At 74.3% G+C, this 57671-nt stretch carries 39 protein-coding genes, 2 tRNA genes, 1 rRNA gene, 2 pseudogenes and 1 riboswitch (1 of these 45 running past the window's edge); of the genes and pseudogenes, 22 read left to right on the top strand and 22 right to left on the bottom strand.

Features of this window, described 5'->3' with window-relative positions; translation table 11 throughout:
* Window positions 1–552: the 3' portion of a dTDP-4-dehydrorhamnose 3,5-epimerase gene (gene rfbC / locus HFV08_RS06160; protein ID WP_168536654.1), read on the top strand. It extends 9 nt beyond the left edge of the window; 552 of the gene's 561 nt are visible here — the last part of the coding sequence; its start codon lies beyond the left edge, outside the window; it ends in the stop codon at window positions 550–552.
* A 66-nt stretch (window positions 553–618) separates the two neighbouring features.
* Window positions 619–691, top strand: a tRNA-Lys gene (locus HFV08_RS06155).
* A 268-nt stretch (window positions 692–959) separates the two neighbouring features.
* On the opposite strand, the gene HFV08_RS06150 is transcribed toward HFV08_RS06155, so the two are convergent.
* Window positions 960–1619: a class I SAM-dependent methyltransferase gene (locus HFV08_RS06150; protein ID WP_168536652.1), complete on the bottom strand. Its 660-nt coding sequence runs from the start codon at window positions 1617–1619 to the stop codon at window positions 960–962.
* 85 nt (window positions 1620–1704) lie between these two features.
* Window positions 1705–2205 carry a hypothetical protein gene (locus HFV08_RS06145; protein ID WP_168536650.1) on the bottom strand — a complete coding sequence of 167 codons (501 nt, stop codon included), beginning with the start codon at window positions 2203–2205 and terminating at the stop codon, window positions 1705–1707.
* A gap of 196 nt (window positions 2206–2401) precedes the next feature.
* On the opposite strand from HFV08_RS06145, the gene HFV08_RS06140 reads away from it, so the two are divergent.
* From HFV08_RS06140 to HFV08_RS06115, 6 genes are all read left to right on the top strand, one after another.
* Window positions 2402–2662 carry a hypothetical protein gene (locus tag HFV08_RS06140; protein WP_168536648.1) on the top strand — a complete coding sequence of 87 codons (261 nt, stop codon included), beginning with the start codon at window positions 2402–2404 and terminating at the stop codon, window positions 2660–2662.
* Window positions 2634–3161, top strand: coding sequence for a DUF6879 family protein (locus HFV08_RS06135; RefSeq protein WP_168536646.1), 528 nt, complete (start codon window positions 2634–2636; stop codon window positions 3159–3161). The genes HFV08_RS06140 and HFV08_RS06135 overlap by 29 nt, the downstream gene beginning before the upstream one ends.
* Before the next feature lie 25 nt (window positions 3162–3186).
* Window positions 3187–4038, top strand: coding sequence for a helix-turn-helix domain-containing protein (locus HFV08_RS06130; RefSeq protein WP_168536645.1), 852 nt, complete (start codon window positions 3187–3189; stop codon window positions 4036–4038).
* Window positions 4039–4222: 184 nt separating this feature from the next.
* Window positions 4223–5359, top strand: coding sequence for a DUF5954 family protein (locus HFV08_RS06125; RefSeq protein WP_168536643.1), 1137 nt, complete (start codon window positions 4223–4225; stop codon window positions 5357–5359).
* Window positions 5360–5572: 213 nt separating this feature from the next.
* Window positions 5573–6244, top strand: a complete 672-nt coding sequence (locus tag HFV08_RS06120) for a class I SAM-dependent methyltransferase (protein ID WP_168536641.1) — start codon at window positions 5573–5575, stop codon at window positions 6242–6244.
* A gap of 243 nt (window positions 6245–6487) precedes the next feature.
* Window positions 6488–6919: an SH3 domain-containing protein gene (locus HFV08_RS06115; protein ID WP_040251849.1), complete on the top strand. Its 432-nt coding sequence runs from the start codon at window positions 6488–6490 to the stop codon at window positions 6917–6919.
* 194 nt (window positions 6920–7113) lie between these two features.
* On the opposite strand, the gene HFV08_RS06110 is transcribed toward HFV08_RS06115, so the two are convergent.
* From HFV08_RS06110 to pgfA, 9 genes and pseudogenes are all read right to left on the bottom strand, one after another.
* Window positions 7114–7887 (bottom strand): FkbM family methyltransferase, encoded by a 774-nt coding sequence (locus HFV08_RS06110; protein ID WP_168536639.1) that lies wholly within the window; start codon window positions 7885–7887, stop codon window positions 7114–7116.
* Window positions 7884–8123 (bottom strand): Trm112 family protein, encoded by a 240-nt coding sequence (locus HFV08_RS06105; RefSeq protein ID WP_168537153.1) that lies wholly within the window; start codon window positions 8121–8123, stop codon window positions 7884–7886. Before HFV08_RS06105 ends, HFV08_RS06110 begins: the two co-directional genes overlap by 4 nt.
* 260 nt (window positions 8124–8383) lie before the next feature.
* A pseudogene (locus HFV08_RS06100) lies at window positions 8384–9277 on the bottom strand (hypothetical protein); the annotation flags it as partial.
* A gap of 16 nt (window positions 9278–9293) precedes the next feature.
* Window positions 9294–10043 carry a class I SAM-dependent methyltransferase gene (locus HFV08_RS06095; protein WP_168536637.1) on the bottom strand — a complete coding sequence of 250 codons (750 nt, stop codon included), beginning with the start codon at window positions 10041–10043 and terminating at the stop codon, window positions 9294–9296.
* A 173-nt stretch (window positions 10044–10216) separates the two neighbouring features.
* Window positions 10217–11212 (bottom strand): annotated as a pseudogene (locus HFV08_RS06090) (condensation protein); the annotation flags it as partial.
* A gap of 932 nt (window positions 11213–12144) precedes the next feature.
* On the bottom strand, window positions 12145–16752 hold the full coding sequence (locus HFV08_RS06085) for an alpha-(1->3)-arabinofuranosyltransferase domain-containing protein (RefSeq protein WP_168536635.1): 4608 nt from the start codon (window positions 16750–16752) through the stop codon (window positions 12145–12147).
* Window positions 16749–17471 carry a class I SAM-dependent methyltransferase gene (locus HFV08_RS06080; protein WP_168537151.1) on the bottom strand — a complete coding sequence of 241 codons (723 nt, stop codon included), beginning with the start codon at window positions 17469–17471 and terminating at the stop codon, window positions 16749–16751. Before HFV08_RS06080 ends, HFV08_RS06085 begins: the two co-directional genes overlap by 4 nt.
* A 106-nt stretch (window positions 17472–17577) precedes the next feature.
* Complete coding sequence (locus HFV08_RS06075; protein ID WP_168536633.1) at window positions 17578–18729, bottom strand: glycosyltransferase family 4 protein; 1152 nt, start codon at window positions 18727–18729, stop codon at window positions 17578–17580.
* A gap of 378 nt (window positions 18730–19107) precedes the next feature.
* Window positions 19108–20118, bottom strand: a complete 1011-nt coding sequence (gene pgfA / locus HFV08_RS06070) for a cell envelope lipid trafficking protein PgfA (protein ID WP_168536631.1) — start codon at window positions 20116–20118, stop codon at window positions 19108–19110.
* Window positions 20119–20366: 248 nt separating this feature from the next.
* On the opposite strand from pgfA, the gene HFV08_RS06065 reads away from it, so the two are divergent.
* Window positions 20367–20519 (top strand): hypothetical protein, encoded by a 153-nt coding sequence (locus HFV08_RS06065; protein ID WP_168536629.1) that lies wholly within the window; start codon window positions 20367–20369, stop codon window positions 20517–20519.
* Window positions 20520–20522: 3 nt separating this feature from the next.
* Entirely contained in the window at window positions 20523–21773 is a 1251-nt protein-coding gene (locus tag HFV08_RS06060; RefSeq protein WP_376770568.1) for a PucR family transcriptional regulator, read from the top strand.
* 376 nt (window positions 21774–22149) lie between these two features.
* Here HFV08_RS06060 and HFV08_RS06055 read toward each other — a convergent pair whose 3' ends face one another.
* The gene (locus HFV08_RS06055; protein WP_168536627.1) at window positions 22150–23313 is read right to left on the bottom strand and encodes an alpha-hydroxy-acid oxidizing protein; all 1164 of its coding nucleotides are present in this window, start codon (window positions 23311–23313) and stop codon (window positions 22150–22152) included.
* Between the two features lie 247 nt (window positions 23314–23560).
* The gene (locus HFV08_RS06050; protein ID WP_168536625.1) at window positions 23561–24511 is read right to left on the bottom strand and encodes an esterase/lipase family protein; all 951 of its coding nucleotides are present in this window, start codon (window positions 24509–24511) and stop codon (window positions 23561–23563) included.
* Between the two features lie 529 nt (window positions 24512–25040).
* Between HFV08_RS06050 and HFV08_RS06045 the strand changes: the two genes are divergently transcribed.
* From HFV08_RS06045 to HFV08_RS06020, 6 genes are all read left to right on the top strand, one after another.
* On the top strand, window positions 25041–26252 hold the full coding sequence (locus HFV08_RS06045; protein ID WP_168536623.1) for an alginate lyase family protein: 1212 nt from the start codon (window positions 25041–25043) through the stop codon (window positions 26250–26252).
* Window positions 26253–26324: 72 nt separating this feature from the next.
* A tRNA-Met gene (locus tag HFV08_RS06040) sits at window positions 26325–26398 on the top strand.
* Between the two features lie 183 nt (window positions 26399–26581).
* Window positions 26582–27829, top strand: coding sequence for a PP2C family protein-serine/threonine phosphatase (locus tag HFV08_RS06035; protein ID WP_376770567.1), 1248 nt, complete (start codon window positions 26582–26584; stop codon window positions 27827–27829).
* Window positions 27830–28092: 263 nt separating this feature from the next.
* Window positions 28093–28236: riboswitch (cyclic di-AMP (ydaO/yuaA leader) on the top strand.
* Window positions 28237–28247: 11 nt separating this feature from the next.
* Window positions 28248–29294: a M23 family metallopeptidase gene (locus tag HFV08_RS06030; protein ID WP_168536621.1), complete on the top strand. Its 1047-nt coding sequence runs from the start codon at window positions 28248–28250 to the stop codon at window positions 29292–29294.
* 392 nt (window positions 29295–29686) lie between these two features.
* A complete protein-coding gene (locus HFV08_RS06025; RefSeq protein WP_168536619.1) occupies window positions 29687–30631 on the top strand; it encodes an aldo/keto reductase in 945 nt (314 codons plus the stop codon).
* An 83-nt stretch (window positions 30632–30714) separates the two neighbouring features.
* On the top strand, window positions 30715–31467 hold the full coding sequence (locus HFV08_RS06020) for a hypothetical protein (RefSeq protein ID WP_210429930.1): 753 nt from the start codon (window positions 30715–30717) through the stop codon (window positions 31465–31467).
* A 201-nt stretch (window positions 31468–31668) separates the two neighbouring features.
* Here HFV08_RS06020 and HFV08_RS06015 read toward each other — a convergent pair whose 3' ends face one another.
* The 6 genes from HFV08_RS06015 to HFV08_RS05990 form a co-directional block, all read right to left on the bottom strand.
* Complete coding sequence (locus HFV08_RS06015; protein WP_312885466.1) at window positions 31669–33168, bottom strand: PrsW family intramembrane metalloprotease; 1500 nt, start codon at window positions 33166–33168, stop codon at window positions 31669–31671.
* 170 nt (window positions 33169–33338) lie between these two features.
* Window positions 33339–33836, bottom strand: coding sequence for a nuclear transport factor 2 family protein (locus HFV08_RS06010; protein WP_168536615.1), 498 nt, complete (start codon window positions 33834–33836; stop codon window positions 33339–33341).
* A gap of 317 nt (window positions 33837–34153) precedes the next feature.
* Window positions 34154–35422, bottom strand: a complete 1269-nt coding sequence (locus tag HFV08_RS06005) for an ATP-binding protein (RefSeq protein ID WP_168536613.1) — start codon at window positions 35420–35422, stop codon at window positions 34154–34156.
* Window positions 35423–35669: 247 nt separating this feature from the next.
* On the bottom strand, window positions 35670–36590 hold the full coding sequence (gene trmB, locus HFV08_RS06000; RefSeq protein ID WP_312885464.1) for a tRNA (guanosine(46)-N7)-methyltransferase TrmB: 921 nt from the start codon (window positions 36588–36590) through the stop codon (window positions 35670–35672).
* 366 nt (window positions 36591–36956) lie between these two features.
* Window positions 36957–38177 carry an L-2-hydroxyglutarate dehydrogenase gene (lhgD, locus tag HFV08_RS05995; RefSeq protein WP_312885412.1) on the bottom strand — a complete coding sequence of 407 codons (1221 nt, stop codon included), beginning with the start codon at window positions 38175–38177 and terminating at the stop codon, window positions 36957–36959.
* Window positions 38178–38558: 381 nt separating this feature from the next.
* Complete coding sequence (locus tag HFV08_RS05990; RefSeq protein ID WP_040251886.1) at window positions 38559–39977, bottom strand: NsdA family TPR-like regulatory protein; 1419 nt, start codon at window positions 39975–39977, stop codon at window positions 38559–38561.
* Window positions 39978–40932: 955 nt separating this feature from the next.
* On the opposite strand from HFV08_RS05990, the gene HFV08_RS05985 reads away from it, so the two are divergent.
* Both HFV08_RS05985 and HFV08_RS05980 read left to right on the top strand, forming a co-directional pair.
* On the top strand, window positions 40933–43020 hold the full coding sequence (locus tag HFV08_RS05985; RefSeq protein WP_168536609.1) for an asparagine synthase-related protein: 2088 nt from the start codon (window positions 40933–40935) through the stop codon (window positions 43018–43020).
* Between the two features lie 379 nt (window positions 43021–43399).
* Complete coding sequence (locus tag HFV08_RS05980; protein WP_312885411.1) at window positions 43400–47179, top strand: AfsR/SARP family transcriptional regulator; 3780 nt, start codon at window positions 43400–43402, stop codon at window positions 47177–47179.
* Between the two features lie 309 nt (window positions 47180–47488).
* On the opposite strand, the gene HFV08_RS05975 is transcribed toward HFV08_RS05980, so the two are convergent.
* Complete coding sequence (locus tag HFV08_RS05975; RefSeq protein WP_168536605.1) at window positions 47489–49432, bottom strand: sigma-70 family RNA polymerase sigma factor; 1944 nt, start codon at window positions 49430–49432, stop codon at window positions 47489–47491.
* A gap of 472 nt (window positions 49433–49904) precedes the next feature.
* The gene (locus HFV08_RS05970; RefSeq protein WP_168536603.1) at window positions 49905–50720 is read right to left on the bottom strand and encodes a TetR/AcrR family transcriptional regulator; all 816 of its coding nucleotides are present in this window, start codon (window positions 50718–50720) and stop codon (window positions 49905–49907) included.
* Between the two features lie 369 nt (window positions 50721–51089).
* Between HFV08_RS05970 and HFV08_RS05965 the strand changes: the two genes are divergently transcribed.
* Window positions 51090–52580 (top strand): NAD(P)/FAD-dependent oxidoreductase, encoded by a 1491-nt coding sequence (locus tag HFV08_RS05965; RefSeq protein ID WP_168536601.1) that lies wholly within the window; start codon window positions 51090–51092, stop codon window positions 52578–52580.
* A gap of 538 nt (window positions 52581–53118) precedes the next feature.
* Complete coding sequence (locus tag HFV08_RS05960; RefSeq protein WP_168536599.1) at window positions 53119–54894, top strand: ATP-binding SpoIIE family protein phosphatase; 1776 nt, start codon at window positions 53119–53121, stop codon at window positions 54892–54894.
* A 140-nt stretch (window positions 54895–55034) separates the two neighbouring features.
* Here HFV08_RS05960 and HFV08_RS05955 read toward each other — a convergent pair whose 3' ends face one another.
* The gene (locus tag HFV08_RS05955; protein ID WP_168537141.1) at window positions 55035–56306 is read right to left on the bottom strand and encodes an MFS transporter; all 1272 of its coding nucleotides are present in this window, start codon (window positions 56304–56306) and stop codon (window positions 55035–55037) included.
* Window positions 56307–56472: 166 nt separating this feature from the next.
* Between HFV08_RS05955 and HFV08_RS05950 the strand changes: the two genes are divergently transcribed.
* Together HFV08_RS05950 and HFV08_RS05945 are read left to right on the top strand one after the other, a co-directional pair.
* A complete protein-coding gene (locus tag HFV08_RS05950) occupies window positions 56473–57021 on the top strand; it encodes a MarR family winged helix-turn-helix transcriptional regulator (protein WP_168536597.1) in 549 nt (182 codons plus the stop codon).
* Between the two features lie 567 nt (window positions 57022–57588).
* A 16S ribosomal RNA gene (locus tag HFV08_RS05945) occupies window positions 57589–57671 on the top strand; the annotation flags it as partial.

Genomic DNA, 57671 nt, shown 5'->3' with positions numbered 1-57671 from the left:
CTCGGCATCGAGGGCGCCTGGCTGCACACCCCGCGGCAGCACGCCGACCACCGCGGCACCCTCCACGAGGCCTACCGCGCACGGGAGTTCACCGAGGCCGTCGGCCACCCCCTCGCCCTCGCCCAGGCCAATGTCTCCGTCTCCCGCCGCGGCGCCCTGCGCGGCATCCACTACGCCGAACTGCCGCCCGGCCAGGCCAAGTACGTCACCTGCCTGCGCGGCGCGGTCCTGGACGTCGTCGTCGACCTGCGGCTCGGCTCCCCGGGCTTCGGCAGCTGGGAGGCGGTCGAGCTGGGCGAGCACAACCACAGCGCCCTCTACCTCCCCGAGGGCCTCGGCCACTCCTTCCTCGCCCTCACCGACGACGCCACCGTGATGTACCTCTGCTCCGAGCCCTACAACCCCGCCCGCGAACACACCGTCCACCCCTTCGACCCCGACCTCGCCATCGCCTGGCCGGACACCCCCGAGCCCCTCCTCTCGGCCAAGGACGCCACGGCCCCGACCCTCACCGAAGCGGTGGCGGCGGGCCGCCTCCCCCGCTACGCGTGACGCCCCCGCGCCGCACGGGCATATCCCCCGCACGTCACGCGGAGACGCGGGCTATGCTGCACGGGCGGGCCGTTAGCTCAATTGGCAGAGCAGTGGACTTTTAATCCATTGGTTGTGGGTTCGAGTCCCACACGGCCTACGGGGACGAGGGAACGGGAAACCCTCTCCGACCTGCCAGGAAGCGCCCGGGACGACCGCAGTCGTCCCGGGCGCTTCTTCGTCCGCGGGGCCGGCGCTTGCGTGGGTGCGAGCGAGGCGCGAGCGAGGCGTGAGCAATGCCTGAGAGGTGCCGGTGCTGCCGTCTGTCCCGGGCTCGGACTCGTACGGGCCCGGGCTCCCCGAGGCCTCTCGCGCCGCGCGCTCGCAGAGGCGACCGGCTCGGGCACCCCGGCCCGCTCCCTCCGCGGTCAGCCGCGGGTCGTCGCCCGGACGATCAGGGTGCCGATGTGACCCTGCCGCGGCGCCTCGTGCACCCGGGCCGTTGCGGTGGCGAAACCGGCACGCGTCAGCAGGCGTTCCCAGACGGGCGGGCGGTAGCTGTAGCGGTAGGTGAACATGGCCTTGCCGGCGAAGCCGCCCTTGTACATGCCCTGCGGCCCGTAGGCGCCGGGGATGGCCGGCGGCTGCGAGAAGACGAACACGCCCCCGGCGTCGAGACGGGACCGGACGAGGGGAAACAGCTTGCCGGGGTCGGTGAACCAGGCCGCACCGAAGTTGCTGTAGATCGCGTCGTAGGTCTCCTCGCACGCCGCGAGGTACTCCAGGACCTCGCCCTGCCGGAAGACGGCACCGGTCCCGCTCCACTTGTCGATGGTCTTCTCGACCATGACCGGAGACAGGTCGACGCCGTGGGCGGTGATGCCGCGCCGGGCGAGGTAGGCCAGGGCGCGACCGGTGCCGCAGCCGATCTCCAGCACCTTCCCGGGGGCGCCGAGGAGTTCCGGGCCGGGGCCGTGGCCGGGGTACTGGGTCCAGCAGAAGGCGGGCTCGGTGTCGGTCTTGAACGCGGACTCCGCGTAGGCGTCCCAGAGTTCGGTCTCGGCGGCGATGTCGTGCGGTACGGGCATGCTGGTCTCTCTCCGGTGCCGGTGCCGACAGATGTGGGTGACCTCCGCCCTCGGCGCCGAGGGCGGAGGCGGCTGCGGCGGGCGGTCAGTGGCTGTCGGGAACCTTGTCGTCGCACGGTGAGCAGTCCGCGCCGTCCAGGGCCCACAGCTCTTCGTCCACGGGCCAGCCCTGGGACTTCAGGAACTCGCCGGTGCGCAGGCACAGCCCGTCGCGGCGCCGCCGGATGAACGGGGCGTGGTGCTTGTAGCGGCCGCCGTTGTAGAGGCGGCAGACGCCCCACCAGACGGGTGTGTCCAGGATGAGCTGGTGGACGCCGATGTCGACGAGCTTCCCGACGCCGAGGTGCACCCCGGGGTTCTCGATGCTGCCGAGGGTGTACATCACGGCGTTGGCGAGGACCCGTTCGGCCATGGCCCGCACCATGGTGTGGTCGCGCAGAAGCAACGCCACCTCGCGGTCCCAGATGGTCATGTCGCCGGTGAAGACGTTGACGGTGAGGTCGCTGATGTGCGGTGCGACGGCGTTGAGCAGTTCCTCGGTGTCCCGCGTGCCGATGCCCACGGGGCCTTCGAGCGTGGCTGTCATGCGGTTCCCTTCCCTCGCCGGGGTTCTGTCGTCCCAGTCGACGCTAGAAGTCCCCTGTGCTTCGCGGCCAGGGATGTGCAGATGTTTGCAACGAACCACCCCACCAGGGCAATTGACGATTTTGCACCCTTGACCGGCGGGCCTGTCCGGCGGAAGCTGCTGCAAGGAACCGCACACCTCGTGGACGGAGACCGGCATGGCGCTGCTGTTCATCGGTATCGACCCCGAAACGAAGACGGCGGACAGCCCGACGGTGTGGGTCGACCAGGAGAAGCACGAGCTCGTCTTCCAGGGCTGGAAGGCGGGCTGCGCACTTGAGGCAGAGGTCGCGGCGTGGGAAGTGCCGGGCCACGCCGTCGGTATTCCGGAGGACGAGGCCGTGGTCCGGATCCCCGCGAGGATGGTGCCGATGATCAGGGAGGCCTGCGATGCCGTCGAGCGTGCCGCCGTTCGCTGAACTGCTCGCCAGGTGCACACGGTCCGCCCTGCACCTGGAGATGCGGGACCACTACGGCGTGGCCGCGGAAGCCGATGACTTCCGGACCTGGCTGGAGACCGGGCAGCGCGACACCGATCCGGGGTCCGAGGACTGGGCTCCCTGGGTGTCCCTGGTCTCCGGGGCCGTGGCCCGCGGGGTCACCGTCCGCCGGGCCCGGATCGTGTCCGAGCCGGTGAGCGACTACATCCGCTACGAGCACGCGTCCACCTCGGTCAATCTGCACGCGGGCGAGGAGGTGCGCTGGCTGCCCCGCCACCGTGCGGCCGACCTTGCCCTGCCGGGCGCCGACTTCTGGCTGTTCGACGAACAGCTCGTCCGGTGGGGCTTCTTCTCCGGCAACGGCGCCCTGGTCGGTCACGAGATGTCCGAGGCTCCTGCCGCCGCGAAGCTGTGCGGCGAGGCATTCGCCGCGGTGTGGGGCCGAGCCGTCCCCCACGACCAGTACCGGATCCGCTGAGGCAGGAAGTACCAGCAGCCAGCACATGCCCACATCGCCGTCCTCCGCCGCCCAGGCCGCACGCAAGGCCGTCGCCCGCCAACTGCACGACCTGCGCAGGGAGGCGGGGCTCACCGTCGTGCAGCTGGCCGCCGGCTGCGGTTGGCACTACTCGAAGACAAGCCGCATCGAGAACGCGGTGACAGCTCCCTCCGCGGGTGACATCCGGCGGTGGTGCGCGGTCACCGGCGCCGAGGACCGGGCGCAGGACCTCATCGTCCACTCCCTCGACGCCGAGTCGATGTACCGGCAGTGGCGGGACCAGGTCCGCGCCGGGCTGCGGCACATCCAGGAGAGCCGCATCCAGTTCTTCCAGGACACCGCGCTGTTCCGGATGTACTCCGCCGGTCTCGTGCCCGGCCTGCTCCAGACCGAGGGGTACGCGACCGCCGTGCTCCGGATCGCCGCCGAGGTCCATGCCCTCCCCGAGGACGACAGCACCGAAGCCGCGCGCGCCCGCGTCGAGCGCTCCCGTATCGTCCACGAGCCGGGGCACCGCTTCGTCTTCGTGATCGAGGAGGGCGTCCTGCACTGCAGGGTCGCGGACACCGAGGCCATGGCCGCGCAGCTCGGCCACCTGCTCGCCGTCGGTGCGCTGCCCGCGGTCTCGCTCGGCATCATCCCGGTCGAGGCGGCGCGTACGCACTGGCCCGAGGAGACCTTCCACGTCTACGACGACCGGATGGTCTCCGTCGAGCTGGTGTCCGCCGAGGTGACCGTCACCCAGCCCGGCGAAGTCGCCCAGTACCTCGCCACGTTCGAGCGGCTGCGCGCCATGGCGGTGTACGGGGCGGACGCCCGTGCCCTGATCCTGCGCGCGATCGACGCCCTGCGCTGACCCGGGGATGCCGAGCAGCCCCGGGGAGGGCGGGGCGGCGTCGGCGTCGGGGTCGGTCGTCCCGGCTGGATGCGTGGCCGGTACCGCCTGCCGCCGGTGACCCAGCCGACCCGCCCCCTCGCGCAGAGCGACGGATTTCCCCGTTCCGCAGCGAGGTCCGGGCGGGATCGTGCACATTCGGTACATGACCGGTTACGAAGACAGGGTGCCCGCCTACCTCACGTTCCGGGTGGCGCCGCAGGAGGGGCCCATCGCGGCCTTCGCCGATCAGGAGGCGTGGCTGGCGCGGGAGAGGTACCCCGATCTGATGGGGGTGGGCCTGGGGGAGTTCTTCTACGCGACCGAGCGCGACGCGGGCGGCTGGGAGCTCTCCGAGTGGGGGACGGAGGCGCCGCAGGGGGCCCGGGACTCACTCGGGTCGCAGTTCCGGATGTGGGCGAAGGCGGCCGAGGAGGCCGGGGACGCGAAGGCGCAGAAGGCGTGGACGGCGGCCGCGGTGCGGCTGGACTGGGAGCCCCTGGACGAGATCCGGGTCCGCGGTGAGCGGTTCCGGATCGTGCGCGCCTCGAAGTTCGTCCGCATGGGCCGCAGCGGGCCCGAGCCTCCCCGCCCCTCCGACCCCGACCCGGCGGAGGTCGGCGAGGGCTCCCGGCAGCCGCGCCGCACCAAGGGCTTCGTCGTCGACCCGTACACCACCAGCGGGCTGTCCGACAGCATCCTCAAGCTGGACCTGGTGCAGTTCATCGGGACCTCGCCCGGCAATCCGCCCGAGGTGCGCGACGACGCCGTACGGGCCGCCGAGAACTGCCCCGGTGGGGTGCTGCTCCCGGCGGTCTTCATGACCTCCGAGCGGCAGGAGGGGCGGTGGATCGCGCAGAACCCCGGTTCCTCGAACGGCACTCCGCAGGAGGCGCGTGACGCGCTGGCCCGGTGGCTGCGGGTGATGGCGCCGTTCAGCCTGAAGCTCTCGGAGGAGAAGCGGGCCGAATACGCTCGTGCGGCCGACCAGTTGGACGAGAAGCGCGCCAACAGCCTGAGCGTGGACGGGCGCCGGTTCCGCATCACCCGCGTCGAACGCCTCGTCCGGATCGGCCCCGACGGTCCGGAGGGCCCGCGCCCCAGCGACTTCGACCCGGAGCCCCCGGTGGAGATCCACGATCGCCGGCTCAAGGAGCAGGGGCTGTGGGACGAGGACGACGAGATGAACCACGTACCGGTCGAACTCGACGCGCGTGCCCTGGAGTTGAAGGCCCTCTGGGAGCAGGAGGAGGCCCGCCGGGCGGCGGCCCTGGAGCGCAGGAGGAGCAGGAAACGCGGCTGAATCCAGGCGTCGGTTCGGTGCCGGCGCCGGGAATGTGTGCGGAGTGAGGTGACCGTCTGCGCGCTGTCCGCCCGTTCGGCGCGGCCCGTCCTCCGGGCCGCGCCGGACGGGCGTCGGGCGTCATGTCCGCGGAGAACGCGGCGGGCGCGGCGAACGCGGAGGACGCGGCAGTCCGCAGGGGTCGCGGAGGACGAGGTGGAAGGAAGCGATGGCGTGACAGAGGCTCCCGTGCGCGCGGCCGCGGCCGTTCGTGTCAATCTTGCCGACTACAACCCCTGGACCCTGCGGGCCTACGACGCGACGGTGGCCACCACCTGCCGGATGTTCTGGGGCTGCCCACGGCCCGAACTGCTCGCGCTGTACGGGCGCAACATCGGCGCCCGGCACCTGGACATCGGGGTGGGCAGCGGTTATCTGCTCGACCGGTGCCGGGGCGCCGACGGGCCGCGGGCGGTGACCCTGTTCGATCTGAACCCGAACTGCCTTGCCTATACGGCGAAACGGCTCGACCGGTACGAGGTCGCCACCGCCCGGGGCACCGTCCTCGAACCCTTCCCGCTGCCCGCCGCCTCCTTCGACTCGGCGGCGCTGAACCTGATGCTGCACTGCGTGCCGGGCGACCTCGCCGCCAAGGGGGCCGCCCTCGGGCACGCCGCCGCCTGCGTGCGCCCCGGGGGGAGGCTCTTCGGCAGCACGGTGCTCAGCCGGGGGGTGCCGGTGCCGCGGCGGGCCCGGGCGCTGCTGTGGCTGCTCAACCGGCGCGGTTCCTTCCACAACGCCGAGGACAGCCTCGATGCCCTGCACGCGCAGCTGAGCAGCCGGTTCGCCGACTACACGGTGACCGTGCGCGGCTGTACGGCGATGTTCGAGGCGACGGTGGAGTGAGGGAGGCCCGCCGATCGGTGACCGGTCCGCTGTAGGTCCGCCCGCTGCACTCGCTCCGCCCGCTCCACCTGCTCCGCGCGCCCGCTCAGGGAGCGGTGCCAGGGCTGCGGGCGGGGCCAGTTGGCGGGTACGGGGGGCCGGTCGCGTGATCCGGGCGCGCGTCGGGAGCGATCGGCGGTGATCCGGTCTCCGCTCAGCCTAATGTCCCATTTACGTCGTATCTGTGAGCAGAAGGAGACCTTCATGAATTCAGTCGCCACAATCGCGGCGCGCGGTGCCCGGCTCGCCGCGGCAGGAGGCCTGGTGTCGGCCATGGTCTTCGGGGCGACCGCGGGTATCGGCGCGACCGCCCAGGCCGCCGGTCCTTCCGGGGAGCAGGCGGTCATGGCACCGGCGAAGCCGTACGCCACCGTCACCACCAAGGCGGGCCTGAACAAGCGCCAGTTCCCGTCCACCGACTCCTCGGTGCGGGGCTTCCTGCCCTACCGCGCCCAGGTCGGGGTGGTCTGCAAGGTGCGTGCCCAGAACATCGCCGGCAACGACATCTGGTACCTGGTGCGGGACAAGAGCCAGCCGTGGATCTCGGCCAAGTACGCGGCCAACACGGGCTACGTCAAGTACTGCAAGGACGTCCTGCGCAGCAAGGTCCGCCAGATGCCGCGGGCCATGGGCTGAGCACTCCGGACGCCGGGGGCCGAGCGCTCGGCCCCCGCCGAACGGGCCCGCAGCAGGGGTACGCACTCCCCCTGCTGCGGGCCTTCGGCATGTACGGCCCGCCGGCCACCGCCTGCCACCGGCCGCCGCATCCGGACCTACGGGCGTCGGGTACGGGTACGGGTACGGACGTACGGGCGCCGCGCGCACCCGCCTCAGAGCGGCCCCGGACGCCGTGAACCGGCAAGGAAGAGCACCGAGTTGACGTAGCGCGGGCCGGCGCCCGCGGGCAGGACGCGGCGCAGCAGGCCCCGCCCCGCGACATGCGCGGTACGGGACTGGTGGGCGGCGAGGTCGAACTCCGCGAGCGGGAGCCAGTGCGGGCCGGGCAGTACCCAGCCGTGGTAGCCGAGTTCGTCGAGGAGGGCGAGGACGGGGGCGACCGGGTTGATGCGGTGCTCCAGTTCGATGAAGAGGGCGGGGCGGTCGCGGGCGAGCAGGCGGCGGGCGCCGCGCAGGACGGCGAGTTCGCCGCCGTCCACGTCGATCTTGATGAAGCCGACCTCGTGCAGGCCGAGTCCGTCCAGGGTGAGGCAGGTGACGTCGACGGCGCGGGCGTGCACCCGTCCGCGCACCAGGGAGGCGATGCCCCGGTCGCCGCGGTCGCCCGGTGGCAGCCACAGCCGGGCCGCGCCCGCCCGTTCGCCCGCCGCGGCCTGGTGCACCCGGACATGCGCCGGGGTCGTCGCCGCGAGCAGCCGCGCCAGATGCGGTACGGGCTCGACGGTGACCACCCGCCGGGCGGTGCGGGCCAGGCGGTGCGTCCAGGGGCCGTACCAGCCGCCGACGTCCACGGCGGTGCCGCAGTCCGCGGGGCACATCTCGGCGAGGCGGGCGAGTTCCGGCTCGAAGCGCGGATAGACCAGCCGGGCCGCGCGGGCGACCAGGGGGCCGGGCAGGTGCGGGGCGAGCCGCGCGGCGAGGGTCACGGGGCGATCCGCCCCAGGAGGCGCGCGTGCTCCTCGGCGCCGACCTGCTCACCGGCGGCGGGCAGCAGATGCGGCACCCCGTCCCGCACCGGATAGCGCCTGCGCAGCCGGGGGTTGTACAGGGCCTGCTCCGGTACGAGCGGGTCGGGGGCGCCGGGCGTGGGGGTCAGCAGGTGCAGGGGGCCCTTGTCGAGGGGGCAGGCGAGCAGGAGGAGCAGCGGGTCGTCCGAACTCAGCTGAGGAGGAGCGGAGTTGGGCGGTTCGGGGGTGCGGGGCGTGGTCATGGCTGCTCCTGGCGGGTGGGCGGGTGTGCTGCGGGGTGGGGCCCTCGGGCAGGCGAAGTGCCGTGCTGCTGACTCCAGTTGGTGGTCCGGGACGGCGGCTGGCTTGCGCTGAGGGTGCGGGCCCGGGACAGGGGGCGTACGGCGGGCTGGGAGCCGTGCGGGAGCGGTGGGTCGGGGTGCGGGGAGCCGTGACTCGAAGCCGTGGAAGGGGACTTGGCGGGTGCCCGTGGATCCGGGCTGGGGTCGTGCGCGGGCAGGGCCAGGAGCACCAGGACGGCGAGGAGCGAACCGCCGAGGCGCAGGGCCAGGGGGAGGGGCGCGGCGGGCAGTGCCTCGCCGAAGGCCAGGGTGCCGAGCACCGCGGTGAACACCGAGGTCACCGTGGTGCACACCGGTACGAGCAGCGAGGCCCGGCAGCGCTGGAGCGCGGCCTGCGAGAGCACCAGACCGCAGCAGCCGGTGCACAGGAGCAGATACGGGTACGGGGTGGCGAGCAGCGCGAGCGCCGCGGGCACCGGGCGCCCGGCCAGCGCGGGGAGGTGGCCCGAGACGCCCTTGATGGCCAGCGAACTCACCCCGTAGAGCAGGCCGACGGCCACCCCGTAGGCGATACCGGTGGTGGGCAGCCGGTGGCGCCGGTGCGCGCGGCGTTCGGCGGCGGCGAAGAGCAGCAGCCCGGTGGCGAGCGCGGGCAGGCTGACCAGGAGGACGAGGGCGGCGGGGGCCTCGCCGCCCGGCTGCTCGCCGCCCTCGCCGAGGGAGAGCACCACCATCAGCAGGGCGAGCAGGATGAAGCCGCTGGCGTACCGCTCCCGGCCGGAGGGCTGTTCGCCGAGCAGCACGGTGGACATCAGCAGCAGCAGGACGAGCCCGGAGACGAAGATGCCCTGGGCCGCGGCGATCGGCAGCGTCCGGTACACCACCAGCTGCGCCGCGAACCCGGCACCGAGGGCGAGCGCGCCGCAGAACCACAGCGGGCTGCCGAGCAACAGCCGTACCAGGCGGGCCGGTTGGCGCACGCTCACGGCGGGCAGCCGGCTCAGCGCGCGCTTCTCCAGGACGAAGCCGGTGCTGTAGAGGGCGTTGGCAAGCAGGGCCGCGGCCACTCCCCACCACATGCCCTCAGGTCCTTCGGGCGTGCAGCAGCAGGAGGGAGGCGAGCGAGGGCCGCGCGCAGGCGAGCCGGTCCAGGGCGCGCAGCGGGCGCGGCACCCCGTGGAAGGGCGCGCCCGCCACCCGTACCACCTCGAAGCCGCGGGCCCGCACCAGCTCGGCGAGGGCGCGGGCGGTGGCCAGGCGCAGGTGGCCGACCACCTCCGAGCCCGGCCTGCCGTAGATGCCGCGCAGGCTGACCTCGGAGAACACCGGCTGGACGCCCGCGAGCAGCAGGGCGCGGTTGTACCAGGCCGCCAGATTCGGGGTGGAGAGCATCAGATGGCCGCCCGGGCGCAGCACCCGGCGCAGTTCGTCCAGGGCGCTGTCCGGGTCCACCAGGTGCTCGATCACCTCGCTGAAGAGCACCGCGTCCACGCTGCCGGAGGCGAACGGCAGCCCTCCGCCGCCGATGTCAGCGCGGACCACATACGGCAGCCGGCGGCGCGCGCGGCGCAGCGCGTCCTGCGACCAGTCGACGCCGATGATCCGGTGACCGGCGAGCAGCGGGGCGGCGGCCCGGGCCGCGGTGCCGTCCCCGCAGCCGACGTCGAGCACGGTCGCGGCGCCCGCCGAGGCCGGGCCGAGCGCGGCGGCCAGCATCCGCGCCTGCCGCAGGCTGCGGGCGTCACCGGAGGCGACGGGGACCGAGGGGTTCTCGTAGAAGTCGCGCAGTCCGGACGGGCGGGGGCGCGGCTCGGTCCGTGCGGTGCTGCTCATCGCGGCTCCTGTTCGCTGCCCTCGGGTCGTCGGTCTTCGGTTGCTGGGGTTGCTGGAGTTGGATTGGTTGCTTCGGTTGCTTCGGGTGGGGCTGGTCGGCATCCGGCTGCCGTGGCGCCCGCCTCGCCGCCTCTGCTCTCCGGGGCCGGGGCCGGGGCCGGGCCGTAGGTGGCCGTGGCGTCGAGGAAGTGGGTGAAGCGGTCGAGCAGGGCGCGGCCGTCCCCGGGGCCGAGCAGCGAGGTGGACCAGCGCAGGGCGAGGTGGAGCCGTCCCGCCGTGGAGGCGGTGGTCACGGTCAGCCCGCGCGGCACCCGGGCCGGTGCCGAGAACCAGACCGCCCGGGCGGCCCCCGCCGGGCCGAAGTCGAGCGGGTACGGGACGCGGCCGATGTTGCTGAGCAGGCTCGTCGAGGTCCAGGGCCCCGCGGCCCGGCGCAGCGCCCGGGTCAGCGCGCCCCGCCAGGCCACCGGCGCACAGGGCGCGGCCACCAGGGCGGCGCCCCGGCCGAGCTGCGGGCGGTCCAGGGCCTTGAGCGCGCGGGTACGCGCGGCGGTGTTCCGGAGCAGGGATGCCAGGGCCTCGCCGCCGAGCGCCGCCGGTGGCAGTACTGCCGCCAACTCCGCTGCCGTGAAAGGCACTTCGACCAGCCGGGTGCCGTTCCCGAGCGGCATGTCCGGGCCGCGGTCCCGGTCGTCCACCGGCATCGTCAGGCGCAGCGGCCGGGGCCGGTCGCCATGGGCCCGGTTCCACTCGGCGAGCGTCAGCGCGGTGGCCACGAGCAGCTGGTCGTTGACGGTGTACGGGGCGCCGCGCGGTCGCCCGGGCACCGGCAGCTCGGCGAGGAGGAGGCCGTTGCCGGGCGCCGGGTCCGGCCTGCCGCGGCGGATGCGCGCGGGGCGGGCCCACCGGGACGGGGCGGGCGGCAGAGGTCCCGGCTCCGGGGCGCTCGCGCGGGCGGGCGGTGCGGCGGGCGCGGGGTCCGCCGCGCCCCGGTAGATCTCTGCGGCGGTCGCAAGCACCCGCAGGCAGGCGGGCCCGTCCAGCGCGGTGTGGTGCACGGTGAGGACGAGGGCGGCACCGGAGGGCGGCGGCGCGGGTCCGTCAACTCCCTTGCTCCGTACGGGACTTGCGGCAACGCGAACGCCCGGGCCTGTCCGCTCCGGAGGGGCGGTGCCCGGTCCGGTGTCCTTCCGAGGGGTGGCGCCCGGTCCGGTCTCCTGCGGAGGCGCGATGCCTGGTCCGGTCTCCTTCGGAGGGGCGGTGCCCGGCCCGGTGTCCCTCGGAGGGGTGGCGCCCGGTCCGGTCTCCTGCGGAGGCGCGATGCCTGGTCCGGTCTCCTTCGGAGGGGCGGTGCCCGGCCCGGTGTCCCTCGGAGGGGTGGCGCCCGGTCCGGTCTCCTGCGGAGGCGCGATACCTGGTCCGATCCCCTTCGGAGGGGCGGTGCCCGGCCCGGTGCCCCTCGGAAGGGTGATGCCCGGTCCGGTGGCCTTCGGAAGCGTGGCGCCTGGTCCTGTCTTCTCCGGGAGGGTGATACTCGCCTCCGCCCCCGCTGGAAGCGCGTGGTGCTCCTCCCCGGTTTCCTCCCACGGCCCCTGTACGACCTCCAGGCGTACCGGTGGTGAAGCGCCCAGCGAGGGGGCGTCGGACAGGGTCCGGGTGCGGGCGCGGTCCAGGGCTCCGGATGCGGCGGCGGTGAACTCGACCGGGTCGACGTCGGGTTCGCCGGTCAGTTCCCAGTAGTGGCGGCGCCGGTACCAGGGGCCCGGCGCCTGGCGCATCAGGATCCGCGGGTGGCGGCGCAGGGCCTCGGCGAAGGCCGCGCGCAGCCGCTCCGGTTCCAGGCGGCCCGGCAGGTGCACCTCGATGTGCACGGTCTCCGGTTCGTCCGGGTCCAGGCAGTGGCGGGAGATCTCGTCGACGACGGGGAAGGGGATGCGGTCAACAGGGTGGTGGGGAGGGCGAGTTGGGGGTGTCGGGACGGCCGGGACAGCCGGGACTGCCGACACGGCCGGCGCCGCGGGGGCACCCGCCGGAGTGGGCGCCGAGGCAGCCTCGGCGCCGTCGGCTTCGGGTGACGCCGGAGCCTCCCGGTGCGGGGCGGTCATCGTCCCTCCCCGCCGCTGCCGTTGCTGCTGCCCTTGCCCTTGCCGTTCCCCTTGCCGTCCGCGTCCGGGCGGGAGTTGGGGCCCGGTTCCTCGCCCGAGGAGGCCGGGGCGGGCGAGGGTCCGCGGGCCGAGAGGGTGGGGCCGGAGGTCTGGGCATCCGGGGCAGGGCGGGGTGCCTTGCCGCCGGTGCGACCCGGGTGGGCGCGGCGCCGGGAGCCTCGGCGGGGCAGCGGCGGCGTGGTGGGCAGCGGCCGGGTCCGGGCAGCCTCGGGTTCCTCTTCGCCCGCCGGGTCGCCGCCCGGTCCGGTGCGTGCCCCAGACCCGGCCTCCGGGCCCGCCCCCGTACCGCCGTATGCGGATTCCCGGGAGCGGTTGGCCCCCACCAGTGCCGCGAACAGGGCGGTCAGGGCGAGGACTTGGGCCGCCGGGCTGAAGGCGCCCTGGTCGGCGCCCGGGGCCTCGCCCGCGTCGAGGGCGGCGAGCACTCCGGCAGCCGCCATCGCGGCCAGGGCCACGGGGGCGAGCAGGCCGGGGCGCCACCAGGCGAGCAGCAGCAGCGGCAGCAGGAGCAGGGCGAGCGGACCCGCGATCACCACGGCGACCAGGGCGAGCGCCACCGTGCCGAGCAGCAGACCGGGGGCGGGCACCCAGGGCGCCCAACTGGCCATGTCGGGCCCGGACGTTCCCGTACCGGCCGTCGAACTGCCCTTGTGCGAGATGGGAGTTCGCTTACCACTCGCCGAACTCCTGGCCCCCGAGCGGGCCCTCCCCGTACCGACCACCGAACTGCCGTCCTCGGCCCCCGGGTCGACCGCGTTCCGTCGCCACAGTGCCAGCCCCGCCAGCAGGACCAGTCCGGCCGCCCCGCCGATGAGTCCGGCGCGGTACCAGGTGGCCGGTTCGTAGCCGAGGTGGACGGTGCCGCCCGCTCCGGCGGGGATCAGCCAGGCCTGCTGCCAGCCGTCGAGGCGGAGCGGGGTGAGTTCCTTGCCGTCGAGGGTGGCCTTCCAGCCGTCGTTGGCGTTCTCGAAGGTGGTCAGGTACGAGGCCTCGCCCGCGCCGACGGTCAGGCTCCGGTCGTCCCCGGTGGCGTCCTGCACCCGTACGGTGCGCGGATCGCCTTCGGGGGCGGGGGAGTTGCCGCGGGTGAGGGTGATGTCGGCGAGGGCGAGCGGGCCCGCGCCGCCCGCCTGGACGAGGTGGGTGCCCGCGTCCAGGGGGAGCCGGGGGTTGGCCTTGCCCTTCTGGCACAGGGTGACCTCGACGGGCCGCCGCTCGGTGAGGTCCCGCACGGTGCCCTTCGCGGCGGTGGCGTGCAGGGTGCCGTCCACCGCGAGCGGGGGTCCCTGGCCGCAGGGCAGGGAGAAGGTGCGGGAGGCCTTGGGCTGCGGGGTGCGGTACTCCTCCAGGGCGGGGACGTAGACCTCGGTGAGGCCGACCGGGAGCTGGAGGTCGTCGTCGGCGACCGGGTTGTGCACGGTCAGGGGCGCGGTCGCGGTGATGGTGAGGTCGAGCCGGTCGGTGGTGATAGGGGCGAAGCGGGCGACGCCGTTCTCGTCGACCCCGGCGACGGTCGCCCCGTCCGGGGAGCTGATCTCGACCTTCTCGGGCCGGGTCGACAGGCCTCCGGCGGCGGGCAGCACGATCTCGCCGACCGCCTTCTTGCCGGGCCAGCGCAGGTGGATGACCGGGCGGTCCCCGGCGATCCAGGCGGTGGTGAGGTCGCCGTCGGTGAGGTTGCGCGGGGAGACGCTGCCGATCCGGGAGGTGGAGTCGGCGGTGGCGACCAGGCGGCGGCGCTGGTCGGGGGCGACCGCGTAGAGGAGTTCGTCCAGGGCCTCGCCGGGGACGGGTACGGCCTGGGCGCGCACCGTGCGGGTGCCGCCCTCGCCGGTGGTGAAGGTGCGGCCGAGCGCGGACTCGCTGCCCGCGGGGGAGAGTCCGCCGGGGTCGGCGCTGCGGTGCAGGGAGACGACCTCGGTGTCCGCCGTGGAGCCGAGGGCGTCGGTCGGCAGCTTCAGCACGCGGGAGATCTGCACCCCGGGGAGCGCGATCTCGGAGAACCCGGCGCCGGTGAGGCCGCGGTGGGCGGACTCGGCGGCCAGGATGGTGATCTTGATCCAGCGGCTGGCGCCGGGCCGGGCGGCGACCTCCTGGGTGCTGCCGTCGGGCCGCAACTCGCTGGTGGCGGCGCCCTGTTCGGTCTCCACGCGGATCCTGGTCGGGGCCGAGCGGGTGCCCTCCTGGGGCAGCGGGGTCACCGGGAAGGCGGCCGGGACCTCGGTGCTCCCGGCGAAGTCGGCGCGCAGCCACTCGCCCTCGGGGGAGGCCGCGGAGCCCTCGGCCCAGGCGGTGTCCGGGTTGCCGTCGAAGGCGTGCACCGGGTCGTACTGCGGCAGATGGAAGAGCCAGTTGCCGCTGGAGGAGGCGGTGACGGACTCGGCGCCGCGGATCTCGGCCGTGGTCTGGTGGGCGCGCCCGGTCACCGGGAGGATCTGGTGCGGTCCGCGCCCCGGATCCTGCACCGCCTCGGGGGAGTTCTTCTCCGTCGGGGTGTAGGTGTACGAGGTGTTGGAGTTGACCAGGCCGAAGCGGGTGTCGGCGCGGCGCAGCCCGTCGCCCACGGCCTGCACCTCGGGCTTTCCGGTACCGGGGTGCGCGTCCCCGGTGAGCACCGCGGGCCGCCCGCGCATGCCGGGGTCGGCGGAGAGCGGGAGCAGCGACTCGGGGCCGCCGGAGACCGCGGCGGTGGCGGCGACCGGCTTCAGGGCGGCGCGGCCGGGCTTCGGGGTGTCCTCGGGGGCGTAGATCTCCACGGCGCGCTGGCGCGGGTAGAGGCCCTCGATCTGCAGCGGGGTGTCGGCGGCGATGCGCCCGCCGGTGGTGATCGGGCCGAATCCGGTGACCCGGCGGTAGCCGGACTCCTCCAGGGTGCGTTTGACGGTGGTGGTGGGGACGTGGCCTATCTGGTCCGGGTCGAGGTCGTTGCGTACGACCACGTAGTGCAGCCCGGCCCGGTGCAAGTAGTCGCGCAGGCCCGGTACGTGACTGCCCGTCAGGAGGGCCTGCTCGACGGCGTCCAGGGCGCGGCGGTTGCCGGGGGTGCCGAAGGGGACGTAGTCGCGTTGGGCCCAGGGGGAGTCGGCGAGGACGTCGAGGGGCTGGTCGATGGTGGTGCCCCAGGTGTGGATGCCGTGCGCGGTGGCGGGGACCACCAGGGCGCGGGAGTCGGCGGAGTTGTCCTGGAGCCAGTCGGCGGTGGTGCGCCAGTAGGCGGGCAGCGCCTGGAAGGAACCGGGTTGCAGGATGCTGCCGTTGACGTAGGGCAGGGCGAGCCCGGGCAGCACGAGCAGGCCCGCGGCGAGCGGCAGCAGCCGGCGGCGGCCGGGGCGGCGCAGCGCGCGGGCCGGGGCCGAGGCCACCAGGTGGGTGAGGCCGAGGGCGAGCGCGAGGGCGAGGCCCGCCTGGAACTTGTAGATGTTGCGGAAGGGGACCAGGGCGCCGTTCAGCAGGTCCCGCACCTCGCCGTGGAAGGGGGCGCCGAGCGCGCCGCCGTATCCGGCGAGGGTGAGCAGGGCGACGCTCAGCACGGTCAGCACCAGCCAGCGGCGCTCGGGCAGATCGCGGCGGGCGAGCCCGGCGAGGCCGAGGGCGGCGGCCAGCGCCGAGCAGAGCACGGTGAGCCAGGCGGAGACCACGGTCCAGCCCGCGGGCAGCCAGGACTCCCCGAAGTGCAGATAGGCGACCCAGTTCCCGGCGCCGCGCAGCGTCTCGGTGGCCGACATGGTGCCGGTGGTGGTCGCCGAAGTCTCCACGTACGGAAGGAAGTTCTCGCCGTGGATGCCGAGCAGCAGCAGCGGCACCACCCACCACAGGGTGGCGAGCAGCACCCCGGGGATCCACCAGGCGAGCAGCGCCCGGCGGCGCGGGCCCGCCGGGCGGGAGAGCAGATAGAGGCCGACCGGGAGCAGGCAGGCCAGGGTGGCGGCCGCGTTGACGCCGCCCATGCAGGGGATGACCAGGGCCGAGCGCAGCGCCGCCGCCCGTGCGGTGCGGCGGGTGTCGGTGAGCGGGAGCAGCACCCAGGGCAGTACCGCGCCGGGCAGCGCGGCGGCCGAGGTGGAGCCGACGACGATGGTGAACACCGGCCACAGCGCGAAGACGGCGGCGCCGAGCAGGCGGCTGCGCGGGCTCCCGGTGCCGAGGCGTTCGGCCAGGCGCAGCGCGCCCCAGAAGGCGGCCGTCACGATCAGCGAGAGCCACAGGCGTTCGGCCAGCCACACCGGCAGGTGCAGCAGCCGGGCCAGTCCGTGGAAGGGCAGCATCGGGAAGACGTAGCCGACGTACTGGTCGAGGATGCCGCCGAAGCCGGCGCGCTCGTGCCAGAGGTCGCCGAGGTCGGCGAGGAACTGCCAGGGGTCGGTGGTGACGCCCAGCTTGGTGTCGAAGGTCTGGCGGCCGGGCGAGACCGCGAGGAAGGCGGCGAGGGCCAGCGCCCAGAAGCCGAACAGCCAGCGCCGCGAACGGGGTTCGGGCCCGAGGTCCGGCGCGGGTGGCTCGGGGGCGGCGGTCGCCGGGGGAGGGGTCTGCACCGTGCTGGTCATGGGCACCGCCGGAGGACGAGGAGGAGGTTCCAGGTGGCGAATTCGCGCAGGCCGGGCACGCGGGTGACGGCCGAGGCGAGGAAGGGCCAGTAGCGGGAGCGCTGGACGAGGATCTCCACGTCGCCGCGGGCCCGCACCTGGCGCAGGGTCGGGCCGATGTGCACGGCGTGCAGGTTCTCGCCGAGGGTGTGCTTGGCCGGGCGGCCGGTGCGGCGCTGGTAGCGGGCCCGGGCGCGGTGGGCGCCGAGGTAGTGCCAGGGCGCCCACTCGTGACCGCCCCACGGGGAGAGCCAGTTGGTGAAGGAGAGGTAGATCAGTCCGCCGGGGCGGGTGACCCGCACCAGTTCGCTGAGGAAGGTCGCCGGGTCCTCGACGTGTTCCAGGACGTTGGAGGAGAAGCAGACGTCGGCGCGGCCCTCGGCGAGGGGGAGCAGATAGCCGTCGGCGAGCACCGCGCCGGGCACCGGGCGGGCGCCGAGTTCGGCCGCGTCGGGCTCGAAGAGGTAGGCCTCGGCCCCGCGGCGCCGGAACTCCCGGGTGAACCAGCCGCTGCCGCCGCCGACATCGACGACCAGGCGCCCGGCGAGCGGTCCCGCCCAGGCCTCGACCTGGTTGGCGGCGTCCCGGGCGAGCAGCGCGTAGCAGTGGTCGGGGTCGCTCTGCTCGTGCAGGAAGGCCCGGAAGAGCGCGGCCGAGCGGCGCAGTGAGGGGTCCTTCAACTGCCGCTCCACGGTGCGGACTTGGGCCGGGCCCGGCTCGGGGGCGGCCGCCGGGCGGGCGTCCGCGGGGCCGCCGCGGTGGGTGCGGGAGGTGCCGCTCACGGTCTCAGCCCCGTCCGGCCAGGGCGTAGGCCTCGGCGGCCACCGTCCGGAAGGCGCCCACGGTGCGGGACCAGCGGAACTGGGCCGCGTGCGCCCGGGCCGCCTCGCCCATCGCCCGGCGCCGCTCGGCGCTCAGCGCGAGCGTGCACCAGGCCGCGGCGAAGGCGCTCTCCTGGGTGGCGAGCAGCCCCGTGACCTGGTCGGCGACCGAGTCCCGCAGCCCCGGTACGTCGAAGGCGACCGCGGGGGTGCCCCGGATCGCCGCCTCGGTGACCACCAGGCCCCAGCCCTCCACCGCCGAGGGGTGCAGCAGCAGCCAGGCCGCCGAGAGCAGCCGGTGCTTGTGCGCCTCGCCGATATGGCCGGTGAACTCGACGCCGGGGCCCGCGAGTTGCTCCAGGCGGGCGCGCTCGGGTCCGTCGCCGACCAGGACCAGGCGGCCCCCGGTGACGGGTCTGACCCGCTCCCACAGCCGCAGCAGCAGGTCGATGCGCTTGTACTCGACCAGGCGCCCCACCGCGAGGAAGAGCGGCTCGGCGGAGCGCGGAACGGCGGGCCCCGGGTCCGCGACGCCGTTGTGCACCACCCGGATCCGCTCGGCGGCCACCCCGAGGCCGAGCAGCGCCCGCCGGGTCGAGGGGGAGACGGCGACCGTCAGATTGCCGCGCTGCGCCCCGGCGAGCGCCCACTGCTCCAGGCGCCGCCCGAGCCTGCCCGCGGGGGCGAGGGCGCCGCCGAAGCGCATCCGCCAGAGGTCGGTGTGCACATGGTTGACCAGGCAGAGGGTGGGGCCGCGGTGCCAGAGCGGGGTCAGATAGGGCATCCCGTTGCAGACCTCGACGAGCAGATCGCAGGCGCCGACCTCGCGGGCGAAGGTCCCCGGCGCGCGCAGGAAGTGGCCGAGTCCGCCGCCCGCCGGGACCACCCGGTAGGGGCGCGCCTCGGCGGGGCCCCCGCAGACCAGGGTGACCTCGTGGCCGAGCCGGGTCAGCCCGGTGGCGAGCCGGTCGACGAGCAGTTCCGAGCCGCCCGCCGCCGGGTTGCCGAGGCCGCGGTGGGCGAGGAAGACGATGCGGCGGGGCAGGGCCGGGGGCGGGGCGAGCGCGGCCGCCGGGGCGGCGGTGCGCGGGGCGGGCGCGGGCAGGTGCTGGGTCATCGGTGCAGCAACTCCGTCTCGGGGTCCGGGTCCGGGGCCGACTCGTACGCGGGCGAAGCGCGGGTCGTGGTGCGGGCGGGGCGAAGGGTGCGGGGCGTGCGCGGTGTCGGGGCCTCGCCGGGCCGACTCCCGTGCGAGATGCGGTTGTCGAGAGCTGCGGGGCCGAACTGCCTTATGGCGTACGGGTGGTGAGGCCGCCGGAGGCGCGAGGGGAACAGGTGCGCGGTTCCGGGCGGAAGCACAGTTTTCGCGGAGCGCTGCCGGGCGGCTACTCACCGGGATGACAACTTCGCCGGTTTCGCGGGCCCTTATTGCTCACCGGCCGCAGTGGTACGGGTCCAGCAACCCGGTGGCGGCCGTCCGCCACCGGGCTTCGCCTCAGCGTCCGGCGGGCGCGGCGTGCCGGGCGGTCTCCGGCAGCGGCGCCTCCTGCCGGCCGCGGCGGATCCGGCCGCCGCGGACCAGGAGCACCGCCCCGGCCGGGAAGAGCACCGCGCCCGCGGCGAGGGCGACGAGCGGGACGGTGCGCCCGAGCAGCCGCAGCTGATCGGTGTCGTCCCGGGCGAGCGCGACCTGGGCCCGCTGGGTGGCCGGGGTGAAGGCCAGCTTGCGGCTGTCCAGCAGGACCATCGCGTCCTTCTTGCCGCCGGGGGCGCGCAGCGTCTTGCGGGGCCCGATCGCCGCGTAGAGGATCCGGCCGGTCTGCTGGTCGGCGACGAGTTCGACGCCGTGGTTGGCGTACCACTCCTCGGCGAGGACCTGGGAGCTCTTCGGGCGGCCGACCAGGCGCCCTGGGACCAGCCGGGTGCCGGTCTGCGCGGCCTCCACCCGGCCGGTGAAGAGCAGGCCCTGGTAGCCCTGGACCGCCCGGGCGCCGCTGTACTTGAGGACCACGGTGCCGCCGAGGGTGCTGTCCCACCAGCGGTAGGAGCGCTTCTCCACCCCGAAGGGGAACTTCAGATAGGCCTCGCCCTCGAAGCGCGGCTTCTCCTGGCAGCAGTGCACCGGACGGTTGGTCTTCCGGTCGGTGACCCAGCGCTCGGTCGTCCACTGGAGCGAGTCGTGCGGATCGGCCGCGGGCAGCGTGTCCGCGGTGTCCACCGAGGTGGAGACGTCCCAGATCGCGCGCCCGCTGCGGTCGCCGTCGGCGACGTCGCCGCGGACCTGGCGGGTCACGGTCAGCGGCTTGTCCTCGACCAGCTTCACCTTCGCGGTGTCGAAGTAGCTGCCGCTGCCCTCGAAGACCGTGGTCACGTCCACGTCCAGCGGGGTCCGCCGGGCCTGCGGCTCCACATACCAGGCGAGCAGCGGGGCGAGGACGAGGAGGAAGGTGCCGGTGCCGAGGAGGAGGAGCGAGAGCGGGGAACGGCGGGCGGGTCTGCGGCGCATCCGGGCACTCCAGGGGTTCGAGCCGGCTCGGGGCGAGCGCGGCGGAGGACGGTGGAGCGGGGGTGGCGGGAAAAGTAAACAAAGTGTTGACCAAATGTCAACAAAGTGGGAAGAATGCGATTCCACCGGACGAGGCCGCTGCGCCGGACGCCAACGGCAGCCGGGTGCAAGGCAGTACGGACCGCGGGCCCGCCGGGCCGACGAAGCCCCGGCGGCCGCGGTCCCGACACAGAAGCTGGAGCGCCGCCATGAACCGCTACCTCGCCGCCGCCTGTGCCGTCCTCCTCGGAGCGGGCCTCGCCGTGGGCACCGCCTTCGGCGCCGTCGCCCTCCTCGGCAAGAAGCCCGAGCAGCCCAACACCCCGCTCATCAGCTACGAGACGCCCCGCCAGGAGCGCTGAGCCGTGACCACGACGAGCAGGCCGGTACTGCCGCCCGGGTCCGTCTGGGGCGATGTCTCCGCCGAGCGGGTCGGGCAGTTCGTGATGCACGCCCTCGCCGAGGCGCCCGCCCTGGCCGAGGAGATCCTCGGGGCGATCCGCGCGAGTTATCCCCAGTTCCACTTCGAGCCGGACGAGTCGGGGGAGCCCAAGGCGCTCACCGCGATCCGCCGGGCCATCGAACTCTTCGTGCAGCAGATGCTCACCGACAAGCAGGCGCCGCGCGCCGATCCGGAGCTGTTCCAGGAGTTCGGCCGCGCCGAGGGCCTCGGCGGGCGCAGCCTGGACTCCCTGCAGGCCCTCTACCGGCTCGGCGTACGGCTTGCCTGGCGCCGCCTCTCGGACATCGGCCAGCGGGTGGAGATCCCGCCGCAGGCCATGTACGACCTCGCCGACGCCTGCTACGAGTACCTGGACCGCCTCGTCGAGCAGTCGGTCCGCGGCTACGCGGAGGCCGCCGCCCAGCGGGCCGGTGAACGGCGGCGCCAGCAGGCCCGGTTGATGGAGCTGCTGCTCGCCCCGCAGCACCGCGACGACCCGCGCGAGGCCCTCGCCGAACGCGCCGCCCGGATCGGCTGGCAGCTGCCCGGGACCGTCGCCGTCGGCATCCTGGTCCGGCCCGCGCTCGGCGCCATCGCCCCCGCGCTCGGCACGGACGTCCTGCTCGACATGGAGTGCGAACGCCCCCGCTTCGTGGTGCCCGACCCCGAACTCGGCGGCCGGGGCGAGCTGTTGCGCCGCGCCCTGGCCGGCTGGTCCGGGGCGCTGGGCCCGCCGGTGGCCACCCCGTACGCCGCCAAGTCGCTGCACTGGGCCGAGACCGCGCTCGGCCTGGCCGGTCAAGGGCTGCTTCCGGGCGGCGAGTTGCTGCACTGCACCGAGCACACCGAGGCCCTGGTGCTGCTCCAACCGGACGCCCTGGTCGAGGAGTTGTCCCGGCGCTGCCTGGCACCGCTCGGGCACCACGGCCGGGCCCACGCGGGCCGTCTGGCCCAGACCCTGCTCGCCTGGCTGGAGACCCGCGGCGGGGCGCCGGAGATCGCCGCGCGGATCGGGGTGCACCCGCAGACGGTGCGCTACCGGATGCGCCAGATACGGGAGTTGTGGGGCGCCGAACTCGACGACCCGGACCGGCGGTTCGAACTCGAACTGGTGCTGCGGGCGATGCGGCTGCGCGGCGCGCTCCCGGCCGCCCGGGGCCGCGGCACCCCCTGAGCGGCACGGCGGCACGGCCGGGCGAAGGGGGCCGCGCGGAAAGCGGCCGGCGGTTCCCGCCCGGGCCCTCAGCGGTGCGGACATGGCATCGCGCTCTCCTTCGTGGACCCGGGACCCGGCGGGCGGGCCCCGGGCGTGCGGCTCAGGCTGCCGCCGGGCCCGGAGGAGGGAGAGTGCTGCCGAAGAGCGGTCCGGGTGGCCTCGTCCAGGGGCCCGGGGCGCCTTCCGGCCCGGCGCCGGCGGCCGTGCGGTGCCGTACCAGGATGGGGAGCGGCCGGGGGACGGGGCTTGTCAGCGGAGCAAGAAATACCGGGTGCCGTTTGTCATCCGCGTGACAGATCGGGACGCACGGGCCCCGGCCGCCCCCTGCCCCGGTTCAGCCCACCCGCCGCAGTGCCTCCGGCGTCAGGTCGGCCAGGCTCGGGTAGCCGTCCACCGCCATCAGCAGGTCGGCCTCGGCGAGCAGCGAGCGCAGCACGTGCACCAGGCCCTCGGTGCCGCCGAGGGCGAGACCGTAGGCGCAGGGGCGGCCGATGCCCACGGCGGTGGCGCCCAGCGCGAGGGCCTTCACCGCGTCGCTGCCGCTGCGCACCCCGGAGTCGAAGAGCACCGGGGTCTCGCCCGCGGCCTCCACCACCCCGGGCAGCATGTCCAGGGCGGGCAGCCCGCCGTTGGCCTGGCGGCCGCCGTGGTTGGAGCAGTAGACGCCGTCGACGCCGAGGTCCTTGGCGCGGCGTACGTCCTCGGGGTGGCCGAGTCCCTTCACGATCAGCGGCAGCGCGGTCAGCGAGCGCAGCCAGGGGATGTCGTCCCAGGTCAGCGGGTTGCCGAAGAGCTGGGTCCAGAGCAGGACCGCGGCGCCCGGGTCCTCCTCGGGGGTGCGGTCGAGGAGGGCGCGGAAGACCGGGTCGCCGAAGTAGTTGGCGAGGCAGTGGCCGCGCAGCTGGGGGAAGTTGGCGGTGGCCAGGTCGCGCGGGCGCCAGCCGGTGACCCAGGTGTCGAGGGTGACCACGATGCCGCGGTATCCGGCCAGTTCGGCCCGGCGGACCAGGTTCTCCGCGAGGTCCTTGTCGGTGGGCGTGTACAGCTGGAAGAAGCCGGGGGTCTCCTCGAACTCGGCGGCCACCGCCTCCAGCGGGTCCACCGACAGCGTGGAGGCGACCATCGGCACCCCGGTCAGCTCCGCCGCCCGGGCGGCCGCCAGATCGCCGTGGCCGTCCTGCGCGCACAGGCCGAGCACCCCGATCGGCGCCATGAACAGCGGGGAGCGCAGCCGCATCCCGAACAGGTCGACGGAGAGGTCGCGCCGGGCGGCCCCGACGAACATCCGCGGCACCAGGCCCCAGCGGGTGAAGGCCGCCGCGTTGGCGCGCTGGGTGTGCTCGTCCCCGGCGCCGCCCGCCACGTACGACCAGACCGAGGGCGGCAGCGCGGCCCGGGCGGCGGACTCCAGCTCCTCGTGGGTGAACGGGTACTTCGGCACCAGGCCGCCGAGTCCGTTCAGATAGATCTCCTGCTGGTAGTCGCCGAACTGGCTCATCTACTCGCCCTCCACCGCTTGCCGGTTCTCGCCGTTCCCGCCGGTCCTGCGCCGGCGTCCGTACCGGGGCGCCCGCACCGACGCGCGCCCCCTGGATCAAGGATGCGAGACCCGGGCCGCCGCGGGGCGGTTCGCACGAGATCCGCCCCGAAAGGTTTCTTCTGTGGCCGGAGCCGTGCCCTGCCCCCGCATGCCGCGGCCCCGGCCCCCGCACGGGGAACCGGGGCGGCGGGCGCCTTCGGCCGGGTCAGAGCACCAGGCCGTAGTCCTTGCACTCGGGCTTGAAGTCCGGGACGTCCGGGCCGAGTTCGTTCAGCACGTTCTGCAGGGTCGGGCTGTCGTTGAACAGCCCGATGTGCGAGGCCGGGTCGTCGGGGCACTGGTCCTGGAGCGTGATGTTCTCCACCCCCGCCCCCTGCAGGAAGGCGTTCTTGTACGGGGTGACCACCCAGTCCTTGGTGGTGGCGACGACGACATAGCGCACCCCGGGCACGGTGTCGCCGTCGGCGAACAGCTCCCGCTGGAAGTCGGAGTCGACGATCTGGTCCTTGACGCCCTGGGTGCCGGCGAAGTCGAAGAGGCCGTTGACGAAGCCGAGCAGATGCAGCTTCTCGGCGAGGGTGGTCAGGCCGCTGAGCGTGGTGCCGTGGTTGCTCGGGGCCAGGCCGATGTTGACGTCGACCTTGTCGGCGCCGCCGAGGCGCTTGAGGTAGTAGTTGGCGACCAGACCGCCCTGCGAGTGGCCGACCACGTCGACCTCCTGGGCGCCGGTGGCCTTCAGGACCTTGTCCACGAAGGCCTTCATCTGCTCGCCGGAGCTCGCGACGCTCTTCAGGCCGCCGACCCGGTTCAGCGAGAGCAGCGGGTGCATGCCGTAGTTGAAGGTGAAGACGCAGTAGCCCGCGTTGGCCAGCATCGGGGAGAGGGCGACCCAGTTGGCGCCGGAGTTGAAGAAGGTGCCGTGCACCAGGACCACCGGCTTGCGGTGCTCCCCGCTCGGCTTGCAGTTCCAGTCGTTGGCGCCGGCCACCTTGTCGGGGCTGAGGGCGTAGTTCTTCAGCGCGGTCCCGACGCCCCCGACGGGGTAGGTCTCGCGGTCCTCGGTGGCCTGGGCGGTACCGGCGGTCAGGGCGCAGGTCACGGCGAGGGCCGCGCCGGCTGCCGCCAGACGGGCCCCGAGCGGGGTGAAGCGGCTCATGGACGGTCCTTCGGTCGCGGACTCCGCCAGCGGGCGGACCGTCGTGGACGTCCCGCACGACGCGCACCCCCGTTGGCGCTCGGTTGACGCTCAGCATGAGCGAGGACGGGGGCGGAGCGCTTTGTAGCGGCGACCAGAGTTTCGGGCCCCCGTTGTGACGCGTCACCAAAACCCGCGCCCGGCACCCGCCGCCGGATCCGGGTGCTCCTTCCGGGGGCCGCCGGCCGGGGCAGGGGGGTGGCCGGCGGTCCCCTTCCGGGCGGGTCCGTCGGTCCCGCCCGGTGTCCGTCCAGTGCAGGCGCGTTCGGGGGCGCGCGGAAGTGTGCGTGCGCCATGCGGTCCGGGTGCGGCGTTCACACGGGGCGTGCACCGGCACCGGCCCGCGCCTCCGGGAAGCGCCACGTACCGGTAAAGAGCCCTTTGCGCGCCCATGACCTGCGCTTTTCCCGGGCCCCGGGCAGCGCAACAGATCAGGCGGACCGGGCGGCCGAGGGGTCAGGCTGCTGGAAGCCGACCCCCGGAGGTGGACATGCGCCCCCTCGCGCACCGCGCGCTCGCGGCCCTGCTGGCGCCCCTGCTCGTCCTGCTCGCCTCGGCCTGCGGGAGCCAGGGCCGCGCCGCGCCCCGGCCGCGCGCCGCCCCCGGCCGGGAGTTCCGGCACCCGGGCGCGCTGGTGAGCGGGGAGCAACTCGACGCCGTACGCCGCCATGTGGAGCACGGCGAGCAGCCCTGGCTCGGCGCCTTCCTCGCCATGCGCGACAGCCGCTACGGCGACCTCGGCCACCGGCCCCGCCCCTACGCGACGGTGGCCTGCCCGCCGGACACCCGCCCCGGCCGCGGCTGCGTCGAGGAACGCGAGGACGCGATCGCCGCCTATACGCAGGCGCTGCTCTGGTACGTCACCGGGGAGCGCGCGCACGCCGCCGCGGCCGCCCGGATCATGGACGCCTGGTCGGCGAAGGTCCGGCGGCACACCGAGGGCAACGCCGGACTCCAGGCCGCCTGGGCGGGCGCCACCTGGGCCCGCGCGGGCGAGGTGCTGCGCGCTCCGGGCTCCGGCTGGCCGCGGGCCTCGGTCCGCCGGTTCGGCACCATGCTGCGCGGCGCCTACCGGCCCGCGGTCACCGCCGAGGTCGCCGACTTCAACGGCAACTGGGACCTGGCGATGACCGACGCGGCCCTCGGCATCGCCGTCTTCCTCGACGACCACGCCGGGTTCCGGCGCGCCCTGGACCGCTTCCGGGCCCGGGTCCCCGCCTACTTCTATCTGCGCTCCGACGGGCCGCTGCCGAGGACCCCGCCCGGCAGCCGGGTCCGCGGCGCCGAGGCGATCCGTACGTACTGGTTCGGGCAGCGGGTCTTCCGGGACGGCCTCGCCCAGGAGAGCTGCCGCAACTTCCAGCACGCCGGGTATGCGCTCGCCGCCACCGCGCACATCGCCGAGACCGCCTGGCACCAGGGCGTCGACCTCTACGGCCCGCACCGGGAGCGGCTGCGCGCCGCCGTCGAGTTCCACGCGCGCTACCAGAACGGCGCCCCGGCCCCGGCCTGGCTCTGCGGCGGAAAGGTCCGGCGCACCCTGGGCCCCGATCTGGAGGTCCTGGTCAACCACCTGGAGAACCGCCTCCATCTGAAGCTCCCCCAGGCCGACCGCCTCCTCCGCCGCACCAGGCCCGCCGGGACCGACGACCTCTTCGTGGCCTGGGAGACCCTGACCCAGGCCGGAAATCCGGCGGGCTGACGGGCCCGGGCGGCCCCGGCGGGAAAATGGTGCGAGGCACCCCCGCGGATGGCGTAGACTTCATTTCACCGACGCGGGGTGGAGCAGCTCGGTAGCTCGCTGGGCTCATAACCCAGAGGTCGCAGGTTCAAATCCTGTCCCCGCTACTCAAGGCCGGAGGCCGGAATCCCTGATCGGATTCCGGCCTCCGGTGTTTCTCTCCTTCTCTCCTGCCGCCCGTCCCGTAGCCGCGGTGCGGCCCTCACCCGCACGGCTCCGCCCGGTCGACCGCGCGGGCCGCAGGGGAAAGGCTGAGCAGGAGTGCCGTCCGAATCCATGGGAGTCCAGTGGTGGGGAGCCGAGGCGAGCCCGGCGGGGCGCACCGCCCCGCACGCCCGAAGGCGGCGGGGGCCGTGCCGGACGGGGCCGCGCTGTCGCTGAACGGGGCGAACGCCGACCCCTCGCTGCGCCCGCAGCGCCGCTCGCTGTCCCGGACCTTCTTCCTCGTCCTGCCGGTGCTCCTCATCGTCTTCGGCATCTACTACGACGCGGCCACCCCCTCCCTCTACACGGCCCTGCCGATGTTCACCGCGGCCCCGCTGCTCACCGCGCCCGTCTACACCGCCCGCGGGGTCGCGCTCACCGGCGCCTTCGCCACCCTCGCGGTCTTCCTGCTGCGCGTGCAGGACTCGGACCTCGACGAGGTCGAGGGCACCACCGAGGCGATCACCGTGGTCACGGTCTCCCTCCTCGCGCTGCTGATGAACCGGGTGGTGCGCCGCAGCGGGGACCAGCTCGCCTCCGCCCGCGAGATCGCCGAGGCCGCCCAGCGCGCCGTGCTGCCCGAACCGCCCGACCGCTTCGCCGGTCTGCAGATCGCGGTGCGCTACGAGGCGGCGCAGGCCGGGGCGTTCATCGGCGGCGACCTCTACACCGTGCAGGACACCCCGTACGGGATCCGCATGATCGTCGGCGATGTGCGCGGCAAGGGGATGGGCGCGGTCTCCACGGTCGCCGTGCTCATCGGCACCTTCCGGGAGGCGGCCGAGCAGGAGGTGACCCTGGAGGCGGTGGCCCGGCGGCTGGACCACGCGCTCGCCCGGGAGGCCGGACTGCGGCGCGGCACCGAGGACTTCGAGGCCTTCACCACCGCGGTGCTCGCCGAGGTGGTGCACGGGGGCCGGACCGTACGGCTGCTCAACCGCGGGCACCCGGGGCCGCTGCTGCTCGACGCCGAGGGCGGCCTGCGGGTGCTCTCGGCGAGCCGGGCCGCGCTGCCCCTCGGCCTCGCCGAGCTGAGCACCGAACCGGACCGCACGGACGAGGCGGAGTTCCCGCTCGGCGCCACCCTCCTCTTCCACACCGACGGACTCTCCGAGGCCCGGGACGCCCAGGGGGTCTTCTACGATCCGGTGGCCCGCCTGCGGGGCCGGGTCTTCCCGGCGCCGAGCGCCCTGCTGACCCTGCTCGTGGAGGAGGTCAGGGCGTACACCGGCGGCGGGGCGCGGGACGACATGGCGCTGCTCGCGGTGCGCCGTCCGGCCGCGGACAACGGGGTGGCGGACGGGCAGGGCGGAACGGGCGCCTCCGAAGGCTGAGTGGCCCGGCGGGACCGCCCCGAGGGTCACGGTAGGTGAGCGGCCGACGCCCCTGGGATGACAACTGACGCACCGTCAGCATTGCGGGGATGTGAGGAAGACGGCTCCCCGGGGGTCAACTCGCCCCGCTGCGGCCCCCGATGTCCCTATCGTCCCGCCCGGAGCCGGTCAAGGATCGCCGGGAAACCTTGGAATACCGGGCCCGGGTCTATTAACGTTCGATAACGCAGCGCGGTCGTCACAGCCGTCACACCCGACGGCTCCGCGCGCACGCGCCTAATCCCGCAAGGGAGCCGGGGAACCACTTCTTGGGGTGAATCGGCCGCCTCTTCTTCGAGAGGCGGCGGTAGGAGACCTTCCTGCTCCGAACCCGTCAGCTAACCCGGTAGGCGAGAAGGAAGGAAAGGAGTACGCCTCCGTGGCGTCCAACGGCCCCGCTACACGCGTCACTTATGTGCCCGGTGACGAAGAGTCCTCCTTCGGGCAGCCCTTCGGAGACCCTCTCGAAGAGCCGCTCGGAGAGTGGAATCCCACGGCGGAGTCGGTCCGCCCGGTGCGCGGCAGACACCGCGTCATCAAGCAGCGCGGCGGCCTCGCCCGCAGCTCCACCGTGCTCGGCGTCGGCGTCATCGCCGCGGTCGGCGCCGGGGGCATGGCGACCGCCCAGGGCGGCAAGCCGCCGGTCCGGATCTCCGTACCCGATGTCTCCGCCGTCACCGCCTCGCTGCCCGAGGCCAAGTCCCTGCCGGGCGTCGGCGAACTGGTCGCGGGCTCCGGCGAGGACTCCGCCGAGGCCGCGGCCCCGCTGAGCGCCGCCGGGCAGAGCGCCTCCGAGGACGCCGGGGAGTCGCTGCGCAGCCGGATCCTCCAGCAGGCCGAGCAGCAGCAGGCCGCCGCCGACACCGCCGCGCAGAAGACCGCCGAGAAGGCCGCCACCGAGCGGGCCGCCGAGGAGGCCGCCGAACTGCGCGAGAAGGCCGAGAAGAAGGCCGCCGCGGCGAAGAAGAAGGCCCGGGAGGAGGCCAGGCGCAAGGCCGAGGAGGAGCGCCTGGCCAAGCTCGCCAAGATGTTCGCGCTGCCCACCTCCTCGTACACCCTCACCTCGCACTTCGGCGACGCCGGCTCCATGTGGTCCTCCGGCCACCACACCGGCCTCGACTTCGCCGCCCCGACCGGCACCCCGCTGAAGGCCGTCCACACCGGCACGGTCAAGTCCGCGGGCTGGTCCGGCGCCTACGGCTACCGCACGGTCCTGGAACTGGAGGACGGCACCGAGGTCTGGTACTGCCACCAGTCCTCGATGAGCGTCAGCGCGGGCCAGAAGGTCAGCACCGGCGAGGTCATCGGCCGCGTCGGCGCCACCGGCAACGTCACCGGGCCCCACCTGCACATGGAGATCCACACCCCGGACGGCACGGGCATCGACCCGCTGTCCTGGCTCCAGTCGAAGGGCATCAATCCCTGAGGCCTGGAACCTCCTGAGGGCCGGAACCTCCTGAAGACCGGGGACTCCTGAGTCCCGGAACCCCTTGAGAGCAGGGGCCTCCTGAGGCCCGGCCGCGCCGAGAGCTGATCCGGCCCCGGCCGACCCGGGCCCGACCCCGACCCCTTCCCGTAGCGGCATCCGCGGTGCGCCAGCGCCGCCGGGTGCCGCTTTTCGGCTGTACCGGCCGGGTTTCGGCCCCACCGGCCGGGCGGGTACTACGGTGGACGGTCCGGCCCGCGCCACACGGCCCGCCGTCCGGCGTGCGGCCCCGCACGCGCACACTGGTCGCGTACCCATGAACCACCGGCGCACACCGGCCACTTGCCCCGCAGGCGGCCCGGCGCCCGTACCCGGGAAGAGGTCACGGCTCCATGTCCGCACCGCTCACCCTCGGCAACTCCGGTATCGAGGTCTCCCCGCTCGCCCTCGGCGGCAATGTCTTCGGCTGGACCGCCGACGAGAAGCAGTCCTTCGCGGTCCTCGACGCCTACGCCGCGGGCGGCGGCACCTTCGTCGACACCGCCGACTCCTACTCGGCCTGGGTCGAGGGCCACCGCGGCGGCGAGTCCGAGACCGTCCTCGGCGACTGGCTCGCCTCCCGCGGCAACCGCGAGGACCTGGTCATCGCCACCAAGGCGGCCCGCCACCCCGAGCACCTGGGCCTCGCCGCCGGGACGCTGCGCGCCGCCGCCGAGGCCTCGCTGCGCCGCCTGCGCATCGAGCGGATCGACCTCTTCTACACGCACTTCGACGACCCCGACGTGCCGGTCGAGGAGATCATCAGCACCCTGGACGAGCTGGTACGGGCGGGCAAGGTCCGCGCGGTCGCCGCCTCCAACATCAGCCCCGAACGCCTCCAGGAGTCCCTGGACTTCTCCGACCGCGCGGGCATGGCCCGGTACGTCGCCCTGCAGGCCCACTACAGCCTGGTCTCCCGGGACACCTACGAGGGCGGGCTGCAGAGCGTGGCCGAACGCGGCGGCCTCACCACCATCCCGTACTTCGGGCTCGCCGCGGGCTTCCTCACCGGCAAGTACCGGCCGGGGCGGCAGGTCGACAGCGCCCGCGCCGGCGGCGCCGCCAAGCACCTGGAGACCGAGCGGGGCCGGCGGGTGCTCGCCGAACTCGACAAGGTCGCCGAGGCGCACGGCGCCGAGATCGCCTCGGTCGCCCTGGCCTGGCTCGCCGCCCGCCCGACCGTGGGCCCGCTGCTCGCCAGCGCCCGCGTCCCCGAGCAGCTGCCTGCCCTCTTCGCGGCCACCGAACTCCGGCTGACCGAGGAGGAGTTGGCGGGGCTGACCGCGGCCTCGGACTGAGCGGAACCAGCGCGGGAGGGAACCGGCACCGGCTCGGCACCGGCCCGGGACCCCTCCCGGGCCGGTCCCGCTACCGTCTCCGCATGGCATGGTGGCGGCGGACGAAGAAGGCAGCGGCGGGCCGGGGCGGCGGGCGCGGAGCGGCGCCGGTGGGCCTCTCGGTCTTCGACCGGACGGCGGGGGACGGCGCGCCCGCCCGCCCCGGACTCCGGCTCGGCGCACGGCAGTTGCCGCCGATCACCATCCCGAGCCTCACCGACCGGGTGGCCGCGCAGACCCGCGCGAGCCACCCCAAGGGGACCGGCCCCGTGCAGGCCGTGGTCCCGCACAACGTCTGCGTCGAGGACGGCTCGGTCACCTTCATGGGGCTCGGCGGGCGGGCGGCGATCGTGGTCGGCCTGACCCCGCGGCTCCGCCCCGACCTCTACGGTCTCGGCGAGGCGGTCCAGGACGAGGGCGCCCTGCTGCACCTGGACGCGCACCCCGGCTTCCTGCGCGCCTCGCTGCTGCTCCCGGACACCGAGGTCGACCTGGACACCGGGCTCCGGCCCGACCAGGGCGACATCCAGGAGTTCCTGCACGCCGCCTACGCGAGCGAGACCGTCGAACTCCACATCCAGCACACCACCCACGACCGCCTGCTGCCCTACGTCTGCTCCGCGCCGGGCCTGCGCCGGGCCGTGGACGCCGGCTTCGCAGAGTTCACCCAGCCGCCCCCCGACGACCTCGCTGCCGCGGTCGCCGCCGTCAACCACACCCTCAACCCGGCGGTACGCGTCCCCCTGCACGTCACCGGCAAGGCCGCGCTCGCGGTCGTCTTCGACGTGGAGGTCTGAGCCGGGGGGTGAGGGCTGGGCGGCTGGGCGGCCGGGGGGGGCCGGGGGGCCTGAGCCTGCCGGTTCCGGGGGCGGTGCCGGTCCGCGGTGGTGCTGCCGGTCCACGGCCGGTGCGGCGGGTGTCCGGCCGGGGTCGCGGGGGCTCAGCGGCGGTGCCCGTCCCGGGCGGCGCGGCAGCTGTCGGCCCGGGGGTGCGGTGGCTCAGCGCCGGTGCCGGTCCCGGGCGGCGTGGTGGTGCGGCGGGTGCCAGCCGGAGGCCGCGTGGTGGACGGGCGGCGCGGGGCGGGCGGCCGCGGGTTCGCCGTACGGGGGAGGGGGCCCGTAGGGGGACGGGGTTCCGTATGGAGGCGGGGTTCCGTACGGGGGCAGGGTCGCGTGCGGGGGCGGGGTCCCGTACGAGGGCGGGGTTCCGTACGGGGACGGCGTTCCGTACGGCGACGGGTACGGGCCGGGGCCGCCGGGAGGTTGGGGGCCCGGGTGCGGGCGGCCGGGGGGCCAGGGTGGGGGCGGGGTCGTCCGGCGGTGCGGCCAGGGGCGGGGGGCGGTGAGGCGGGCCGCGTAGGCGAGGGCGGGGGCGGCGACGGTGCGGTGGCGCCAGAGGGCGTCCAGGAGTTCGCGTTCGCGGCGGGGGAAGTCGGCGCCCGCCCGGCCGCGGCGGCCCCGGCGCCGGAGCACGGCGAGCGAGGTGGCGCAGCGGGCGTAGTCCAGGACCTCGCGGGCGGCGGGCCGGTCCAGGGCGTGCGCCGCGTACTCCCTGGCCAGGGTGCGCCCGCGCATCGACCCCAGCACATGGGGCTCGGGCGCGGTGAGCCAGCCCGCGGCGGCGTAGGCGGGCAGCTCCTCGCGCACGGTGCGCAGTTCGCGCTGGCGCAGCCAGACGGCGAGCCAGGTGAGCAGCGCGAAGGCGGGCAGCATGACGGTCGCGTAGACCAGGAAGAAGCCGTAGCGGCCGAGCGCGGCGGAACCGTTCCAGCAGGCGTGCATGCCCATCGCGAGCAGCAGGCCGGTGAGCGGGAGGAGCACCCGGCGCAGGCGCTGGTGCTCCGCGCTCAGCGCCGCGATGCCGAAGCCGATGCCGGTCAGCACCGTGAACAGCGGGTGCGCGAAGGGCGACATGACGATACGGACGAAGAAGGTCGCGGCGGTGACCGAGGTGAGCCCGGTGCTGCCGCTGAGCCGGTCGGTGCCGAAGGCGTTGCCGAGGTAGAGGATGTTCTCGGTGAAGGCGAAGCCGGAGGCGGTGAGCCCGGCGATCACCACCCCGTCCACGATCCCGGTGAAGTGCCGTCGGCGGAGCAGGAAGACGAGCAGTACCGAGGCCGCCTTCGCCGACTCCTCGACCACCGGCGCTATCACCAGGGCGCCGAGGGTGTCCGCGCTGTGCGGGCTGGCGGTGGTGGTCGCTATCCACCGGGTCGCGAAGGAGTTGGCGAGGATCGCGATGAGCGCCGCCGCGCAGGCACCCCAGGCGAAGGCGAAGACCAGGTCGCGCCAGGGCCCCGGCTCCACCCGGTCCAGCCAGCGGAAGGCGGCGAAGAGCAGCGGCACCGGTGTCACCGCGAGCCCGAGGCCGACCAGGAAGCCCTGGGTGCCGGTCTGCTCGTGCACCAGGGCCAGGATGATCAGCCCCGAGAGCCCGAGCAGCGCCGCCGCCCCGCCGAGCCGCACCGGCCGCCGCTGCCACCAGCGCGCGTGCCGCACCGGCCCCGGGGGGTCGGCAGGCGGCGGGCCCGGCTGCGCGGAAGGCGCCGGGCCCGTCGGCTCGGGGTGCGGAAAACGGAAGGCCACCCTTCGACACTAACGACCCCTCAGCCCGGGGCGCGACGGTGCACGGGTGCGCGCGGGCGCGGGGAGCGCGGGGCCGGCCGCCCTCAGCCCGCCTCGGGGGCCGGGACGAGCCCGGCCTCGACCAGCCCCGCGAGCACCGCGTCCCCCAGCGTCCGTACCGCCGACAGCGGGCGCACCATCACCGTGAACTCCTTGATCAGGCCCGCCTCGTCGACATGCAGCAGATCGATGCCGTGGATCTCCTTGCCGTGCACGGTGGTCCGGAAGGGCAGCACCACCGCGGGGGCCTCGGTGCCGTCCGCGCTGGTCTCGGCGGCGCCCTCGAAGCCGCCCAGGTAGCGGAAGTCCTCGAAGAGCCGCAGCAGCACCCCGAAGAGGCCGACCACCAGCGGCTTGCCCTCGAAGGGGGTGAACTTCACCGGGCTGTAGAAGCGGATGTCCTCGGTGAACAGCGCCTCGATCGCCGCCAGATCCCGCGCCTCCACGGCCTCGCGGAAGCGGGCGGCGGTGGCCTGGGCGGGGGTGGCAGGGCCGCGGGCGGCGGAGTCGGCGGCGAGGTCGTGGGTCGGCTGCGGGGTCATCGGGCCTCCTGGGGGCGACCGGGGCCGTACGTACGCGGTGCTCCGCGTACCGGGCCGCCGGGTCATGGGCGGGAAGGGCGTGAGGGATCGGGGAGTGAGGGCGCGGGGGGTGCGGGGGTGCGAGATGAGGCTGTAGTCGTCAATGCGACTAGTCTCTTTGTTGAGTATCTGCGTCCTGGGTATCACGGCCGCCGGGGGTGGGGGAAGACGGCGAGGAGGGGGCGGCCGAAGTCACAGGCGCCGGGCGGTCCTCGGCCGGAGGCGGTGACCGGCGACCGGTGGCCGGGTGTGCCGTGTCCAGGTGCGGCCGTACGGGGTCAGGTGCGCCCGTAGCGGATGGTGTGGTCGGCGAACTCCAGGGCCATCTCCTGGGTGACCGTGGGCCGGGTGCGGCTGATCGTCTGGAGGTACTCCTCGGTGCCGGGCTGGGTCCTCGCCCCGGTGTCCAGGGTGTGCTCGAAGACGGACTGGGCGACCGTGCGCGCGGCCTGCTTGATGTCGGCCGGGGTGAAGCCCTCGCTGGCCCGGGCGAGCACCTCGGTGTCGGCCTCGGTCCCGGTCCTGGCGAGATACCCGGCCCACAGCGCCTTGCGGGCATGCCGGTCGGGCGGCCCGACGGGCAGCACGTAGTCGAACCGCCCGTGCCGCAGAAAGGCCGGGTCCAGGGCGGCGACCGTGTTGGTGGCGCAGATCAGCAGCCTGCCGTCGCGGTCGCGGAAGCGCACGATCGACTTGAGCAGCTCGTTGACCACGCCCACCGAGGCGGGGTCGGCGAGATTGCGGGCCGCGGCGACCTCCTCCACCTCGTCGATGAAGACCAGTACGTGGTCGAGCTGGGCGACCTCCTCGAAACGGCGGCTCAGCCCGTTGGCGATCCCCTCCTCCAGGGCGATCCGGGACGGGAAGAACTCCACGAAGGGCCAGCCGAGCCGACTGGCCACCGCCTTGGCGAAGGTGCTCTTGCCGGTGCCCGGCGGCCCGAACAGGACCACCGCCTGCGGCGGTTCGACGCCGTGCTCCTCGGCCAGCTCGGGATGGGCCAGCGGCAGCACCAGACGGCGGTCGATCAGCTGCTTCTCGTCCGCCATCCCGGTCAGCTTCTCCCAGAGTCCGCCCTCGGGGACCATCGCCCCGAGCGAGGAGAGCAGCGCCGAGTCCTGCGCCGTCACCGGCTGCACCTTCTCGAAGTACGTCAGCCCCCTCTGCGGCCGGAAGCCCGAGTTGCCGAGCGCCGTCGCACCGGTCTCCTCCTCGGGCAGCACCGCGGCGAGGATCTTGGCACCGGCGCCGTGCAGCCGGTGCTCCAGGGCGGCGAGCAGGGCGCTGCCGAGGCCCAGGTTGCGCCAGGAGGGGTGCAGGGAGATCCGCAGCACCCAGGCCCGGTCGCCGTCGACCCGGGCCACCGCCGCGCCCACCAGATGCCCGTCGGCCACCGCCACGACGCTCGGGTGCTGCGCCTGCAGGGCGGCGACGACCTCGGACAGCCGGAACACCGCCGACCGGTCGGTGGTCGTGCTCTCACCGTCCAGCCGCACCACCGCTTCGAGATCGTCCGGGGTGAAGTCCCGGACGTGCCATACGGCCATGGGCGGTCCCGGGGGAGGGCGGTCTCGGGAGGCCTGCGCGGGACGTCCGGGACATCCGGGATGCTCGAAGCGTCCGGGACACGGTGACGTCCGTCAGAGGTCTCCGAGGCGGACTTCCGTCATGGGGCGGACTTCCGTCATGGGGCGGACTTCCGTCATGGGGCGGATTTCCGTCATGGGGCGGACTTCCATCATGGGGCAGACCGGGGCGCGCTGCCTGCGGAGGCGGGCCCGCCGCCGTGGCACCTCACCGCTCCACCCGGCAGAAGAGCAGGTCGTGGACGCGGTGGCCCTTGTCCATGCCCTGGCCCTCGAAGCGGGTCAGGGGGCGGAAGGCGGGGCGCGGGGCGTAGCCGCCGTCCGGCAGGGTGTTGGCGTAGTCGGGGTGGGCGGTGAGCACCTCCAGCATCTGCTCCGCGTAGGGCTCCCAGTCGGTGGCGCAGTGCAGCAGGGCACCCGGCTTGAGGACGCCCGCGGCCAGGCTGAGGAACTCCGGCTGGATCAGGCGCCGCTTGTGGTGGCGCTTCTTGGGCCAGGGGTCGGGGAAGAAGACCCGCAGCCCGTCGAGCGAGGCGGGCGGCAGCATCGCGCGCAGCAGGATGATCGCGTCGCCGTTCGCGACCCGGAGGTTGCGCAGCCCGGCCCGCTCGGCGAGACCGAGCAGATTGCCCTGCCCCGGGGTGTGCACATCGACCGCGAGGATCCCGGTGTCCGGGTCGGCGGCGGCCATCTGCGCGGTGGCCTCCCCCATGCCGAAGCCGATCTCCAGGACGACGGGCCGCCCCTCGAACATCGCCGCCGGATCGAGCGTCCGCTGCCCGTCGATGTCGAAGCCCCACAGCGGCCACAGCCGCCGCAACGCGTCCGCCTGCCCGGGGGTGACCCGGCTGCGCCGCGGCTGGAAGCTGCGGATCCGCCGCTCGAAGTGCGATCCCGCCGGATCCGGCGCGGGCCCCTCGGGGAACTTCCGCGCACGGGGCGGGCGGCGCCCGGCGGTGGCGGTGGCGGTGGCGGCGGCGCCGGGGTCGGGGTCGGCCTCGATGGTGGTGGCGGCGGGGTCGGCCTCGGCGCTGGGGTCGGCCTCGGCAGTGGCCCCGGTGGCGGTCGTCGGGTCGGCCTGGCTCGACTGCTCGGCTTGCTCGGGCCGATCGCGCTGCTCGGCTCGGATCGCCTGCTCGGCCGGGATCGCCTGTTCGGTCTGTTCGGCCTGCTCGACGTACTCGATCTCGATCTGTTCGACGTTCTCGACCTGGTTCGGCCGCGCCGCGGTCTCCTCGGCGGCGGGGCCGGCGGTGGCAGGGGCCGGGGCGCTCGCCGGGGCAGGGGGATTCGGGGTTCTGGGGTGCTCGGACACAGTGCCTTCGATTCTACGGAGGCGGGGCGGGAGGCGGTCACGGAGGCCGGGAGGACCGGAACGCGGGTGGGAACGAGGGCGGGGACGAGTGCGGTGCCGACGAGTGCGGTGCCGGCAGCCGTGGCCGGCGTCGCGGCGGCGGTGGAGCACCCGGCCGGGAGCGCGCTCGGCCGCCCGGACTCACTCCCCGTTCAGTGCCGCGAGGGCGCGGCGGGCCACCTCGCGGCCGATGGGCAGCGAGGCGGTGGCGGCGGGGGAGGGCGCGTTGAGTACATGGACCGTGCGGGGGGCCTCGCGGATCAGGAAGTCGTCGACCAGGGTGCCGTCGCGCAGTACCGCCTGGGCCCGTACCCCGGCCGGGGTGGGCAGCAGGTCCTGGTCGGTCAGCGCGGGCAGCAGGCGGCGGGCGGCGCGGGTGAAGGCGCCCTTGGAGGCGGAGCGGTGCAGTTCGCCCGCGCCGTAGCGCCAGTGTCGGCGGGCGATGTGCCAGGAGCCGGGCCAGCTCAGGGTGGCGGCCAGCTCGCGCGGGGAGACGGTGGTCCAGTCGTACCCCTCGCGGGCCAGGGCGGGGACCGCGTTCGGGCCGAGGTGGACGCCGCCGTCGATACCGCGGGTGAGGTGGACGCCGAGGAAGGGGAAGGCCGGGTCCGGCACCGGATAGACGAGCCCTCTGACCAGGTCCGGGCGGGCCAGCTCGTAGTACTCGCCGCGGAAGGGCACGATCCGCATGTCCGGCTCGTCGCCCGCGAGCAGGGCCACCTCGTCGCAGTACAGCCCCGCGCAGTTCACCAGGACCCGGCCGCGCACCACCTCCCCGGCCGCCGTGCGCACCGCGACCCCGAGACCCGGGCGGCGGTCGATCCGGGTGACCCGGGCCCCGTACCGGATCTCCGCGCCGGAGGCCTCGGCGAGCTGCCGGGTGACCGCGGTGAAGTCGCAGATACCGGTGGTGGCGACATGGATGGCGGCGAGGCCGTTGACCTCCGGTTCGTACGCGGAGATCTGGGCGGGGCCCAGTTCCCGTACCGAGAGGCCGTTCTCCCGGCCGCGCTGGGCGAGGGCGTGCAGCCGGGGCAGCTCCTCGCGCCCGGTGGCGACGATCAGCTTGCCGGTCACCGCGTGCGGGATGTCGTACTCGGCGCAGAACTTGACCATCTCGGCGGCACCGCGGACCGCGTAGCGCGCCTTGAGCGAACCGGGGCGGTAGTAGATGCCGCTGTGGATCACGCCCGAGTTGCGCCCCGTCTGGTGGCGGGCCGGGGCCGTCTCCTTCTCCAGGACGGTGATCCGGGTGCCCGGCGCGCTCCTGCTCAGGGCGTAGGCGGTCGCCATGCCCACGATGCCGCCGCCGATGACCAGCACATCGCAGTCGTACGTCCGCGCTGTCCGCTCTGTCGGCACGTGCTCCACCTCCTGCCTTCGCACGTGCTCCCCCGCTGCTCCTGTCCTCGATAGTGCACTGCACAGCCCCGTCGACCCCCAAACCCGGATACGGCACCGGATGCGTGTCCGGTTGCCCTCGTCGTCCATGGTGTCGGCCCGCGGTGGGTGTGAAAAGGGGATATGGGGGGACTGTGGATCCCTGGGAGCGGGGATCCCCCCTCGCGGATCGCGGATCGCGGATCGCGGATCGCGGATCGCGGATCGCGGACTGAGGCCCCCGGACCGCGGATTCGGGACCGGGGCCGCCGGACCCCGGGACGGGGCACACGAGGACCCGCCGTCACGCCCCGGCCGCGACGCCCGCCGCGACGCGCCCGGTGAACCGCCCTGCGCGGCCTCCTAGGCCGGCGCCATCAGCAACGGCCGTGCCCGCTCCCGCAGTTCGACCACCCGGGGCTCGTTCCCGTACGCCTCCAGGCGGTTCAGGAGGTCCTTCACGTACTCGGTGGTGCGGGCCGAGGAGATGCGGCCCGCGACCTCGACGGCGCGGGTGCCCTGGGCGCAGGCGGCGTCGAGGTTGCCGGACTCCAGCTCGGCGACGGCCGAGACGACGAGCCGCAGCCCGTGCGAGCGCACGAACTCCTCGGTCGGCTGGGAGAGCGCCTGTTCGGTGAAGCGGCGCACCTCGCGCGGGGCCTTGAGGTCGCGGTAGCACTCGGCGGCGTCGGCGGCGAAGCGGTCGTAGGAGTAGAAGCCCAGCCAGCTCGGGTCGTTGTCGCCGTCCCGGGCGCGCTCCAGCCAGCCCTCGGCAGCGCGCAGGGCGGTGCCCGCGGCCTGCGCCCCGCCGGAACGGGCGTGGGCGCGCGCCTCGACGAGGTGGAAGAAGCTCATGGTGCGGGCGGTGGCCAGGCCCCGGTTGCGCTCCAGGGCGGCCTGCGCCAGGTCGACGCCCTCGTCGCCGAAGCCGCGGTAGGTGGCCTGGAGGGACATCGAGGCGAGGACGTATCCGCCGAGCGGGACGTCGGCAGCGGCCCGGGCCAGGCGCAGCGCCTGGATGTAGTACCGCTGGGCGGCCTCCTGCTGGCCGGTGTCGAAGGCCATCCACCCGGCGAGCCGGGTGAGTTCGGCGCTCGCCCCGAAGAGCGCCCGGCCGACCTCGTCCGAGTAGGAGCCGAGCAGCAGCGGCGCCGCCTCGACCCGCAGGCACTCCGGGACCATCGACGAACGCCAGTCCCCGCCGCCGTACTTGGAGTCCCAGCGCCGCGCGTCCTCGGCGGCCTCGCGTAATTTCTGCACGTCGCTGTGGCCGACGCGGCCCGTGCCGCTGCCCTCGGCCACCCCGGCGTCGCGCGCCACCGAGCTGTCGGCCGGCGTTATCAGCCAGCGGGAGGCGGGCGTCGCGTACGCGCTCACCGCGAACGAGCCCGCCAGGGACTGCCAGATGCCGCCGCCGGTGCGGCGCCCGACCAGGTCGAGCCGGTACAGCTCGGTCGCCGACTTGACGGCGGCGCCGACGTCCCGGGGGAAGGCGAGGCCGACCTCGGGCGCCGGATCGGCGTCGGCGAGGCCGATCTCGTGCAGCGGTACCGGCCGGCCGAGCTTGTGCCCGATCGCGGCCGCGATCAGATGGGGCGCCGCTCCCTGCGGCACCATGCCCTTGGAGACCCACCGGGCCACCGAGGTCTTGTCGTAACGCAGCGTCAGACCGCGCTGGGCGCCGAGGTCGTTGACCCTGCGGGCGAGACCCGCGTTGCTGATTCCCGCGAGGGCGAGAACTGCGCCGAGCTTGTCGTTCGGTTCGCGTTGCTCCCTGGACATGCGCCACCCCTCGACACAGAACAGACGGCTGCCGCCCGGCTGGCATACTCGCGCGGCATTCGTAAACACAGCGTAGTTCGACGCATCCCAAGCGTTAAGGGGGTCCCTTCCGGATGGCGGGATTGTGGCCGGTGCTTCCCGCGCCCCGGGGTGCGTGCCCCGCCCGTGTGGCCGTGCGCCCGTGCGTGCGCTCTTCACCCCCGCGGACGCGGCGACTTACCTGGAGGACGCGTGGGTCGGCCCGCTGCACTGGGTCCAGCGGGCTGGGGGAACACCCGCCGCCCCCATCCCCGCGGGCGGCGGACCGGTCCGGGAGGCGCAGCCTTGCCTCCCGGACTGCGTGCCCGCCCTCGGGGTGCGGGGTGTGGTGCGTATCCTCGGCCATCCCGATCGAGAATGGCCGGAAATCGCCCAAGTGGGCACCTCCTCGCGGCCGTCCGGCCACGACGCGGAAGCGTCGGTTCCGTCTCTGGCAACTTCCCTCGGTGAGCGCCGGATTCAGGCGGCGGCCCGGGCTCGCCTGCCTCGCGGGCCGCGTCTCCTCCTCCCGGCCGCCTCGTCCGCCACCCGCCTTCCCGGGGCGTGCGCTGCCGTGCCCGGGACGGCGAACGCCCGGCAGGGGCGCACTCGGGGGAGCGTCCGGGGAGCACAAAGCTGCACCGTGGGCCTTCCCGTGCGCCTCCTTCGTGGCAGCATGGTCCCGTTCGCGCAGGATTCCTCGCGGTTGGCCGTTCCGCCCGGCCGCCTCCTGGGCGTGCCGTGCAGACGGCGCTCCCAGGACGGCGGAGGGACGGGCGAGTTCGGCGAGCGGAGCCGGACCGCCCCCCGGGCGGAACCGGCCCGGCCGCGGGCGGCGTACGATCCCGACTCCCGGCCCCGGCCTCGCGGAGACGGCACCGCCACCCGCGGAGTCCTGCCGGGCGGCCCTTGTTGTCCACAGCCTGTGGAGGCGGCGATGCGGTGGTTGGTGGGGTGGAGCAGTACCGCCGCCGGGCCCCGTGACCTCGGCTCCGCCGGAGTGACCGGCACCAACGGCGAGACCGTGCAGCCGGTCGGCGCCCACCTCCTGTGGGGCGACCCCGATCCGCTGTGGGCGGTCGGCGACTGGCGCCCCGACGAGGTCCGCGTGGTCCAGGCCGACCAGGGGACCAGGATCGCCGTCCTCGGCATCTGCGGCGCCAGCGACGAGCAGCTGCGCATCGGACTGTTCGCCGCCCGCGGCGGCGCCCTGCGCCACCTCACCCACTGGCCCGGCAGCTACACCGCGGTCGTCCAGGTCGGCCGCCGGATCACCGTCTGCGGGGACCTCGCCGGGGCCCGCCCCGTCTTCCACACCCCCTGGCACGAGGGCACCGCCTACGCCACCGCCGCCCTCCCCCTCGCCGACCTCGTCGAGGCCAACCTCGACATCGGCCACCTCGCCGCCCTGCTCGCCGCCCCCGACGTCCCCGAGGCGCTGCACGACTCGACCCCGTACCTCGGGGTGCGCCGCGTCCCGCCCGGCCACGCCCTGATCCTGCGGGCCGGGGCGCGCGAGATCGCCGGGTACGAACCGGTGGCCTCGCTCGCCGTCGCCGCCCCGGCCCAGGACGCGGAGAGCGCGGTGCACGGCGTCCAGGAGGCCCTCGTGGAGTCGGTACGCGCCCGGCTCGCCGCCCCGCGCCACGTACCCGGCGAGGGCATCGACGCCGGTCCGGTGCCCGGCATGGGACCCGAGGAGCGGCGCGGCCCGCGCCGGCTGCCGGTGCCGGGCATCGGCGCCGACCTCTCCGGCGGCACCGCCTCCGCCACCCTCGCGCTGCTCGCCGCCGGGCTGCCCGGCATGCCCGGCACCGTCCTCGGCCACGGCACCGGCGCGGGCGAGCGGCTGCTCGCGGTCACCTTCAACGACCTGGTGGTGCCCGGCCGGGAGGCCGAGGTCGAGCGGGCCGGCGCGCTCGCCGCCAACCCCCGGCTGCACCATGTGGTGGTCGCCGCGGCCGAGGAGTCGCTGCCCTTCGGCGAACTCGACGGCCCCCTCACCGACGAACCGGGCCCCTCCCTGATCAGCGCCGCCCGGCACCGCAACCGGCTCGCCTCCGGCAGCGCCGACCACTTCACCGGCTACGGCGCCCGCCAGGTGCTCGACGCCCATCCGGCCCGCCTCGCCGACCTCCTGATGGACCGCAAGCGGCGCCATCTGCTGCGGCCCGTCGCCGCGCTCACCAAGGCCGACGGCTCGGTCCTGGTCCCCGCCCGGGTCTACGGCGCGGCCCGGCGCCTGGCCCGCACCCCGTACCGCACCGGCATCGACGCGCTCGCCGACCGGCTGCTGCGCCGCGCCTTCACGGACCCGGCCGAGCCGCTCGGCGCCACCCTCGCCGCGCTGTCCTGGGGCAGACCGGGGCCCGCCGCGCGCTGGCTGACCGGCGAGGCCCTCGCTGAAGTATCGGTTCGCCTCCAGGGCGCCACCGCCCGCGGCGGCCCGGGCCCCGGCCAGCACCCCGGGGAGTTCCGCGCCCGCGCCGCGCTCGCCCGGCACGCCGCCGACCTCCGCGTCCTCGAACAGGCCGCCGAGATCCGCTTCCAGCGCCTGCACGCCCCCTTCCTCGACAACCAGGTGGTACGGGCCTGCCGGGCGCTCCCCGAGACCCTGCGGGTGCAGCCCGGGGCGCGCGCTGCCATCCTGCGCGCCGTGCTGGAGGGCGCCGGGGTCGCCGAACTGCCGCCGGGGTGGGGTACCCCCGGGCCCGGGTCCACGGCCGCGATGCGCACCGGGCTGCGGGTGGCCGTGGGGGACTTGCTCGACCTCTTCGACGCCCCGCTGCTCGCCCAGGCCGGCCTCATCGAGGCCCGGGTGGTCCGCAAGGCCCTGCGCGCGGCGTCCCAGGGCGCCCCGCTGCCGCTGGACGGACTGGCCGACCTGGTCTCCCTCGAACTCTGGCTCGGCCGCCTCATCGCCCGCCGCGGCACCTGCTGGAGCGGCACTCCCGGCCGCCAGCGCGCTGTCCCCTCGGGGAGCGTGGTGCCGGAGCGGGGGGCGTTGGGGGCGGCTCAGGGGTGAGGGGGCCTGAGGGGGGCGGGTGGCGGCAGGTGGGGGCGGGTGGAGGTGGGCGTGTGGCTGACGGGTGACACGTAACAGATGACGGATGACAGTCATTGATATCTGTCATCCGTCATCTGTCACCCGTCACTTGTCATCCGGCCAGCGCCGCCCGCTGCACGCTGCACGCGGCCCGTCCCCATCGCTTCCACCGCTCACCTTTTGCCTGCCGTGCTGCCTCGTCCCTCTCCTCTCCCTCTCCCTCTCCCCTCTCCCCTCTTCCTCTTCAGCCCCCGCCCCCACTCCCTCTCCGCGCCACCCGGCCCCTCGATCGCCGCCCCCGCCCCGCCACGCGGAAAAGCCCTGCGACCTCAGCCGTCCGAGCGGTGAGAATGGGCGGGTGCGGTACGGAATCCTGGGCGTCACCGAGGTGCGCGGCGAAGACGGCGAACTGCTGCCCCTGGGCGGAGCGCGCCTGCGGGCGCTGCTCGCCGCGCTCGCGCTGCGCGCGGACCGCACCGTAGGCGCCGAGCTCCTCATCGACGAGGTCTGGGCCGACGACCCGCCGGGCGACGCCCCCGCCGCGCTCCAGGCCCTGGTCGGCCGCCTGCGCCGGGTGCTCGGCCGGGACGCCGTCCTGCTCGAACCGGGCGGCTACCGCCTCGCCGTCCCCCGCGAACACGTCGACCTCTTCGCCTTCGAACGTCTCGCCGCCGAGGGCGGTACGGCCCTGGAGCGGGACGAGGCGGGTCAGGCTGCCCGCCTCCTCGGCCAGGCGCTCGCGCTCTGGCGCGGGCCCGCCCTCGACGACCTGCCCTACCGCGGCGCGGGCGCCCGCGCCGAAGCCCAGCGCCTGGAGGCGGTCCGCTCCCGCGCGGAGGCCGAACTGCGCCTCGGCGGCGCCGCCGGACTCGTACCCGAACTGCGCGAGCTGACCACCGCCCATCCCTACGACGAGCAGCTGCACGCCCTGCTGCTCCGTGCCCTGCGGGACGCGGGCCGCCGGGCCGACGCCCTCGCCGCGTACGAGCGGGCCCGCCGTACCCTGGACGAGGGCCTGGGCACCGAGCCCGGGCCCGAACTCCGTTCCCTGCACGCCGAGTTGCTGACGACCGCTCCGGGCGCCGCAGGGCGGGAGGCTCAACAGCCGTACGTTGGCGCGAGGTTGACGCAACCGGCTGAGTACGGGCCACCGGAGCCCGTAGCCGACGCCCACGAGACCGCCGGCCATGCCCCCGGGCCCGCCGAGCCGTATCCCACCGACCCACGCCCCACGGCCTCCACCGGCGGCCCACGCCCCCAAGAGCAACGCGCCCCCCGACCCGGGCAACCCGAGCCGTACGCCGCAGAACTCCGCTCCGCCGAACCTCCCCCCGCCGAACCCCACCCCACTGAACTCCACCCCGGAGAAGCCCACTTCGGTGCTGATCTCCCCCCTGACGGCCCCCCGCCCCATACCCCCGCGGCCACCCGGCAGGGCAATCTGCGCCCCCGGCTGACCTCCTTCGTCGGTCGGGAGTCCGAACTCGACGCCATACAGGACGACTTGGGGCGTTCTCGTCTTGTCACGCTGATCGGGCCCGGCGGTTCGGGCAAGACGCGGCTCGCGGAGGAGGCGGCGGCGCGCTATCCGCGGTCCTGGATCGCCGAACTCGCCCCGCTCGACCACCCCGAGGCCGTCCCCGGTGCCGTCGTGACGGCGCTCGGGCTGCGGGAGACCATGCTGCGCCGCGGCGGGGAGACCCACCCCGTGCAGGAGGACCCGCTGACCATCCTGGTCGAACACTGCGCGGGCCGCGAGCTGTTGCTCATCCTCGACAACTGCGAGCACCTCATCGCCGCCGCCGCCGAACTCTCCGAGGCGCTGCTGACCCGCTGCCCCGGCCTCACGGTGCTCGCGACCAGCCGTGAACCCCTCGGCGTACCGGGGGAGTTGGTACGTCCGGTGGAACCGCTGCCGCCGGATCCCGCGCTGCGGCTCTTCACCGAGCGGGCCACGGCGGTACGGCCGGACTTCGACCCGGGGCGCGAGGCCGCCGCGGTCGCCGAGATCTGCCGCCGCCTCGACGGACTCCCGCTGGCCATCGAACTCGCCGCCGCCCGGCTCCGGTTGCTCACCCCGCGCCAGATCGCGGACCGCCTCGACGACCGCTTCCGGCTGCTCACCAGCGGCAGCCGTACCGTACTGCCGCGCCAGCAGACCCTGCGCGCCGTCGTCGACTGGTCCTGGGACCTGCTCGACGAGCAGGAGCGCACCGTGCTGTGCGAGGTGGCCGTCTTCGCGGGCGGCTGGGACCTTCCCGGGGCGGAGGCGGTGTGCAGCGGCCCCGCCGCCGACCTGATCGGCGCGCTGGTGGACAAGTCCCTGGTCGTCGCGGGGCCGGTGGGCTCCGGCGGCGAGGGGGGGATGCGCTACCGGCTCCTGGAGACCATCCACGAGTACGCCACCGAACGGGCCGCCGCCTACCCGGGTCTGCGCGCGGCCGCCGAGCGCCGGCACGCCGCGTACTTCCTCGCGCTCGCCGAGCGCGCCGACTCGCAACTGCGGACCGGTGGCCAACTCCCGTGGATCCAGCGCCTGGAGAGCGAACTCGACAATATCCGGGCCGCCCTGGACCGCGCCGCGGGGGCAGGCGAGGAGGAGACCGCCTGTCGGCTCGCCCTGACCATGAGCTGGTTCTGGTGGCTGCGCAACTACCGCGGCGAGGGCATCGAATGGATCTCCCTCGTCCTCGGCCTCGGTGAGCGGGACGGCCTCGGCGAGCCGGACGACGGCGACGGCGACGGCGGTGGCGGTGGCGGTGGCGGTGGCGGTGGCGGTGGCGGTGAAGGAGACGGTCACGGGGACGGTGACGGCCCCCGCGACGCTGCCCGAGACGCCGCCCGAGACGGAGGCGGGGACCTCGGGCGCGAGGCCCCGGAGGACGCCGGAGCCCAGGGCCTCGGCCCCACCCCGGAGGAGGAGGCGCACCCCCTCTTCTGGACGCGGATGTACCTGCGGCTGCAGCAGTTCCTGCTCATCTCCGAGACCCGGGGCACCAATGTCTTCACCGAGGAGCCCCGGCGGACCCAACTGGCAAGGCTGCGCGCCGCCTTCGACCGGCCCGTCCCGCAGGCCGCCGTCTTCCCCGGCACCATCTGGCCGTTCACGGTCTTCATGCTCGAAGGCTCCGGCGCGCTCGCCGGCGCGATGGACCGCGCTCTCGCCAACTGCCGCCGCCACGGCACCGATTGGGATGTCGGCGTCACCCTGATGTTCCGTACCCACCTGGCCGTCGACCGGCCCGGCGGCATGCGGGAGATCGACGCGAACCTGGCCGAACTGCGCGAGCTCGGCCCGCGGGTGGGCGACCGCTGGATGCGGGCCCAGGTGTGCAGCGCGGCGGGCGAGACGGCGATGGCACGCGGCCACCTCGACGAGGCCGCGCACGAGTACCGGGAGGCGCTGCGGCACGCCAGCGAGGTGGGGGCGCACGCGGAGTCGCCCTTCCTGCGCGCCCGGCTCGCCGAGACCGCCTTCCGGGCCGGGGACCGCGAGAGCGCCCTGGAGATCCTGAAGGAGGCGAGCGACGAGTCCGAGCGCTACGCCGTCCCGGACGCCCGCGCCTTCGTCCGCTTCCTGCACGCGGTCATCGCCCTCAGCGACGGCAACCTCGCCCTGGCCAGGGAGCAGGCCGAGGCGGCGGAGGCGGAATCGGCGCGCAGTTCACCGCCGCCGCAGTTCCACGCGGCGATGCGGGGACTGGAGGCCAGGCTGGTGGCCGCGGAGTCCGGTGCCGCGGCGGGGCTGCCGCTGCTCGTCGAGGCGCTGCGGTACGCCCTGGCGTCGAGCTGCGCCGACCTGGTGGTGGCGAGCCTGCTCGACAGTGCCGCCTGGCTCCTCGGCGAACTCGGCGAGCCCGCCCGGGCCGCCCGGCTCCAAGGCGCAGCCGGACAGCGCCGGGGCGTCCCCCGCACCGAACCCGAACTCAGCGAGGCCCGGCACGTCCGCGAACACGGCGAGGCCGCCCTCGGAGTCGAGGGCTTCGTCCGCGAACTCAGCAGGGGCCTCACCCTCACCGAGGACGCCTTCCTCACCGAACTCACCGCCGTCACCGGCACGCAACCGCCACCAGCCGCACCCGAACAGACCGACGCGCACCCGGACCCGAAACCCGGGCCCCCGCCCCGCAGTTCGTAGCCGGGAGCCGGGAGCCGGGAGCCGGGAGCCGGGAGCCGGGAGCCGGGAGCCGGGAGCCGGGAGCCGGGAGCCGGGAGCCGGGAGCCGGGAGCCGGGAGCCGGGAGCCGGGAGCCGGGAGCCGGGAGCCCCCGCTCAGCCCTTCGCAGTCGGCGGTCAGCAGCCCGCGACGCGATCCGAAACTCGGCCTCGCCCGCCCGGTCGGCCGCTCGCCCGGCCCGCGAACGCCAAGTGGCGCCCACCGCCGACCAGTTCGGCCACCCGGGCCGGAGCCGGGAACCAGCCTCGAAGCCGGCCGTGGACCAGCGGCCTCAGCAACTCATCCGCGACGACGCCCAGTCCGCCGAGACCAGCGCGTCCACGGGTGCGTTCGGCTCGACCACCAGGCGGAGGGTCTCGACGCCGGTGAGGTTCACGTGGACCGGGCGGGCCGGGTCCTTGCCGCTCACCAGCGGGGAGCGGTAGAGCTGCGCCCCGTCCCCGTAGACCGTGAAGCGGACCTTGCCGAGGCCGAGGGAGAGATCGTCGATGCCGACCAGGGCGTCGTAGGCGGAGCAGTCGCGGTTCAGGTCGATGGTGACCGAGGAACTGCCGCTCACGGTCACGCCGTTCTGGTAGCGGGTGCCGCTGATGGAGACGCTGTCGCGCTGCCAGACCAGACTGCTGCCGAGGCGCATCTCCGGCTCGGTGCCGTCACCGAAGAGTCCGTACGAGAGCTCGCTCCACTGGTAGACCTCGGACGGGGGCGGCGGTGTCGGGCTCTCGGGCGGCGGGTCGGTGGGCGTGGGCTCGGTGGGGTCCGGGGTGGTCGGCGTCGGCTCGGGGGAGGGCGGGTCCTTCTCGTCCTCCGGCGCGGGCTTCGGCTCCGCCGCGGGCGGGGCCTTCGGCGGTGCGGGCTCGGCCTTGTCCGCGGGCGGTGCGGGCTTGTCCTCGGCGGCGGGCGGCGGGTCCTCGGGTGCCGCGGGCTGCGAGGCCGGGGGCTTCGCGACGGGCTTCTTGGCGGGCTCGGAACCGTCGCCGCCCGCCAGCGCGAGGGCGACCACGGCGACCGCCACGGCCACCAGACCGGCCGCCGCGCCCGCCTTCGCGGGGGCGCCGAGGCCCTCGGAGGCCGCGCCGCCCGAGGCACCGGATCCGCCCGCGCTGCCCGCCGCCGCGCCCGCCGCTCCGGCGGCACCGGCACCCGCCGTGCCGCCCGCGAAAAGCGCCGCGGCCTTCGCGTACCCGGCGGCGCCGAACCAGCCGATGACCGCGACCGGGACGACCGCGGGGATGCTGCCCGCGACTTCCTGGATCTGGCCCGCGGCGAGGCGGCACTTGGCGCACTCCTCCAGGTGCTTGCGCAGCCCGCGTTCGGCCCGGCTGCGCAGTCCGCCACGCGCGTAGGCGCCGAGCCGGTCGGCGTAGCGGGCGCACTCGCCGTCGGTGGTCAGGGTCGCGCTGACATGGGCCTGGAGGTAGGCCTGCTTGAGTCCCTCGCGGGCCCGGCTGGCGAGGACCCGGGTGCCGTTGGCGTCGAGACCGAAGAGGGTGGCGACCTTGCTCGGCGCCTCGTCCTCGACCTCGGTGTGCCACAGCACGGCCTGCCACCGCTCGGGCAGGCTGCGGAAGGCCTGCATGGCGAGGGTCTGCTCGGCCTCGTGCATGGCGCGGACATCCGCGCCCTGTTCGACGGTCTCGTCGTCCGGCGCCTCCGCACTGCGCGCGGCCTGACCGGCGAACACCGCGAAGTCCTCGACGAGGTGCTCCCGCCGCGCGGACTTCGTCCAGCCCGCGGCGACCCGGCGGACCGTGGTCAGCAGATAGGCCCGGACCGCGTACTCGGGTCCGGCCCCGCCGCGGACGGCCTGGAGCATGCGGGCGAAGACCTCGGCGGTCAGATCGTCCGCGGTGTCGGCATCCCGGCAGCAGGTACGCGCGTAGCGTCGCACCCCGTCGGCGTGCCTGCGGTACAGCTCCTCGTAGGCGGTGTCGTCGCCCTCGCGCATCCGGAGCAGCAAGTCACCGTCGCCGGGCGGAAGTTCACCCGAACCGGTGAGCGCGCCCGCGCCCTCACCGCCGACCGGGTCGCGCTGCGCCGGGACGCTGAACTCCTCCGCGGCCCCGCCGCCCCCGGCGTCCTGTGCTCCGGTCTCCGGGCCCGTACGGTGCCCGGGCTGTCCGCCGGGACCGCCCTGTCCGGGCACCTTGCGGGCGGACAGCCCGTCGGCGCCGCCGCCCTCGTGCAGCGGTTCGTCCCGCCCGTCACCACTCATCGCGGACTGCCTCCGCCGCCCTCTGGGTCACTGCTCACCGGTCGTTTACCGGGCAAGAGTGTCACACGGACAGCGGTTGCCCGCGTGGCGCAAGGGTGCCTTCCACTCCTTGGTGTCGACTTCCCGCGAAGCCGTCCCAGGGCCGCTTTCCCGCGGCATCCTGTGGTGATGGCTTCCGCCGCCGCCTCGGTCGGCCCTGCGAACTGCCCGCCCGTAACGGTCGAATGTCCAGAACCGCCGTAGACGCCGGAAGTTCCTGAGATCCTCGGCACTCGCCTCCGGTACGGACCGGGAGAGCGCCCTCGGCAGCGTCGATTCCCGGCGTCGGCCTTCCGGTACGGACGGCCTCCGGCCCCGGCGGTCTCCCCGACGGGTGGCCGGTCGGCTGCCGTACGGGCCGGTGGCTTTCCGGTACCGCTCAGCCTTCCGGCACCGGCCGCCCCTTGGCGACCGGCCTGCGCCGACCCTCTCCTCAGACCCCTTGCCGTACTCCCCGGGCGCGCAGCCCTTCGAGCAGGATCTCCAGGACGCGGGCGGAGGCGGCGGCCTCCTGGGCCGGGTCGGGCAGCGAGGGCGCGGCGGTCGCGATGACCAGGAGGACATCGGCGACGGCCACGTCCGCGCGCAGTTCGCCCGCCTCGTGGGCGCGCTCCACCAGGCGCCCGACCACCTCCAGGAGCTCCTCGGCGCCGGTTCCGTCGTCACCCGCCTCGGCGGTCTCTGCGGTGTTCGACTCGGCGTCCGGGCCCTCGCCCGGGCCGGATATCCGTCCCACGAGGCGCAGTTCGGGCGTGACCGGCAGCTCGCCGTTGAGCCGCTGCTGCGGCACCAGCGTGTCCCCGACCACCTCCTTGGTGTCCCCGACGCTGACCTGGAGCACCTGCGGCGGCAGCAGCCGCCCGGCGCCCGAGGCCACCGAGGTGCGCAGGAAGCGAGAGAGCGCCGACCACGGCTCGTCCTCCTGCCCGAGCGCCGCGCGGGCCTGCTCGGTCAGCCGCGAGGTCTCCTCCGCGGCTATCCGCCGGACCAGTACGTCCTTGCTCGGGAAGCGGCGGTAGACCGTGCCGACGCCGACGCGTGCCCGGCGGGCCACGTCCTCCATCGGCGCCCCGTAGCCGAGTTCGCCGAACACCTCGCGTGCCGCGCGTAGAACGTGTTCGAGATTGCGCTGCGCGTCCACGCGCAGCGGGGTGGTCCGGCCGTCGGCCGGCCTGCGTCCGCGCGCGGCGACCTTCACCTCGGAAGCGACCGCAGTCGCGCCGGACCAATGAGCATCATGGATATGCATGACCGTTCCCCCGGTTTATTGACGTCTCCCCCCGGAGACGCTCCCTGCCTTGCTGGCAGCCGGAGAGAACGAGGAACTGGCAGTCGTGGGCAGGCCTGGTGTTACAGCCCGCCGAGCGCATCCCCCGACACCCCGACGGCTTACGAAGATAGTTGAGGTGCAGTCAATTCAGAAGGGGAACGTTCACCATGGTCCTCCCGCCGATCGGAACCGGCTCCGCTCCGGTGCCCCGGGTACCCGGCAGTAGCCACCCCCGCACCCACTCTGACCTGCGTTCTCTCGTACGAGCGCCGGGTTACTGTGCGGTCGCTCAGCGCTCCACTTCCCGTCACACAAATTGACGAGCCTGTGGACAAACGCGCCGCGCCGATGCCTCATGGACAGGTGAAGGCTGCATTTTCCCGGGGGACGGCCCCGGGCCCGGCGCCGGGCGCGCGCATTCTGATCGTGGGCGGCGGCTACGTCGGGATGTACACCGCGCTGCGGCTCCAGCGGAACCTCAAGGCGGAGCTGGCCAGGGGCGAGGCCGAGATCGTGGTGGTCACCCCCGATCCGTACATGACCTACCAGCCCTTCCTGCCGGAGGCGGCCGCGGGACTGATCTCGCCGCGCCATGTCGTGGTGCCGCTGCGCCGCGTGCTCGGCGGGTGCCGGGTGCTGATCGGCGAGGCCGAGTCGATCGACCACGCCAAGCGCACCGCCGTGCTCAGCACCCTCGCCACCGAGGAGGAGGGCACCGGCTCCCTGGAGCTGAGCTACCAGGAACTCGTGCTCGCCCCGGGCTCCGTCTCGCGCACCCTGCCCGTCCCCGGCCTGGCCGACCACGGCATCGGCTTCAAGACGGTCGAGGAGGCCATCGGCCTGCGCAACCACGTCATCGAGCAGATGGACATCGCCTCCTCCACCCGCGACCCCGCGATCCGCGACGCGGCCCTGGCCTTCGTCTTCGTCGGCGGCGGCTACGCGGGTGTGGAGGCCTTGGCCGAACTCCAGGACATGGCGCACTACGCGACCCGCTACTACCACAACATCGAGCCCACCGACATGAAGTGGCTGCTCGTCGAGGCGACCGACCGGATCCTCCCCGAGGTCGGCGAGGACATGGGCCGCTACACGGTGCGCGAACTGCGCCGCCGCAATATCGACGTCCGCCTGGAGACCCGCCTCGACTCCTGCGAGGACCGCATCGCCCAACTCAGCGACGGCTCCCGCTTCCCGACCCGCACCCTGGTGTGGACGGCCGGCGTCAAACCGCACCCGGTGCTCGCCGCGAGCGACCTGCCCCTCAACGGGCGCGGACGCCTGAAGTGCACCACCCACCTGAGCATCGACGGCGCCCCGCACGCCTGGGCCGCGGGCGACGCCGCCGCGGTGCCGGACACCACGGCGAAGGAGGAGGGCGCGGTCTGCGCGCCCAACGCCCAGCACGCGGTGCGCCAGGCGAAGCTCCTCGCCGACAACCTCGCGGCCTCCCTGCACGGCCGCCCGCTCGCCGCCTACGCCCACAAGCACGCGGGCTCGGTCGCCTCGCTGGGCCTGCACAAGGGCGTCGCCCATGTGTACGGCCGAAAACTCAAGGGCTATCCGGCCTGGTTCATGCACCGCGCCTACCACTTGAGCCGGGTGCCCACCTTCAACCGCAAAGCCCGGGTCCTCGCCGAATGGACCCTTTCCGGCCTCTTCAAACGCGAGGTCGTCTCGCTCGGTTCCCTGGAGCACCCGCGCGCCGAGTTCGCCCTCGCGGCCGGCGGCGGCCGCCCGGGGCCCGGCTCCCGCCCGGCCCGAGAAGGCGGTGCCGGGGGCGGTGACAAAGACGGCGGTACGCGCGAGGGTGGAGGCACCGCGGAGGGCTCGCCCTGAATTCGCTCCGGAAGCACCCGGAAAAAATCCGGAACCACCCATACCCACCCAGAACCATCCGGAATCGCGTCATGCGCACCGGCCGGATCCCCGCGGCGCGCGCCCGGTACCCGCAAGGCGCGCCCCGGCCACCACGCCGGAGCCGCACCGCGCACCCGGACCCGCACCGCATACGCAGCACACCGCACCAGAACCCGGCACCGGACGGCACCAGAAGTCCGGCAACGGACAAGCACCGGACAAGCAACGGAAACCCACGGGCACGACACTGGGGCGGCGCCCACCGGAACCGGGAACTCCGCCCCGTGCCCCGGGCGTCTGACGAATACCGGTCCGGTCCGCCACACTGTTCCCGCTGACCCTGGCGGCTCGCCCGCCTCCCACTCCTGACGAGGCTTCACACCGTGCAGTTCCCCAACGGGTACGACACCCGCCCCGTGCACCCCGACCCGGGCCACGCGGGACCCACCGGCCGTACGGGCAGGCCGACCACTACCCACGGCGTGCAGCCGACCACCACAACACGAGGCGTGCATCGGTGAACTTCACGCGCTGGAGCGCCCGGCTCCCCGGAACACAGCGCCGCACCGCGGCGCGCACCGCCGACAACGGCGGACTCACCCCACGGCGTACGGAGAGCTCGGTACCCGCGGCCCGCGGTGAGCGCACCGCCGCCGCGGGCTCCGTCGGCGAACTGCCCGCGCGCGAGGTGCTCGACCGCATCCCCGCGCTCGTCGCCCTGGTCCACGGCCCCGAGCACCGCCTCAGCTATCTCAACCACGCCTACGTCGACACCTTCGGCCCGCGCACCCTCGGCACCCCCGCCCGCGAGACCCTCACCGAGCTGGAGGCCTTCGGCCTGCCCGCCCTGCTCGACCAGGTGCAGCGCAGCGGCAAGCCCCGCACGGTCAAGTCCCGCAAGGCGCCCGGCGGCCGCTCGTACACCCTGACCTGCACTCCCATCGAAACCGGGCAGGGCGATCCGGGCACCCCCGACAGCGGGGTGCTGATCTTCGCCGCCGATGTCACCGACCACGCCGAGGCCGCCGAACGCCTGCGCACCAGCGAGCGCCGCCAGCGCGAGACCGCCGTCACCCTCCAGCGCTCCCTGCTGCCCCAGGAACTGGAGGAGCCCGACGACCTGCGGATCGCCGTCACCTACCAGCCCGGCGGCACCGAGGCCGCGGTCGGCGGCGACTGGTACGACGTCATCACCCTCGGCGGCGGCCGCACCGCCCTGGTCATCGGCGACGTCATGGGCCGCGGTGTCCGCGCCGCCGCGGTCATGGGCCAGCTGCGCACCGCCGTACGCGCCTACGCCCGGCTCGACCTCCCTCCGCACGAGGTGCTCCAACTCCTGGACGGCCTCGCCACCGAGATCGACGCCAACCAGATCGCCACCTGCGCCTACGCCGTGCACGACCCCAACGAAGGCCGGCTCGTCTACAGCTCGGCGGGCCACCTGCCGATCCTCGTACGCGACGAATCGGGCACCGTCCACCGTGCCGACGAGGTCACCGGCCCACCGCTCGGCACCGGCGGCTGGCTGCACGCCTCCGGCTCGGTCCCACTCGCCCCGGGCTCCACCGCCGTCTTCTACACCGACGGCCTGGTCGAACGCCGCGGCGAGGACATCGACGTCGGCGTCTCGGCCCTGGAGCGCGCCCTCGCCAGTGCCACCGGCAGCCCGGCGGCCATCTGCGACCGGCTGCTGCGTGCCGCCGGGGTCACCGCCGACCACGACGACGATGTGGCGGTGCTCGTCCTCCAGCACCCCTCGCGGGCCGGAGCGCGCGGCGAACTCTTCCGCAACGCCGCCCTCGACCTGCTCGGCGGCATCGAGGCCACGCCGCGCGCCCGCGCCTTCGCCTCGGGCGTCCTCGCCAGCTGGCGCTTCCCCACCGAACTGCGCGATCTCGGAGTCCTCGCCGTCAGCGAGCTGGTCGCCAACTCCCTCCAGCACGGCACACCGCCGATGCGCCTGAAGCTGCGGCGCACGGACCGCAGGCTCATCGTCGAGGTCACCGACGCCGACGAGCACCTCCCGCGCCGCCGCCGCGCCGAACCCGGCGACGAGACCGGACGTGGCATCTCGATCATCGCCACCATCGCCTCCAACTGGGGCTCACGCCGTACTCCGGGCGGGGGCAAGTCGGTCTGGTGCGAGTTCGCCCTGCCGCAGTCGGACCCGCCCGCCGAGCGGGAGAAGCCACCGGGCCGAGGACCCGAGAAGAAGCAGGGACAGGGCCACGGACAGGGGAGCAAGCAGGGCTCGGACGGCGAGCGCGGAGCGGAGCGGGACACGTCCGCCTGACGCTCACCTTCGCCCGAGGATCATGTCCGCCTGCGACGGCCATGTCCCCGCCTGACGCTCCCACCCGCCTCGGCGGTCACCTCCTCGCCCGTCGGTCCTCTCCGCCTGGCGGCCGCGGCGCGTCCTTGGGGCGCCGTCGCTCAGGCGTGCGCCGACTCCGTCCGCACCGGGCCCTGCGCGACGATCCGGCTGCCGCGCGAGGCGGGCCGGTCCTGCACGGGTGCCAGCCGGCGCCCCAGCCGTATCGCGAGCGCGGTGATCCCGAGGGATATCAGCAGGAAGGCGACGATGTACGGAGCGTGCAGCGAGGCGCCCATCGGGCCGCCGACCGCCGGTCCCACCGCCAGTGCCAGCTGCTTGACCAGGGCGAAGGCCGAGTTGTACTGACCGACCATGCCCTCCGGCGCCAGATCGGCCACCAGCGGCGGCACCGTCGGCGCCAGCATCGCCTCGCCCAGCCCGAACAGCGCGTACGTCGAGATGAAGGCCGCCGTCGCCATCGCCTGGCTGCCGTGCCCCAGTCCCGCGTATCCGGCGAAGGCCCAGGCCAGTGCCCAGAGCATCCCCACGGCGGCGATCACCCGGGAGCGCCGGCGCCGCTCCACGAACCGTAGGACCGCGAACTGGGCGATCACGATCACGGCGGTGTTCGCCGCCAGCGCGATGCCGAGCGTCGAGGGCGTGACCCCGGCCGCTTCGACGCCGTACGCCGAGAGCCCCGACTCGAACTGCCCGTAGCAGGCGAAGAAGAGGACGAAGCCCAGCACGCACAGCTGCACCATCGCGCGGTGCCCGAGCAGCGCCCGCAGCCCGCCGGCCCCCGGCTCCTCACGGGGCGCGCTCTCCCCGAGGACCGCCGAACCCGGTATCCGCACCGTGGCGGCGATCCCGGCGAGCACCAGGAACATTGCTGCCTCGATGGAGAAGAGCACGGTGAAGCTGCCCGCCCGGTGCTCGTCGACGATCTGGCCGCCGAGCAGGCCACCGATGCCGAGCCCGAGGTTCTGCAGGAAGAACTGCATGGCGAAGGACCGCGTCCGCCGCTCCGGGGTGGAGCACCACACGATCATCGTGGCGAGGGCGGGCTGTATCACCGCGGTACCGGCGCCGAGTACCGCCGCCGTGGCCACCGCGGCGGACGGCGTGGTCGCGAAACCGAGGCCGAGTGCGCCCAGAGCGGCGACCAGCGAGGCGAGGACGACCACCGGCAGCGGGCCCCGGCGGTCGATGGTGCGTCCGGTCAGGGGAAGGACTATCAGGGCGGCCATGGCGAAGGCGCCGAGCACGACTCCCGCGGTACCGGCGCCGAGATCCCGCACCTGTGCCACATAGACGTAGAGGAACGGCACCGTGAAGCCGATGCCGAACGCGCTCAGCAAGCTGCCTGTCTGGATACGGCGCAGCGCGCCCATCGCCCTGGTCACTTTCACCTGCCCTTTTCACTGGTCGGAGGCATAGCCCCCGCTGCGTCCATCCCGCCCACTGCAGGAGTGAAGACTTCAAAGCTAAAGTTCGAAGCTAAACACTACACACAGAAGGACTTCGATGCCAAGTCCCTACGTGTCATACTCACTGCCCATGGACGAGCCCCCCAGCGAGGTCGAGCGCACCCTCGAGGCACAGATCGCCGCCTACCAGCGCGAGTTCCACGACCTGGACCCCCAGGTCGAGAAGATCGTCTCGGCGCTCTCCCGTCTCAACCGGCGCATGAACGTCGCGTACGGAAGGCAGACGGCGACCCTCGGCATGAGCAACGCCGAGTGGGAGGTACTGAAGGCACTCGTCCTCTCCGGCGCGCCCTACCAGCTGGGCCCCGGCGAACTCGCGAAGCGGCTCGGCCTCACCCCGGCCGCCATGACGCACCGCATCGACCGGATGGTCGGCGAGGGCCTCGTCACCCGGGAGCGTGACGAGTCGAACCGGGTCCGCGTCAACATCGAGCTGACCGTCGAGGGACGCGAGAAGTGGCTGGAGGCCATGCGGCTCGCCACCGTCTTCGAGGAGGAGCTGCTCCAGGACCTCTCCTCGGAGGACCGCACGGCACTGGGCGAGGTCCTGACCCGCCTGCTGAAACGTGTCGAACACGCCCAGCCCGATGCGAGCGGCCGCCTCAAGGACCTGGACTGACAGCGGGGTTGGACCCTCTCTGACGTCGCTTGACAGCCCCCTGGGCGATCCGTAAGGTTCTTCGAGTTGCCACGGAGCCGGAAGGTTGCGGCGGCAGCACTCCCGCCGCAGTAGCGGCAAACCAAACTCTCAGCACGACCTTCCTGCGGGAATTCTTTCGGCATGCCCGAATTGCAATTCTACGGCTCGATTAGGAGCCGCCCGGGAAATGGGCTAGAGTTTGAAACGTCGGAACGGCCGCGAGGCCGGGAAGACAATCCCGCCGACAGGGAAATCGGAGCCGAAAGGATCTGATAGAGTCGGAAACACCGAAGGGAAACGCCTGGAGGAAAGCCTCGGCTGAATGGTCGGGGTGAGTACGAAGGAAGTGTCCGTTCCTTGAGAACTCAACAGCGTGCCAAAAGTCAACGCCAGATATGTTGATACCCCTGACTCTCGGCAGTCTTTTATGACTGTTGTGGGTTTGGGTTCCTTTGAAGAGACACACAGCGAGGATGCTGTGGACCGGGGGGACTATTCCTTCTCCTGGTTCCGCTCTCGTGTGTGTGACCGGATTACCGGTACACATTCACGGAGAGTTTGATCCTGGCTCAGGACGAACGCTGGCGGCGTGCTTAACACATGCAAGTCGAACGATGAACCCGCTTCGG

The sequence above is a fragment of the Streptomyces physcomitrii genome (genome assembly GCF_012273655.1).
Lineage (GTDB): Bacteria > Actinomycetota > Actinomycetes > Streptomycetales > Streptomycetaceae > Streptomyces > Streptomyces physcomitrii.
The sequence above is the reverse complement of the archived record's forward strand: the minus strand, read 5'-3'. Positions and strand labels throughout refer to the sequence as shown.

What these genes read in the sequence shown, in the direction of transcription:
- HFV08_RS05990 (WP_040251886.1), bottom strand. Translation starts at nt 39,977, where the DNA reads ATGTCCAGGGAGCAACGCGAACCGAACGACAAGCTCGGCGCAGTTCTC.
- HFV08_RS05965 (WP_168536601.1), top strand. Translation starts at nt 51,090, where the DNA reads ATGCCTCATGGACAGGTGAAGGCTGCATTTTCCCGGGGGACGGCCCCG.
- HFV08_RS06085 (WP_168536635.1), bottom strand. Translation starts at nt 16,752, where the DNA reads ATGACCAGCACGGTGCAGACCCCTCCCCCGGCGACCGCCGCCCCCGAG.
- HFV08_RS06010 (WP_168536615.1), bottom strand. Translation starts at nt 33,836, where the DNA reads ATGACCCCGCAGCCGACCCACGACCTCGCCGCCGACTCCGCCGCCCGC.
- HFV08_RS06150 (WP_168536652.1), bottom strand. Translation starts at nt 1,619, where the DNA reads ATGCCCGTACCGCACGACATCGCCGCCGAGACCGAACTCTGGGACGCC.
- HFV08_RS06130 (WP_168536645.1), top strand. Translation starts at nt 3,187, where the DNA reads ATGCCCACATCGCCGTCCTCCGCCGCCCAGGCCGCACGCAAGGCCGTC.
- HFV08_RS05950 (WP_168536597.1), top strand. Translation starts at nt 56,473, where the DNA reads ATGGACGAGCCCCCCAGCGAGGTCGAGCGCACCCTCGAGGCACAGATC.
- HFV08_RS06005 (WP_168536613.1), bottom strand. Translation starts at nt 35,422, where the DNA reads ATGGCCGTATGGCACGTCCGGGACTTCACCCCGGACGATCTCGAAGCG.
- HFV08_RS06050 (WP_168536625.1), bottom strand. Translation starts at nt 24,511, where the DNA reads ATGAGCCGCTTCACCCCGCTCGGGGCCCGTCTGGCGGCAGCCGGCGCG.
- HFV08_RS06125 (WP_168536643.1), top strand. Translation starts at nt 4,223, where the DNA reads ATGACCGGTTACGAAGACAGGGTGCCCGCCTACCTCACGTTCCGGGTG.
- HFV08_RS06055 (WP_168536627.1), bottom strand. Translation starts at nt 23,313, where the DNA reads ATGAGCCAGTTCGGCGACTACCAGCAGGAGATCTATCTGAACGGACTC.
- HFV08_RS06145 (WP_168536650.1), bottom strand. Translation starts at nt 2,205, where the DNA reads ATGACAGCCACGCTCGAAGGCCCCGTGGGCATCGGCACGCGGGACACC.
- HFV08_RS06075 (WP_168536633.1), bottom strand. Translation starts at nt 18,729, where the DNA reads ATGACCCAGCACCTGCCCGCGCCCGCCCCGCGCACCGCCGCCCCGGCG.
- HFV08_RS06065 (WP_168536629.1), top strand. Translation starts at nt 20,367, where the DNA reads ATGAACCGCTACCTCGCCGCCGCCTGTGCCGTCCTCCTCGGAGCGGGC.
- HFV08_RS06135 (WP_168536646.1), top strand. Translation starts at nt 2,634, where the DNA reads ATGCCGTCGAGCGTGCCGCCGTTCGCTGAACTGCTCGCCAGGTGCACA.
- HFV08_RS06025 (WP_168536619.1), top strand. Translation starts at nt 29,687, where the DNA reads ATGTCCGCACCGCTCACCCTCGGCAACTCCGGTATCGAGGTCTCCCCG.
- HFV08_RS05985 (WP_168536609.1), top strand. Translation starts at nt 40,933, where the DNA reads ATGCGGTGGTTGGTGGGGTGGAGCAGTACCGCCGCCGGGCCCCGTGAC.
- HFV08_RS05955 (WP_168537141.1), bottom strand. Translation starts at nt 56,306, where the DNA reads ATGGGCGCGCTGCGCCGTATCCAGACAGGCAGCTTGCTGAGCGCGTTC.
- HFV08_RS06095 (WP_168536637.1), bottom strand. Translation starts at nt 10,043, where the DNA reads ATGAGCAGCACCGCACGGACCGAGCCGCGCCCCCGCCCGTCCGGACTG.
- HFV08_RS06045 (WP_168536623.1), top strand. Translation starts at nt 25,041, where the DNA reads ATGCGCCCCCTCGCGCACCGCGCGCTCGCGGCCCTGCTGGCGCCCCTG.
- pgfA (WP_168536631.1), bottom strand. Translation starts at nt 20,118, where the DNA reads ATGCGCCGCAGACCCGCCCGCCGTTCCCCGCTCTCGCTCCTCCTCCTC.
- HFV08_RS06115 (WP_040251849.1), top strand. Translation starts at nt 6,488, where the DNA reads ATGAATTCAGTCGCCACAATCGCGGCGCGCGGTGCCCGGCTCGCCGCG.
- HFV08_RS06140 (WP_168536648.1), top strand. Translation starts at nt 2,402, where the DNA reads ATGGCGCTGCTGTTCATCGGTATCGACCCCGAAACGAAGACGGCGGAC.
- HFV08_RS06020 (WP_210429930.1), top strand. Translation starts at nt 30,715, where the DNA reads ATGGCATGGTGGCGGCGGACGAAGAAGGCAGCGGCGGGCCGGGGCGGC.
- HFV08_RS05975 (WP_168536605.1), bottom strand. Translation starts at nt 49,432, where the DNA reads ATGAGTGGTGACGGGCGGGACGAACCGCTGCACGAGGGCGGCGGCGCC.
- HFV08_RS05970 (WP_168536603.1), bottom strand. Translation starts at nt 50,720, where the DNA reads ATGCATATCCATGATGCTCATTGGTCCGGCGCGACTGCGGTCGCTTCC.